Annotated in this window: 46 protein-coding genes; 28 read left to right on the top strand and 18 right to left on the bottom strand. The window is 67.3% G+C overall.

Annotated elements, in window-relative coordinates; all coding sequences use genetic code 11:
• Nucleotides 1-34: 34 nt before the first annotated feature.
• The 10 genes from ACMZPQ_RS05275 to ACMZPQ_RS05230 form a co-directional block, all read right to left on the bottom strand.
• Nucleotides 35-1,399 carry an aldehyde dehydrogenase family protein gene (locus tag ACMZPQ_RS05275; protein ID WP_197584297.1) on the bottom strand — a complete coding sequence of 455 codons (1,365 nt, stop codon included), beginning with the start codon at nucleotides 1,397-1,399 and terminating at the stop codon, nucleotides 35-37.
• Nucleotides 1,400-1,498: 99 nt separating this feature from the next.
• Nucleotides 1,499-2,341 (bottom strand): ABC transporter permease subunit, encoded by an 843-nt coding sequence (locus ACMZPQ_RS05270; RefSeq protein WP_197584300.1) that lies wholly within the window; start codon nucleotides 2,339-2,341, stop codon nucleotides 1,499-1,501.
• Nucleotides 2,338-3,270 carry an ABC transporter permease subunit gene (locus tag ACMZPQ_RS05265; protein ID WP_008268445.1) on the bottom strand — a complete coding sequence of 311 codons (933 nt, stop codon included), beginning with the start codon at nucleotides 3,268-3,270 and terminating at the stop codon, nucleotides 2,338-2,340. The genes ACMZPQ_RS05270 and ACMZPQ_RS05265 overlap by 4 nt, the downstream gene beginning before the upstream one ends.
• On the bottom strand, nucleotides 3,267-4,403 hold the full coding sequence (locus tag ACMZPQ_RS05260; RefSeq protein ID WP_197584305.1) for an ABC transporter ATP-binding protein: 1,137 nt from the start codon (nucleotides 4,401-4,403) through the stop codon (nucleotides 3,267-3,269). The genes ACMZPQ_RS05265 and ACMZPQ_RS05260 overlap by 4 nt, the downstream gene beginning before the upstream one ends.
• 359 nt (nucleotides 4,404-4,762) lie before the next feature.
• Complete coding sequence (locus tag ACMZPQ_RS05255; protein WP_197582897.1) at nucleotides 4,763-6,304, bottom strand: efflux transporter outer membrane subunit; 1,542 nt, start codon at nucleotides 6,302-6,304, stop codon at nucleotides 4,763-4,765.
• Nucleotides 6,304-7,860, bottom strand: a complete 1,557-nt coding sequence (locus tag ACMZPQ_RS05250; protein WP_197582898.1) for a DHA2 family efflux MFS transporter permease subunit — start codon at nucleotides 7,858-7,860, stop codon at nucleotides 6,304-6,306. Before ACMZPQ_RS05250 ends, ACMZPQ_RS05255 begins: the two co-directional genes overlap by 1 nt.
• A complete protein-coding gene (locus ACMZPQ_RS05245; protein WP_197582899.1) occupies nucleotides 7,857-9,026 on the bottom strand; it encodes an HlyD family secretion protein in 1,170 nt (389 codons plus the stop codon). The genes ACMZPQ_RS05250 and ACMZPQ_RS05245 overlap by 4 nt, the downstream gene beginning before the upstream one ends.
• Nucleotides 9,027-9,198: 172 nt before the next feature.
• Nucleotides 9,199-10,308, bottom strand: coding sequence for an extracellular solute-binding protein (locus ACMZPQ_RS05240; protein WP_197582900.1), 1,110 nt, complete (start codon nucleotides 10,306-10,308; stop codon nucleotides 9,199-9,201).
• A 91-nt stretch (nucleotides 10,309-10,399) separates the two neighbouring features.
• On the bottom strand, nucleotides 10,400-11,794 hold the full coding sequence (locus ACMZPQ_RS05235) for a glutamine synthetase family protein (RefSeq protein ID WP_197582902.1): 1,395 nt from the start codon (nucleotides 11,792-11,794) through the stop codon (nucleotides 10,400-10,402).
• On the bottom strand, nucleotides 11,791-12,552 hold the full coding sequence (locus ACMZPQ_RS05230) for a gamma-glutamyl-gamma-aminobutyrate hydrolase family protein (RefSeq protein ID WP_197582903.1): 762 nt from the start codon (nucleotides 12,550-12,552) through the stop codon (nucleotides 11,791-11,793). Before ACMZPQ_RS05230 ends, ACMZPQ_RS05235 begins: the two co-directional genes overlap by 4 nt.
• 160 nt (nucleotides 12,553-12,712) lie before the next feature.
• Between ACMZPQ_RS05230 and ACMZPQ_RS05225 the strand changes: the two genes are divergently transcribed.
• The 5 genes from ACMZPQ_RS05225 to ACMZPQ_RS05205 all read left to right on the top strand — a co-directional run bounded on the left by ACMZPQ_RS05225 (nucleotide 12,713) and on the right by ACMZPQ_RS05205 (nucleotide 19,381).
• Nucleotides 12,713-13,990 carry an NAD(P)/FAD-dependent oxidoreductase gene (locus tag ACMZPQ_RS05225; protein ID WP_197582905.1) on the top strand — a complete coding sequence of 426 codons (1,278 nt, stop codon included), beginning with the start codon at nucleotides 12,713-12,715 and terminating at the stop codon, nucleotides 13,988-13,990.
• Nucleotides 13,991-14,040: 50 nt separating this feature from the next.
• On the top strand, nucleotides 14,041-15,645 hold the full coding sequence (locus ACMZPQ_RS05220; protein ID WP_197582906.1) for an MASE1 domain-containing protein: 1,605 nt from the start codon (nucleotides 14,041-14,043) through the stop codon (nucleotides 15,643-15,645).
• A 196-nt stretch (nucleotides 15,646-15,841) separates the two neighbouring features.
• Nucleotides 15,842-17,395 carry an MASE1 domain-containing protein gene (locus tag ACMZPQ_RS05215; RefSeq protein ID WP_414486080.1) on the top strand — a complete coding sequence of 518 codons (1,554 nt, stop codon included), beginning with the start codon at nucleotides 15,842-15,844 and terminating at the stop codon, nucleotides 17,393-17,395.
• A gap of 95 nt (nucleotides 17,396-17,490) precedes the next feature.
• Nucleotides 17,491-18,834 (top strand): diguanylate cyclase, encoded by a 1,344-nt coding sequence (locus tag ACMZPQ_RS05210; RefSeq protein ID WP_197582915.1) that lies wholly within the window; start codon nucleotides 17,491-17,493, stop codon nucleotides 18,832-18,834.
• Between the two features lie 85 nt (nucleotides 18,835-18,919).
• Entirely contained in the window at nucleotides 18,920-19,381 is a 462-nt protein-coding gene (locus tag ACMZPQ_RS05205; RefSeq protein ID WP_004151683.1) for a bacteriohemerythrin, read from the top strand.
• Here the strand turns inward: ACMZPQ_RS05205 and ACMZPQ_RS05200 are convergent.
• The gene (locus ACMZPQ_RS05200; RefSeq protein ID WP_197582908.1) at nucleotides 19,362-20,663 is read right to left on the bottom strand and encodes an MFS transporter; all 1,302 of its coding nucleotides are present in this window, start codon (nucleotides 20,661-20,663) and stop codon (nucleotides 19,362-19,364) included. The two genes, ACMZPQ_RS05205 and ACMZPQ_RS05200, sit on opposite strands and share 20 nt — an antisense overlap.
• A 147-nt stretch (nucleotides 20,664-20,810) precedes the next feature.
• Here ACMZPQ_RS05200 and ACMZPQ_RS05195 point away from each other — a divergent pair, with 147 nt between their 5' ends.
• The gene (locus ACMZPQ_RS05195) at nucleotides 20,811-21,452 is read left to right on the top strand and encodes a hypothetical protein (RefSeq protein WP_197582909.1); all 642 of its coding nucleotides are present in this window, start codon (nucleotides 20,811-20,813) and stop codon (nucleotides 21,450-21,452) included.
• 155 nt (nucleotides 21,453-21,607) lie between these two features.
• On the opposite strand, the gene ACMZPQ_RS05190 is transcribed toward ACMZPQ_RS05195, so the two are convergent.
• Nucleotides 21,608-23,104 carry an aldehyde dehydrogenase family protein gene (locus ACMZPQ_RS05190; RefSeq protein ID WP_197582910.1) on the bottom strand — a complete coding sequence of 499 codons (1,497 nt, stop codon included), beginning with the start codon at nucleotides 23,102-23,104 and terminating at the stop codon, nucleotides 21,608-21,610.
• Between the two features lie 104 nt (nucleotides 23,105-23,208).
• Between ACMZPQ_RS05190 and aptA the strand changes: the two genes are divergently transcribed.
• The 7 genes from aptA to ACMZPQ_RS05155 all read left to right on the top strand — a co-directional run bounded on the left by aptA (nucleotide 23,209) and on the right by ACMZPQ_RS05155 (nucleotide 31,750).
• Entirely contained in the window at nucleotides 23,209-24,561 is a 1,353-nt protein-coding gene (gene aptA, locus ACMZPQ_RS05185) for an omega-aminotransferase AptA (protein WP_197582911.1), read from the top strand.
• Nucleotides 24,562-24,624: 63 nt separating this feature from the next.
• Nucleotides 24,625-25,503 carry a ParB N-terminal domain-containing protein gene (locus tag ACMZPQ_RS05180; protein WP_197582912.1) on the top strand — a complete coding sequence of 293 codons (879 nt, stop codon included), beginning with the start codon at nucleotides 24,625-24,627 and terminating at the stop codon, nucleotides 25,501-25,503.
• 118 nt (nucleotides 25,504-25,621) lie between these two features.
• Nucleotides 25,622-26,908: a DUF445 family protein gene (locus tag ACMZPQ_RS05175; protein ID WP_197583717.1), complete on the top strand. Its 1,287-nt coding sequence runs from the start codon at nucleotides 25,622-25,624 to the stop codon at nucleotides 26,906-26,908.
• A 268-nt stretch (nucleotides 26,909-27,176) separates the two neighbouring features.
• Nucleotides 27,177-29,378, top strand: coding sequence for a TonB-dependent siderophore receptor (locus ACMZPQ_RS05170; RefSeq protein WP_197583715.1), 2,202 nt, complete (start codon nucleotides 27,177-27,179; stop codon nucleotides 29,376-29,378).
• Between the two features lie 106 nt (nucleotides 29,379-29,484).
• A complete protein-coding gene (locus tag ACMZPQ_RS05165) occupies nucleotides 29,485-29,799 on the top strand; it encodes a DUF3649 domain-containing protein (RefSeq protein WP_008264584.1) in 315 nt (104 codons plus the stop codon).
• Nucleotides 29,796-31,424 (top strand): PepSY domain-containing protein, encoded by a 1,629-nt coding sequence (locus ACMZPQ_RS05160; protein ID WP_197583714.1) that lies wholly within the window; start codon nucleotides 29,796-29,798, stop codon nucleotides 31,422-31,424. The genes ACMZPQ_RS05165 and ACMZPQ_RS05160 overlap by 4 nt, the downstream gene beginning before the upstream one ends.
• A complete protein-coding gene (locus ACMZPQ_RS05155) occupies nucleotides 31,421-31,750 on the top strand; it encodes a DUF3325 family protein (RefSeq protein ID WP_197583713.1) in 330 nt (109 codons plus the stop codon). Before ACMZPQ_RS05160 ends, ACMZPQ_RS05155 begins: the two co-directional genes overlap by 4 nt.
• A gap of 345 nt (nucleotides 31,751-32,095) precedes the next feature.
• Here the strand turns inward: ACMZPQ_RS05155 and rlmKL are convergent, their stop codons facing one another.
• Nucleotides 32,096-34,234 (bottom strand): bifunctional 23S rRNA (guanine(2069)-N(7))-methyltransferase RlmK/23S rRNA (guanine(2445)-N(2))-methyltransferase RlmL, encoded by a 2,139-nt coding sequence (gene rlmKL / locus ACMZPQ_RS05150; RefSeq protein WP_197583712.1) that lies wholly within the window; start codon nucleotides 34,232-34,234, stop codon nucleotides 32,096-32,098.
• Nucleotides 34,235-34,379: 145 nt separating this feature from the next.
• The gene (locus ACMZPQ_RS05145; RefSeq protein WP_197583711.1) at nucleotides 34,380-34,907 is read right to left on the bottom strand and encodes a hypothetical protein; all 528 of its coding nucleotides are present in this window, start codon (nucleotides 34,905-34,907) and stop codon (nucleotides 34,380-34,382) included.
• 72 nt (nucleotides 34,908-34,979) lie between these two features.
• Here ACMZPQ_RS05145 and ACMZPQ_RS05140 point away from each other — a divergent pair, with 72 nt between their 5' ends.
• Nucleotides 34,980-35,546, top strand: coding sequence for an N-acetylmuramoyl-L-alanine amidase (locus ACMZPQ_RS05140; protein ID WP_197583710.1), 567 nt, complete (start codon nucleotides 34,980-34,982; stop codon nucleotides 35,544-35,546).
• Nucleotides 35,547-35,867: 321 nt separating this feature from the next.
• Here ACMZPQ_RS05140 and ACMZPQ_RS05135 read toward each other — a convergent pair whose 3' ends face one another.
• From ACMZPQ_RS05135 to ACMZPQ_RS05125, 3 genes are all read right to left on the bottom strand, one after another.
• Nucleotides 35,868-36,770 carry a sulfurtransferase gene (locus ACMZPQ_RS05135; protein WP_197583542.1) on the bottom strand — a complete coding sequence of 301 codons (903 nt, stop codon included), beginning with the start codon at nucleotides 36,768-36,770 and terminating at the stop codon, nucleotides 35,868-35,870.
• Nucleotides 36,767-37,579, bottom strand: coding sequence for a CoA pyrophosphatase (locus tag ACMZPQ_RS05130; protein ID WP_197583541.1), 813 nt, complete (start codon nucleotides 37,577-37,579; stop codon nucleotides 36,767-36,769). The genes ACMZPQ_RS05135 and ACMZPQ_RS05130 overlap by 4 nt, the downstream gene beginning before the upstream one ends.
• A 141-nt stretch (nucleotides 37,580-37,720) precedes the next feature.
• Nucleotides 37,721-38,422, bottom strand: coding sequence for an FKBP-type peptidyl-prolyl cis-trans isomerase (locus ACMZPQ_RS05125; protein ID WP_005408797.1), 702 nt, complete (start codon nucleotides 38,420-38,422; stop codon nucleotides 37,721-37,723).
• 167 nt (nucleotides 38,423-38,589) lie between these two features.
• Here ACMZPQ_RS05125 and ACMZPQ_RS05120 point away from each other — a divergent pair, with 167 nt between their 5' ends.
• Genes ACMZPQ_RS05120 through nth form a run of 3 tightly spaced genes read left to right on the top strand, consistent with a single transcriptional unit; the run spans nucleotide 38,590 to nucleotide 40,422 of the window.
• Entirely contained in the window at nucleotides 38,590-39,372 is a 783-nt protein-coding gene (locus ACMZPQ_RS05120; RefSeq protein WP_197583540.1) for an enoyl-CoA hydratase/isomerase family protein, read from the top strand.
• A gap of 4 nt (nucleotides 39,373-39,376) precedes the next feature.
• Nucleotides 39,377-39,730, top strand: a complete 354-nt coding sequence (locus ACMZPQ_RS05115; RefSeq protein WP_197583539.1) for a hypothetical protein — start codon at nucleotides 39,377-39,379, stop codon at nucleotides 39,728-39,730.
• The gene (gene nth / locus ACMZPQ_RS05110) at nucleotides 39,730-40,422 is read left to right on the top strand and encodes an endonuclease III (protein WP_197583538.1); all 693 of its coding nucleotides are present in this window, start codon (nucleotides 39,730-39,732) and stop codon (nucleotides 40,420-40,422) included. The genes ACMZPQ_RS05115 and nth overlap by 1 nt, the downstream gene beginning before the upstream one ends.
• Before the next feature lie 79 nt (nucleotides 40,423-40,501).
• Here the strand turns inward: nth and ACMZPQ_RS05105 are convergent, their stop codons facing one another.
• A complete protein-coding gene (locus tag ACMZPQ_RS05105; protein WP_014036551.1) occupies nucleotides 40,502-41,734 on the bottom strand; it encodes a porin in 1,233 nt (410 codons plus the stop codon).
• A 491-nt stretch (nucleotides 41,735-42,225) separates the two neighbouring features.
• Between ACMZPQ_RS05105 and pstS (ACMZPQ_RS05100) the strand changes: the two genes are divergently transcribed.
• The 11 genes from pstS (ACMZPQ_RS05100) (at nucleotide 42,226) to rnt (ending at nucleotide 51,995) form a co-directional block, all read left to right on the top strand.
• Nucleotides 42,226-43,242 carry a phosphate ABC transporter substrate-binding protein PstS gene (gene pstS / locus ACMZPQ_RS05100; RefSeq protein WP_049431219.1) on the top strand — a complete coding sequence of 339 codons (1,017 nt, stop codon included), beginning with the start codon at nucleotides 42,226-42,228 and terminating at the stop codon, nucleotides 43,240-43,242.
• A gap of 438 nt (nucleotides 43,243-43,680) precedes the next feature.
• Nucleotides 43,681-44,769, top strand: coding sequence for a phosphate ABC transporter substrate-binding protein PstS (pstS, locus tag ACMZPQ_RS05095; protein WP_197583537.1), 1,089 nt, complete (start codon nucleotides 43,681-43,683; stop codon nucleotides 44,767-44,769).
• Nucleotides 44,770-44,851: 82 nt separating this feature from the next.
• Nucleotides 44,852-45,820, top strand: a complete 969-nt coding sequence (pstC, locus tag ACMZPQ_RS05090) for a phosphate ABC transporter permease subunit PstC (RefSeq protein WP_008267250.1) — start codon at nucleotides 44,852-44,854, stop codon at nucleotides 45,818-45,820.
• Nucleotides 45,820-46,683 carry a phosphate ABC transporter permease PstA gene (gene pstA / locus ACMZPQ_RS05085; RefSeq protein WP_006428262.1) on the top strand — a complete coding sequence of 288 codons (864 nt, stop codon included), beginning with the start codon at nucleotides 45,820-45,822 and terminating at the stop codon, nucleotides 46,681-46,683. The genes pstC and pstA overlap by 1 nt, the downstream gene beginning before the upstream one ends.
• A 19-nt stretch (nucleotides 46,684-46,702) precedes the next feature.
• The gene (gene pstB / locus ACMZPQ_RS05080) at nucleotides 46,703-47,533 is read left to right on the top strand and encodes a phosphate ABC transporter ATP-binding protein PstB (RefSeq protein ID WP_005408788.1); all 831 of its coding nucleotides are present in this window, start codon (nucleotides 46,703-46,705) and stop codon (nucleotides 47,531-47,533) included.
• Between the two features lie 76 nt (nucleotides 47,534-47,609).
• Nucleotides 47,610-48,317, top strand: a complete 708-nt coding sequence (gene phoU / locus ACMZPQ_RS05075; RefSeq protein ID WP_006428132.1) for a phosphate signaling complex protein PhoU — start codon at nucleotides 47,610-47,612, stop codon at nucleotides 48,315-48,317.
• A gap of 289 nt (nucleotides 48,318-48,606) precedes the next feature.
• Nucleotides 48,607-48,957 (top strand): hypothetical protein, encoded by a 351-nt coding sequence (locus ACMZPQ_RS05070; RefSeq protein WP_197584380.1) that lies wholly within the window; start codon nucleotides 48,607-48,609, stop codon nucleotides 48,955-48,957.
• Nucleotides 48,944-49,819, top strand: a complete 876-nt coding sequence (locus tag ACMZPQ_RS05065) for an HvfB family MNIO-type RiPP peptide maturase (RefSeq protein ID WP_197584382.1) — start codon at nucleotides 48,944-48,946, stop codon at nucleotides 49,817-49,819. The genes ACMZPQ_RS05070 and ACMZPQ_RS05065 overlap by 14 nt, the downstream gene beginning before the upstream one ends.
• Nucleotides 49,812-50,567 (top strand): HvfC family RiPP maturation protein, encoded by a 756-nt coding sequence (locus ACMZPQ_RS05060; RefSeq protein ID WP_197584384.1) that lies wholly within the window; start codon nucleotides 49,812-49,814, stop codon nucleotides 50,565-50,567. The genes ACMZPQ_RS05065 and ACMZPQ_RS05060 overlap by 8 nt, the downstream gene beginning before the upstream one ends.
• Nucleotides 50,568-50,593: 26 nt before the next feature.
• Nucleotides 50,594-51,115: an HvfX family Cu-binding RiPP maturation protein gene (locus tag ACMZPQ_RS05055; RefSeq protein ID WP_197584385.1), complete on the top strand. Its 522-nt coding sequence runs from the start codon at nucleotides 50,594-50,596 to the stop codon at nucleotides 51,113-51,115.
• Between the two features lie 229 nt (nucleotides 51,116-51,344).
• Nucleotides 51,345-51,995, top strand: coding sequence for a ribonuclease T (gene rnt / locus ACMZPQ_RS05050; protein WP_414486081.1), 651 nt, complete (start codon nucleotides 51,345-51,347; stop codon nucleotides 51,993-51,995).
• The last annotated feature ends 64 nt before the right edge of the window (nucleotides 51,996-52,059 follow it).

Genomic DNA, 52,059 nt, shown 5'->3' with positions numbered 1-52,059 from the left:
CATGCCGGCCAGCGGCCGGCACTACCGTTCGGCATCAGGCCACGTAGACGGTCTTGATGTTCATGAACTCATGGATGCCGTGGTCGGCCAGCTCGCGGCCGAAGCCGGACTGCTTGCTGCCACCGAACGGCAGCCGCGCGTCGCTCTTGACGATGGCGTTGACGAACGCGGCGCCGCATTCCATGCGCTGGGCAAAGCCTTCACCGCGCACCGGATCTCGCGTCCACACGCTTCCGCCCAGGCCGAAGCGGGTGTCATTGGCCACGCGCAGCGCCTCGGCCTCATCCTTGACCCGGATCACTGCGGCCACCGGCCCGAACAGCTCCTCGTCGTACGCCGGCATGCCCGGCCCGACCTGATCGAGCACCGTGGCCGGATAACCGGCATGCGTGCCGGCGATCGGCTCGCCACCGATCAACACGCGCGCGCCCTTGGCCACGCTGGCCTGCACCTGCTTGTGCAGTTCGTCGCGCAGGTCGGCGCGGGCCATCGGCGCCAACGTGGTACCACGTTCATCGGGATCGCCGTACTGGCGCTCGCCCGCCGCCTCAACAAAGCGACGGGTGAATTCATCGGCCACGGCGTCGACCACGATGAAGCGCTTGGCGGCGATGCAGGTCTGCCCGCTGTTGTCGAAGCGTGATTTCACTGCCGCCGCCACGGTCTTTTCGAGGTCGGCGTCATCGAGCACCACGAAGGCATCGCTGCCACCGAGTTCCATCACCGACTTCTTCAGCTGGCTGCCAGCGTTGGACGCGATCGAGCGCCCTGCCCGCTCGCTGCCGGTCAGCGTCACCGCCTTCACCCGGGCATCGCGCAGCACGTCGGCGGCCTGGTCGTTGTCGATGTGCAGCACATCGAACACGCCCTCGGGAAGGCCACCGTCATGGCACACCGCCAGGATCAGGTCGGCGCACTGCGGCACGTTGCTGGCGTGCTTGAGCAGGGCCACGTTGCCGGCCATGAACGCCGGGGCCAGAAAACGGAACACCTGCCAGATCGGGAAATTCCACGGCATCACCGCGAACACGCAGCCGATCGGTTCGTAGCGCACATAGCTGCGCTGCGCTTCGGTGTCGATCAGCTGCGGCTTGAGGTAGTCGGCGGCGTGGTCGGCGTAGTACTCGCAGGCCGCGGCACACTTGTCGACCTCGGCCAGCGCCTCGGCCTTGAGCTTGCCCATTTCATGGGTCATCGCCTGCTGCAGGTCGTCGCGGCGGGCGCGCAGCTGCGCGGCGATCTGGCGCAGGATGGTGCCCCTTTCCTGCAGCGAACGCTCGGCCCAGCCCGGGAAGGCCTCGGCGGCAGCCTGCAGGCGCTGCTCGATATCGGCAGCGCCCATCAGTTCATGGCGGTAGGTCACTAGGCCGGTGGCCGGATCGACGATCTCGACGGTCATGGGGGATCTCCTTCAGGAAGACGCCCATTGTGCGCCGCCGGCCGTGAGCCGGATGTTGCCGGCGCTGATGTCGCCGCCCCTGCCGGCAGACCGGGTGGCTCAGCCGTTGTCCTGCCGCGCCAGCTGCAGGTCGCGCTGGCGCCGCTTCTCGGCGCGTGCATTGATGTACCAGCCGATCACCGCGGCGATCGATACTGCCGACACCAGCAGCGTGGCCAGTGCGTTGATCTTCGGGCTGATGCCCATGCGCACCGAGGCGAACACCTTCATCGGCAGCGTGGTCGAGCCCGGCGTAGCGACGAAGCTGGCCACCACCACGTCATCCAGCGACAGCGTGAAGGCCAGCAGCCAGCCTGCCACCAGCGCCGGCGCGATGATCGGAAGGGTGATGCGGCCGAACACGGTCAAGCGGCTCGCGCCCAGGTCCATCGCCGCTTCCTCCAGCGACAGGTCCATTTCCTGTAGGCGCGAAGACACCACCACAGTGACGAAGCACAGGGTGAAGGTGACGTGCGCGATCCAGATGGTGGCCAGGCCGCGCGCCGGGAAACCGGGAATCGCGCCCATCGAGGCCAGCAGCGCCATCAGCGAGAAACCGAGGATGACGTCCGGCATCACCAGCGGCGCGGTGACCAGGGCACCGAACAGCGGCTTGCCGCGGAAACGCTTGAAGCGGGTCATCACCATCGCCGCCAGCGTACCCAGCACGGTGGCGGTACAGGCGGTCCAGAATGCCACTACCAGGCTGGTCCACATCGCTTCCATCAGCGCGCGGTCGGCGAACAGGTCGCTGTAGGCGCGGGTGGAGAACCCGGCCCAGACCATTGCCAGCCGCGAGCTGTTGAACGAGTAGAACATCAGCAACAGGATCGGCAGGTACAGGAAGGCGAAGCCGAGCAGCAGTACGCCCAGCCCAAGGCCCTTGGCGGTGCGCGGGCTCATGCCTGCTTTCCTTCCAGCAGGCGCTGCTGGGAACGGTTGAACAGCAGGATCGGCACCAGCAGCAGCAGGATCATCGCCACCGCCATCGCCGAGGCGCCCGGCCAGTTGCGGTTGTTGAAGAACTCGTTCCACAGCTGGCGGCCGACCATCAGCGTCTCCGAGCCACCCAGCATTTCCGGGATCACGAATTCACCGATCGCCGGAATCATCACCAGCATGCAGCCAGCGATGATGCCCGCCTTCGACAGCGGCAGGGTGATGCGCAGGAACGCCTGCCACGGCTTGGCGCCAAGGTCGTAGGCCGCCTCCAGCAGGCGGTGGTCGTGCTTGACCAGGTTGGCGTACAGCGGCAGCACCATGAACGGCAGGTAGCAGTAGACAATGCCGATGTAGGCGGCGGTCGGGGTATCGATCAGCTGCAGCTTGGGCAGGCCCAGGCTGGTCATCAACGTCTGCAGGCCTGTGAACTGCAGGAACTGGTCAAGCAGCCCATTGCGGTCCAGGATCGCCTTCCACGCATACACGCGGATCAGGAACGAGGTCCACGACGGCAGCACCACCAGCATCATCGCCACGTTGCGCGCGGCCGGCGACAGGCGCGCGATGGCATAGGCCATCGGATAGCCGATCAACAGGGTGAGGAAGGTGGAGATGGCCGCGATCTTGATCGAGCTGAGGAACGCCTGCGCATAGATCGAATCGCGGAACAGCGCCAGGTAGTTTTCCAGGTTCAGCTTCAGCGAGAAGCCGCCGTCCACGTACTGCAGCAACCAGGTGTACGGCGGCGAGCCGACCCGGCTGAGCGAGAAGCTGATCATCAGCACGATCAGGAACGGCACCGCGAAGAACAGCAGCAGCCACAGGTACGGAATGCCGATCACCGTGGCACGCAGCCCCGGCAGCCAGCGCTTCAGGCCGGCAACGCTCATGAGGTCAGCACCACGCCGTCGTTGTCGCGCCAGTGCACCCATACGCTGTCGCCCCAGGTCAGGCCATCGCTGGCCCAGCGCTGCGAGTTGGCGAAGTTGGCCAGCACCTTGGCACCACTGGGCAGGCGCACGTGGTAGACCGAGTGGCTGCCGAAATAGGCGATGTCCTCGATCACGCCCTGCGCCTTGTTGGTGTGCGCTTCCGGCTCGTCCTTGCCGATCATCACCTTCTCCGGGCGCAGCGCGAACGCGACCGGCTGCCCTTCATAACCGGTGATGCCGTGGGCGATGTAGATCGGCGCCGGGAACAGCGGCGAGCGCACAGTCACGTACTCGGGCAGGTCCTCGTCGATCACCCCGTCGAACAGGTTGACCGAACCGATGAACTCGGCCACGAAGCGGTTGGCCGGCTGCTCGTAGACCTCGTCCGGCTTGCCGACCTGCTGGATCCAGCCGGCATCCATCACTGCGATGCGGGTGGCCATGGTCATCGCTTCTTCCTGGTCATGGGTGACCATCACGCAGGTCACGCCCGACGATTCGATGATGCTGACCAGTTCCAGCTGCATCTGCGAGCGCAGCTTCTTGTCCAGCGCGCCCATCGGCTCGTCCAGCAGCAGCAGCTTCGGCCCCTTGGCCAGCGACCGCGCCAGCGCCACGCGCTGCTGCTGGCCACCGGACAGCTGGTGCGGCTTGCGCTTGCCCAGGTGGCCCATCTGCACCAGCTCCAGCATCTCGCCGACGCGCTTGCCGATCGCGTCCTTGCCCAGGCCATCCTGCTTCAGCCCGAAGGCGATGTTCTGCTCGACCGTCATGTGCGGGAACAGCGCATAGGACTGGAACATCATGTTGACCGGCCGCTGGTACGGCGGCAGCGCGTCCAGGCGCTGGCCGTCGAGGGTGATGCTGCCCTTGGTGGGCGTCTCGAAGCCGCCCAGGCAGCGCAGCAGGGTCGATTTGCCGCTGCCGGAGCCACCGAGCAGGGCAAAGATCTCGCCCTTGCGCACGTCCAGGTTGACGTCGTCGACGGCGACGAAACCGTCGAATTCCTTGCGCAAATCACGAATGGAGAGATAGCCGGGCGCACCGGTCGTGTCGACGACGGCGGCTACCGGCTGGGCTTCAACGGGCATGGGGGCTCCGGGAGCGGGCGGTGGACAGCGGCCGCCATTCTAACGGCCGAGGGCTGCAAATGCGTGCCGACCAACGGTCGGCACCTACCGGGCCGAGGGGGATCTGCGGCTCTGGAGGGGGCGGGCCGTTGATCGGCCCTTCCGGGAAAGCGTGCCGACCAACGGTCGGCACCTACCGGGCCGAGGGGGATCTGCAGGTCTGGTGGGGGCCGACCGTTGATCGGCCCTGCCGGGAAAGCGTGCCGACCAACGGTCGGCACTTCCCGGGCCGAGGGGGATCTGCAGGTCTGGTGGGGGCCGACCGTTGGTCGGCCCTGCCGGGCCGGGGGTTGCCCGCCGGGTATGCCCGACGGAACGCATCAACGCACGACCACCGGCGGCGCCTCCTGCCAGCCCAGGCCCAGGCTTTTCTGCAGGGCCACATAGCGCACCAGCAACTGCAGGCGGGCCTGTGCGGCGGCATCCTGGGCCTGCAGGCGTTGGCGCTGTACGTCCAGCAGATCGATCTGCGAGGTCGCCCCCGCCTGCCGGCGCTGGTTCATCAGGCCCAGCGAGCGATCGGCCGAAGCCTCGGCGCGCGCACTGGCCTGCAGCTGCTGCCGCGCAGCACCGAACCGCGCCAGCGCCGTATTCGCGTCCTGCAGCGCCGCCAGCACCGTGCCCTCGTAGGCAGCCAACCGGGCCTCATTGCCCGCCCGGGCCTGCGCCACGCGGGCCTTGTTCACGCCGAAATCGAACAGCGACCAGCGCAGGAACGGGGCCACGATGGTGGCGGCCGAATCCCGCCCCAGGTCGGACAGCGAGGTGGCCCCGGCGCCGATGCTGCCCAGCAGGGTCACCTGCGGAAAATACGCCGAGAGCGCCTGGCCGATCTGTGCCGACGAGGCTGCCAGCTCGCGCTCGGCCTTGCGCACGTCCGGCCGGCGCTGGATCAACGCGCCCGCATCATCCACCGGCACACGGGACGGCAGCGCCGGCAACGGCTGGTCGGCTGCCAGCCGCGCATCGAGCGCGCCCGGCTCGCGCCCCACCATCAGGGCCAGTACATCCCGCGCCTCGTCGGCCTGCGCCTGAAGGGGCGGCAGCGTGGCCTGCTGCTGTTGCAGCTGGGCCTGCGCGCGCTCGACCTGCAGGTCCGAATCGGCACCGCGCTGCCGACGCTGGCGGGTCAGCTGCAGGCTTTCATCGGCAGCACGAAGGTTGTGTTCGGCCAGGGTGATGCGCTCGCGGCTGCTGCGGTAGCCCAGATAGACCTGGGTCAGCTCCGCGGCCAGCTGCACCTGCGCATCGGCCAGCGCGGCCGCATTGGCCTCGGCCTCGGCCGCCGCCTGCTCGGCGGCGCGACGCCGGCGACCGAACAGGTCCAGTTCCCAACTGGCGTCGAAACCGGCCACGTAGAGTTCAGTGTCCAGATCGATGTCGGCGAACTGCTGGCGCAGCTGTGCCGCTTCCTGCGGGCGACCATTGGCTTCGGCCACGCCGGCGATGTTCTCGCCCAGGCCGCGCACGCTGTTCTCCAGCGAATCGGGCGCCTTGACGTTGGCATAGCCGGCGGCCGCACCCACGCTGGGCAGCTGCTCTGCCCGCCGCTGCCGCTGCAGCGCGCGCGAGGCCAGCAGCTTGGCCTGGGCCGCGCGCAGGTTGGGGCTGTTGCGCAGCGCCTCGTCCACCAGCTGGTCCAGCAGCGGATCGTTCAGCGCGCGCCACCACTGGCTGGGCGGCGTGGCCGGCTGCACGTCGGCCTGCGCGGCACGTGGCAGCCGCTCCTGCGCGGTGGCGCGGGGGGCTACGTCGGGCTTCACGTAATCCGGCCCGAGCATGCAGCCGGCCAGCAGCAGCGGCAGCGTGGCCGGCCACAGCCAGCGCAGGCGGAAGGACGTGGTGAAGGGTGTCGAAGTCATCAGTGCATCGCCAATGGAACGCCCTTGGGCAGGGGCTTGAGCAGGAATACCAGCGGGAAGGTCAGCACCACGATCAGGCCGAAGATCCAGAACAGGTCGTTGTAGGCCATCACCATCGCCTGCATCTGCACCGTCTGCGCCAGCACGGCCATTGCCTGCGTTGCGTCGCCCAGTTGCTGGCCGTAGGCATGCAGCGCGTCCTGGGCAATGGTCGAGTTGGCGGTGACACTGCTGCCGATCGCATCGATGTGCAGGGTGGCGCGGCGTTCCTGGAAGGTGGAGATGATGGCCAGGCCGATCGAGCCGCCGAGGTTGCGCGCGGCGTTGAACAGGCCGGAGGCATCGCTGGTGTATTCGCGCGGCACCGAGGTGATGGCCGCCTGGTTCAGCGCCATCATCGCCAGCGCCAGCCCGCAGCCCTGCAACAGCTGGCCGATGACGAAGTGCGGGCCGATGCTGTCGGGGGTCAGGCCCAGGTTGACGAAGCAGGCGGCAGCGAAGCACAGCATGCCGCCGAACACCATGATGCGCACGTCAACCGTTTCCAGCATCTTCGGCATCAACGGCATCAACAGGATGGTCGGCAGACCCGCCAGCAGCAGCACATAACCGGCCTGTTCGGTGTTGTAGCCGGCGATGATCGCCAGGAACTGCGGGATCATGTACATGACCCCGAACAGGATCATGCCCACTGCCATCACCATCACGAACACCGCGCCGAAACTGCGCTGGAACAGGATGTTGAGGCGGATCACCGGCGCCTTGCTGGTGAACTGCGAAAGTGCCAGCAACGCGAAGCCGAGCAACGAGACGATGCTGAGCACCACGATCATGGTCGATTCGAACCAGCGCTCGCGCTGGCCGTCTTCCAGTACCACGGTCAATGCCGAAAGACCGGCGGTCATGCCGATGATGCCAAGCCAGTCCGCGCGCAGCAGGCCGCCCCAGTTCGATTTCTCGTGCGGCAGGCCCAGCAGCAGCAGGGCCACCAGGCCGGCACAGATCGGCACGTTGATGAAGAAGGCGTAGTGCCAGCTGACGTTCTCGGTCAGCCAGCCCCCCAGCAGCGGACCAATCACCGGGCCGAGGATGACAGTCATGCCGAACAGCGCCGTACCCAGTGGCTGCTGTTTCGGTGGCAAGCGCGTGCCGACGATGGTCAGCGCGGTGGGAATCAGCGCGCCGCCGGCAAAGCCCTGCCCGACCCGCCCGGCAATCATCATCGGCAGCGAATCGGCCAGGCCGCACATCACCGAGAATGCGGTGAACAGCGTGGCGCAGATCAGCAGGAAGGTACGCAGGCCCAGCGTGCGCACGAACCAGCCCGTCAGCGGAATCATCACGATTTCCGAGACCAGGAAGGCGGTGGAAATCCAGGTGCCTTCGGTGCCGCTGGCGCCGACTTCGCCCTGGATGGTCGGCAGCGCCGCGTTGACGATCGAGATGTCCAGCGTGGCCATGAACGAACCGATGGTGCCGGCCGCCACCGCCAGCCAGGCGCCGGCGTCGGCCTTGCCTTCGGCGGCGGGCGCTGCGGGAGCGGTAGTGGCGTTCATCGCGTCGGCGCGGCCGTGGCCTCGGCCTCGTCTTTCGTGCGCCCGCGTGCATCCTTCGCGTTGCGGGTATCCACCGTCACTTCCACCGACATGCCCGGCACCAGGACCTTGCGCGCTTCCGCACCGGCATCCACGCGGATGCGCACCGGCACGCGCTGCACGACCTTGGTGAAGTTGCCGGTGGCGTTCTGCGGCGGCAGCAGCGCGAACTGCGATCCGGTACCCGGTGAAATGCTCTCCACCGTGCCGTGCAGCGTGGCACCCGGCAACGCGTCGACCTTGATCTCGGCCGGCTGCCCGGCGCGCATCAGGCCCACCTGGGTTTCCTTGAAGTTGGCGCTGAGGTACAGCGACTCGACCGGCACGATGGTCATGGTGCGGGTACCGGCGGCGACGAACTGGCCCACCTGCACGGTCTTGTTGCCGACACGGCCATCGATGCGCGCGCGCAGTTCGGTGTCCTCGAAGGCGACACGGGCCTGCGCGGCATCGGCCTGCGCCTGCTTCAACCCCGCCTGCGCCTGCTCAAGCTGTGCCTGGCTGGCTTCGATCTGGCTCTGCGCACCCTGGATCTGTGCCTTGGCCGCATCGTACTGGGCCTGCGCTCGCTCGACGTCGTGACGCAGGCTCTCCACGTGCTCGTGGGTGTCTGCGCCGCTGGCAGCCAGCGGCGTGAAGCGTGCCAGCTCGGCCTTGCCGAAGCGCAGCGAGGCCGTGGCAGCGGTGAGCTGGGTGCGGGCCTGCAGCAGGCTGGACTGTTGGCCCTGCACCCCGGCGGCGGCCGCGGCGATGTCAGCCTGGCGCACGGCGATCACCGCTTCGGCCTGGTCCAGGGTGGCGCGGTAGGTGCGCGGGTCGATGCGCAGCAGCGGTTCGCCCGCCTTGACCCATTGGTTGTCCTTGACCAGCACCTCGGTGACATAGCCGTTGATCCGGGGTGCCACCGCCACCGCATCGGCCTGCAGATACGCGTTGTTGGTGTCCTGCAGGTAGCGGCCGACCAGCAGGTGGTAGACCAGCCAGGCAACCAGCGCGATGACCACCACGATGCCGATCAGGGCCAGGGTCCAGCGGACCTTGGGATTCTTCAGCGGCGAGGGCTTGTCCTCGCTGGCTGCGGGTGGCTCGGCAGGGGCGGCGTCTGCGCGCTGGGGCTGGTCGGTCATCGTCTCGTCGTGGCGGTGGTCATTGCCATACGGGACGGTAGGGGAAGGGATGCGGAGGTGAGGTGAAAGGCAAAAAAAAAAAACGGAGGCCGATGGCCTCCGCTTTTGCTCTCTGGTGGGGGCCGACCGTTCGTCGGCCCTTTCGGAAAGCGTGCCGACCAACGGTCGGCACCTACTTACCGGTCTTCACCTCGGTCCACAGCCGGGTGTAGAGCTTGTCGGTCTCCGGCGAGTTGATCGCGTAGGTGAACATCTTCTCGGCCACATCGGCCGGCGGGTAGATGGTCGGATCGGTACGGATCGCCTCGTCCACCAGCGGGGTCGCGGTCGGCACCGGGTTGGCGTAGTGGATGAAGTTGGTGTTGGCCGCGGCGACCTTCGGCTGCAGCAGGTAGTTGATGAACGCGTAGGCCGCTTCCGGGTGCTTGGCATCCTTCGGGATCGCCAGCATGTCGAACCACTGCGGGGCGCCTTCCTTCGGGATCGAATAGGCCACGTGCACGCCATTGCTGGCTTCCTCGGCGCGGTCGCGAGCCTGGATGATGTCACCCGACCAGCCCACCACCAGGCAGGTACCGCCGTTGGCCAGCGAGCCCACGTACTGCGAGGAGTGGAAGTTCTGCACGTAAGGGCGGATCGACTTCAGCAGGTCGGCCGCCTTCTGCAGCTCCGCCGGGTCGCCGCTGTGCGGATCCAGGCCCAGGTAGTGCAGCGCGATCGGGATCATGTCCGCCGGCGTGTCCAGGATGGTCACGCCGCAGTCCTTCATCTTGCTGATGTTCTCCGGCTTGAACACCAGGTCCCAGCTGCTGGCGATGTCGGCGCTGCCGCCGAAGCGCTGCTTCAGCATCTCCACGTTGTAGCCGATGCCGGTGGTGCCGATCATGTAGGGCACGCCGTACTGGTTGCCCGGGTCCTGGGTAGCGATGCGCTTCATCACCGCCGGATCAAGGTTGGCCAGGTTCGGGATCTTGCTCTTGTCCAGCGGCAGGAACACGCCGGCCTGGATCTGGCGCCCGAAGAAGTTCAGCGTCGGCACCACCACGTCGTAGCCGCTGTTGCCGGCCAGCAGCTTGGTCTCGACCATCTCGTCGCTGTCGAACACATCGTAGGTCACCTTGATTCCGCTCTCCTTCTCGAAGGCGGGGATGGTGTCCTCGGCGATGTAATCGCTGTAGTTGTAGACGTTCAGGACCTGGCTGTCCTGCGCGCCGCCTTTGCCACCGCCACAGGCGGCAAGCATGGCGGAGGCCAGGCCGAGCGTGAGGATACGCAGCTTCATCGGGTGCTCCAGAATGCGGGAAGGGGGGCCGGCGGGACCGGCGACGGGTGCCAGCCTACCCCCCGGCGGCGGATTTTTCTATTCCAGATGCTCAGACGTTCAGCAGCAGGAACTCGCGCTCCCACGAGCTGATGACACGGAAAAAGGTCTCGTATTCCTTGCGCTTGACCGAGATGTAGGCCCGGCAGAAGCGCTCGCCCAGCAGGGCCTGCAGCTCGCTGCACTGCTCGAGCCCGTCCAGCGCTTCGCCCAGCGAGCGCGGCAGGTTGTAGCCCAGTTCCTTGGCGCTGCCGGTGACCGGCGCATCCGGCGCCAGCCGCTCGCGGATGCCGAGCAGGCCGCAAGCCAGGGTCGCAGCCATCGCCAGGTAGGGGTTGGCGTCGGACCCGGCGAAACGGCTCTCCACACGCATGTTTTCCGGCGTGTCCAACGGCACGCGCAGGCCGCAGGTGCGGTTGTCGAAACCCCAGTGCACGTTGCTCGGCGAGACTTCGCCAAATACCAGGCGGCGGTAGGAATTCACGTTCGGCGCGAAGAACGCCATGGCCATCGGCACGTATTTCTGCAGGCCGGCCAGGTAGTGGGCGAACAGCGGGCTGAAATCCTCACCGCCGTGTTCGCCGGAAAACACGTTCTGGCCATCGCTGATGCGCAGCAGGCTCTGGTGGATGTGCATCGCACTGCCCGGCTCGTTTTCCATCGGCTTGGCCAGGAAGGTGGCATACACCCCGTGGCGCATCGCCGATTCACGCATGGTGCGCTTGAACAGGAAGACCTGGTCGGCCAGGTCCATCGCATTGGCGTGGGTGAAGTTGACCTCCAGCTGCGCCGCGCCGGATTCGTGGATGAGCGTATCCACGTCCAGCTTCATCGCATCGCAGTAGTCATACATCAGGTCGAGGATCGGATCGAACTCGTTGACCGCATCGATCGAGTAGGACTGGCGCGCCGTTTCCGGACGGCCCGAGCGGCCCGCGGGGGGCAGCAGCGGGAAATCCGGATCGGTGTTCTTCTGCACCAGGAAGAACTCCAGCTCGGGCGCGACCACCGGCTGCAGGCCCAGCTCGGCGTAGGCATCGAGCACCCTGCGCAGCACATTGCGCGGCGCCAGCTCGTGGGGCTCGCCATGCTTGGTGTAGCAGTCGTGGATCACCTGCGCGGTAGGGTCGGTGGCCCAGGGCACCATGCGCACGGTATCCGGGTCCGGGCGCAGGATCATGTCCGAGTCCGACGGTGAGGTCAGGTCGTAGTAATCATCGGGGAACTCACCGGTGACGGTGGTGGCGAAGATGCCTTCGGGCAGGCGCGTACCGTAGTCATGCGAGAACTTGTCCGCGGGAATGATCTTGCCGCGCGCATTGCCGGTGATGTCCGGCACCAGGCATTCGACTTCGGTGATCCTCCGCTCCTTCAGCCAGCGCAGCAGGCTGCTTTCCTGCGGTGCGGGGGGCGTGGCCGTCTTGCGCGGGCGCGTTCGGGAACTCATCGGGAATCCAGTCGGTTCTGTTGGTGCTCTCGGCAAGCTTGGCCGAACGCACGGAAAATAGCGTGATAGAACGGTGCCTGCATGACGCGCCACTCCGGGTGCCACTGTACGCCGAGCACGAAACGATGGTGCGGGCTGCGGGCTGCTTCAACCAGCCCGTCATCGGCGCGGGCCTCTACCTGCAAGCCATCCGCAAGGCGCGCAATGCCCTGCCCGTGTACCGAATTGACCTGGGCGCGATCGCCGCCCTGCCACTTTGCCAGCCAGCCGTCGGCCATCAGGGTGACCGCATGCGCCGGCCCATACTGCACCTCCACCGGCGCCTGCGGGTCTTCGCGATGATCGGACAGCCCCGGCACCGCATGCACCTGCGGATGCAGGGTGCCGCCCAGCGCGACGTTCAACTCCTGGAACCCGCGGCAGATCGCCAGCACCGGCAGATCCAGCGCCAGTGCAGCGTGCAGCAGCGCAAAGGCAGTGGCATCTCGCGCGGGGTCATGCGGGTTGCCCGGCCAGCTGCGGCCGCCTTCGTAGTGCTGCGGCTCGATGTTGCTGACCGCACCGGTCAGCAGCAGGCCATCGAGGCCGTGCAGCCAATCGGCGGGCGGCAGCGGCGGCTGCAGGCTGGGCAGTATCAGCGGAGTGACGCCGGCCGCCTCAACCAGTGCGCGCACGTACTTCTCACCCGCCATCGCGAAACGATGATGGCCGAGTACGGTGCTGTCGGTGGGCAGCCCCACCCAGGGCAGGCGACGCATGGAAAACTCCTTGGCGTGCCGACACGTTACCCGCCGGCCCGCAACGGCGGCAAGTCGTGGCCGTCACACCAACGCCGTCACGCATCGGCGAAACTACACAGGTGAACGCTGATCGTGCTGCCCCGCCCTGCCCCGTTGCCCTGCGCCCGCGAGGCCCGCAGTGAGTGCCGCTTTCCCGCCCAGCTGGTATGCCGCCAGCCTGCCCGAACCGCCTGCCCTGCCCGCGCTGCAGGGGGACGTGCAGGCAGATGTGGCCGTGCTGGGTGCCGGCTATACCGGCCTGACCGCGGCGCTGGAACTGGCGGCGCGTGGCCAGCGCGTGGTCCTGCTGGAAGCACAGCGGATCGGCTGGGGCGCCTCCGGCCGCAATGGCGGGCAGGCGCTGGTCGGTTATGGCTGCGAGGTGGATGAGCTGGAGCGCCAGCTCGGCCGCGATGATGCCCGCCGCCTGTTCGACTGGTCGCGTGACGCGGTGCAGGCGATGCGCACGCGCATCAACCGCCACGGCATCGACTGCCACTGGGTGGAAGGCCACGCCAGCGTCGCCATCCGCGAACGCCATGAGCGCGACCTGCGCGCCAACTGCGAGCACCTGCAGCGCCACTACGACTACCCCATGCAGTGGTGGGACCGTGACACCCTGCATGCGCAGCTGGACAGCCCGCGCTACCGCGCCGCAATGTTCGACCCGCTCAGCGCGCACCTCCAGCCGCTGGCCTATGCACGTGGCCTGGCCGATGCAGCGCGCGCGGCCGGGGTGGCCATCCACGAGAATTCGCCCGTGGTGCGCATCCAGCGTGGCGCTCAACCCACGCTGCACACGGCGCAGGGCAGCGTGCGCGCCGCGCACCTGGTGGTGGCCGGCAACGCCTGGCTGCAGGGTCTGCTGCCCGAACTGGAGCGGCGGATCATGCCGGTCGGCACCTATATCGGCGCCAGCGCACCGCTGGGTGCCGAGCGCGCCCACGCCCTGATCGGCAACAACATGGCCGTGGCCGACACTGCCTGGGCACTGGACTACTTCCGCCTCAGCCACGACCACCGCCTGCTGTTCGGCGGCCGCGCCAGTTACTCCGCGCTGCCGCCGCCGGGCCTGCACGGGGTGATGCAGCGGCGCATGCACCAAGTCTTCCCGCAACTGGCCGACGTGCCGCTGGAGCAGGTCTGGGGCGGCTACGTGGACATCACGCGCAACCGCGCCCCGCACTGGGGCCGGCTGGATGGCAACCTGTATTTCGCACAAGGGTTCTCGGGGCATGGCGTGGCCGCCGCCGGGCTGGCCGGCGAGGTGATCGCCGCCGCCATCGCCGGGCAGAGCGAGCGCCTGGACGTGTTCCAGCGCCTGCGGCACGCGCCCTTCCCCGGCGGGCGGATGCTGCGGATGCCGCTGCTGGTGGCGGCGATGTCGTGGTACAAGCTGCGGGACGCGTTGTGGTAGCGGAACCCTTCCCTGCCACATAATCGGCGCAGGAGCTGGGGAGCACGTGGATGCGGTGGTGGAAGGACGGCCTGCAGGTGAGGATACGGGTCAGCCCCGAGGGGCTGGCACTGGCGCTGCTCTATGCCTTCGCCTGCTGGGGCGCGCGCAAGCTGTCACTGGACCAGTTCTTCCTGCCTGCTGGCGTACGGGTGGCCGCACTGCTGCTGTGCCCGCCCCGTCTCTGGCCTTATCTGCTGATCGGTGAATACGCCTACTTCGCGCATCTGCGCATCCCCCTGATCAGCAAATACAACCTGACCTGGGTGATCCTCGCCTCGGTGTTCCTGATGCCTGCCGTGATGCTGATCGTGCGCCTGCACCGGAAGCTGCTGGCACGCACCACGATCGTGGGCGTGATCTCCATTGCGGCATGCGCCGCGATGGTCATCAGCCTGCTCAACCTGGGGATCTCGTACCTGCTCTGGGAACCGTTGCACAACGCGCCATTCATCACCAACCTGCTGCGCTATGCGCTGGGCGACTTCACCGGCATCCTGATCCTGGCGCCCCTGGCACTGCTGTGGATCCGCCGCGCCGAGGAAAAATGGACGGCCCGGTCTGTTGCGACCACCGCCGGAGCACTCGCAGCCATGCTGATCATTGGCCTGCAGGCGACGCCGGTACCTGCATCGATCACGGCCCCGGGCTCGCTGCAGTTGTTGTTGATCCTGCCTATTCCCGCGATCGTCCTGACCTGCCTGCTGGGATGGCGCGGCGCAGCCATCGGCGTCGCCGCCGTGAACATGATGCTTGGCCTGAGCGCCCCCGCCGACCACCCGACGGCCTTCGATCCGGCCACGTTCGCCACCCAGCAGGCCATGGCCATCGCCAGCATCGCCCTGCTGCTGCTCGGTGCGCGCATCACCCACTTCCAGAGCCAGCACCGGTTGCGCGAAGAAGATGGCAGAGCAGCCCTGCAGCTTGCGCGGAATTCACACCTGGCCAGCGAGATGGACCTGCGTGAGCGCGCGGCGCATCTGCGCCAGCTGGGCGATGGCATGGACCTGTCGTTGAACGAAATGGTGAACTGGCTGCACGCGCAGGGCCATCACGCCGTGGCAGACAGCCTGCGGCATACCTCGGAGGTGCATTCACGCCTGTTCCGGGCCCAGGCCAGCATGATCTATCCCTCGGCGCTGGAACGGCTGGGACTATACGTGGCACTGCAGGCAGGCGGGGTACGCGAGGCATGGAACGCCACCCATCGCATCGGACAACCGAGGTTGATGGGCGATCCCTGTGCGCTGCGGGTGGGCCTGCAGCTTGCAGCCTATCGAGTCGTGGTCGATGCGGTATCGCTGCTGTTGAAATGCGAGTCTGGACAGATTTCGGTCAGCATCCGCTGTGGCAGTGTCGTCCGGAAGCGGGGTGTCTTCATCTGCGTGGCCCTTCTGGACCGCTACCAGTCACTTGGCCGCCGGGCAACGGAACTGGCAAACGAGCAACTGCTTGGCCGCGTCCTCGCACACGGTGGGCGCATGGACCTGACGGACAACAGGCTCAGGATCGTGTTGATGGAAGCGCAGGCAGATTCCCGTCAGGCGAACGCTGCCGACGCCATTGGGGAAGCTGCACGCGCCATCGGCCCCGCCCCGCCGCGGGCCGCGACCTGATGCTCTCAACTGGACGAGATGCAGATCAGTAGCCGGAACGGATCGTTGTCCAGCACTTGCCCCCCGTCAGGCGCTGTCGCCGGTGCGCAATTGCGCCCCCGTGCCTCTCTCTATACTGTCTTTCAAGCGTGCGTCACGGCGCATTCAAGCAATCCAATGGGACCGTCGCAACGGCACGAGCAAGGGAGGCTCGGGTTTGGACCGATTCAAGAAAGCAGTTGAGCTGAGCTTCCGCATCCGACCCGCCGGAATCGCACTCGCGGCCGTCTATGCCCTGAGCTGCCTCGCCTCGCGTCAGTTCTCGCTGGATCAGTTCTTCCTGCCCGCAGGCATCCGAGCGGCGGCATTGCTGATCGTCCCGACACGCCTGTGGCCGTATCTGCTGCTGGGCGAGTATGCGTACTTCGCAACGCTGCGCATCCCCATGATCGACACCTATGGCCTGGACTGGGTCATCCTGGCCTCCACTCTGCTGATGCCGATGGCGATGCTGGTGGTCCACCTGCACCGCAGGAAAATGCCGTCCGAAGCCGCCACGGGCCTCTGGCTGCTTTCATTGTCGATCTGCACGGCACTGTTCGTCCCGGCGCTCAACCTGAGCATTTCATATCTGCTCTGGTCGAATCCGCCGCCGAGCAACCTGCTGGATGCAGTGGATCGGACCATCTTTGGCCATTTCGCCGCCATCATCACCCTCGTACCATTGGCATTCCTCTGGTCGCGACGGCACGCCGATCCAGGCTGGGCCAACCGCTTTGTCGCCCCCACCACGCTGGCGATCCTGGTGATGCTGATACTGGGCCTGTGCATGCAGCTGACCAGCGCCAGCGCCCATACGACGCGGACGCATATGGTGCTGCTCGCCGCATTGCCCGCCATCGCTCTGACCTTCATGCATGGATGGCGCTGGGCAGCCATCGCGATCCCGCTGTTGACGCTGCCGTTGCATGGCGCGACACCCAGTACCGGGCTGCCCTCCTCCTTCGATCTGGGCACGTTTGCCACCCAGCAGAACATGGCGGTCATGAGCGTTGCACTGCTCGCACTGGGTTCGAGCATCAGCTATCACCATCAACGCGCACATGCCCGTTGGCAGGGTGAACGGAACGCCCTGCGTCTTGCACGCAGTTCGCACCAGAGCAGTGAACGTGAACTCCGCGAGCGCGCCGCCCACCTCAAACACCTGGGCGAAGGCATGGACAGCTCGCTCATTGAAATGGTCAGCTGGCTGAAATCGCAGGGCCACCACGCAGTGGCCAACAGCCTGCAACACGCTTCGTCCGTGCACTCGCGCCTGTTCCGTGAACAAGCCAGCCTGGTCTATCCGACAGGACTGGAACAGGTGGGTCTGTACGTGACGCTGCAAGCCGGCGGTGCATGCGAAATCTGGAGCGACACCCACCGCGTCACGCAACCCCGGCTGATGGGCAACCCCTGCCTGCTGAGCGTGGATCTGCAACTGGCCAGCTATCGCTCCCTGATCGAGGCGGTGTCACTGTTTCTGGAACTGGAAAACGGGCAGCTCTGCGTGCGTACCCGAAGTGGCCGGGCGGGCGGACGTCGCGGCATCGTTGCTGTCGTGAGCCTGCTCGACCGGGGTTGTACGCTGTCGACGCGCACCACCCAGCAGGCCGTCGAGCGACTAGCGGGGCGGGTGCTTGCCTACGGCGGTGCGATCCACTGCAAGGGCAATCGGCTGCGACTGGTGCTGCATGAATCGATCACCCACGCATCGCCCGTGGCCGCCTGACAGGGAATCTGGCCGGGCACCAAACGTCCGCCGCTAAAGTTGCACCCGAAACTGCCGCTATCCGTGCCGAGCCCTCCCTCGTGAGCCACCGCATCATGCCCGTGCTGCCGCAGGCCGCCCTTGATGGCGACCTGGCCGATCCGCTGCCGCAGCGGATCCTGCTGGTCGAAAACTCCCGTGCCTTCACCAGCATGCTGCGCGAGGCCATCGAGCAACGCCTGGAACTGCCGGTGGTGATCGCCTCCACCCTGGCCGAGGCCGACCGCCTGCTGAGCGAGGATGGCGGCTGGTTCCTGGTGCTGACCGGGCTGGTGCTGGCCGATGGCGACCGCGACGCGGTGGTCGAGTTCTTCCTCAAGCGCGGCCTGCCGACCGTGGTCGTCAGCAGCGTCTACGACGAGGACCTGCGCAAGCGCGTGCTGCAGCAGCAGATCATCGACTACGTGCTGAAGAACACCCCCGGCAGCATCGACTACCTGGTGTGGCTGGTGCAGCGGTTGGAGCGCAACCGTCGCATCGCCGCGCTGGTGGTGGACGACTCGCCGTCCGCACGCGGCTATGCTGCGGCGCTGCTGCGCATGTACGGCCATGAGGTGCACGAGGCCGCCGACGGCAACGAAGGCCTGGCCGCGATCGAGGCGCACCCGGCGATCCGCCTGGCGGTGGTCGACCAGGAAATGCCGGGCATGCAGGGCGTGGAATTCACCCGCCGCCTGCGTACCCTGCGCTCGCGCGACAAGGTCGCGGTAATCGGCATCTCCGGCAACACCGATGCCTCGCTGATCCCGCGCTTCCTGAAGAACGGCGCCAACGACTTCCTGCGCAAGCCCTTCTCGCGCGAGGAATTCTTCTGCCGCGTCTCGCAGAACGTGGACCAGCTGGAGCTGATCGGCACCCTGCAGGACCTGGCCACCCGCGATTTCCTCACCGGCCTGCCGAACCGGCGCTTCTTCCTGGAACAGAGCCAGCGCCAGCTGCCACAGCTGCAGCTGCATGGCCAGTGCGTGGCGGTGGCGATGATCGACATCGACCACTTCAAGCACATCAACGACACCCATGGCCACGAAGCCGGCGACGATGCGTTGCGTGCGGTGGCTGGCGCGGTGGCCGCCCACGCGCGCGGCCAGGACCTGATCGCGCGCTTCGGTGGCGAGGAGTTCTGCCTGCTGGTGCCGGACATGGAGCAGGACGAGGCGCTGCTGTACTTCGAGGCGCTGCGCCAGCGCATCGCCGCGCTGGAAGTGGACATCGGCACCGCCACCCTGCGCATGACCGTCAGCATCGGACTGTGCTGCCTGCGCCCGCAGCGCGATGCGCTGCACCGGCTGATCTCCGAGGCCGATCGCCAGCTGTACCTGGCCAAGGCCGGCGGCCGCAACCGGGTCAGCTGCACCACGGTGGCCAGCCCGCTGCGCCCACGCGAGCCGGCGCTGCCCTGACCCGCCCGCTTTGATCCAGATCAACGCCGCCTACGCAGGGCGGCTCTACAGTCGGCCCCGACATAAGCATGAAGGGGAGCCGGGGATGGCACTACTGGTCTGGCAGGACGATCTGAACATCGGCATCGATGTGATCGATCAACAACACCGCCGCATCATCGAGATGCTCAACCACCTGCACGTGGCCCAGGCCAGCATGCAGCGTGCAGCGGTGGGCGAAGTGATCGATGAGGTGGTGGACTACACCATGTCGCACTTCGCGTTCGAAGAAGAGCTGATGGAAGAAGCAGGCTATCCGTTCTGTGCCGCGCACAAGCGCGTGCATGAGGTTTTCATCAAGCGGGTCTCGGAATACCGCATGCGCTTCCAGGCCGGCGAGGACATCAGCGACGAACTGCGCACGATGCTCTCGCGCTGGCTGTTCAACCACATCCGTGGCGATGACCAGGCCTACGCCGAGCAGGTCAAGGCGCACCTGAACCAGTTCGCCCGCGAACACCAGGGCGGCGGTTGGCTGGGGCGTACGCTCAAGCGTTTCTTTGGCTGAGCCGCAGCGCGCGCCGGTGCAGCGCCACCAGCGCGCACAGGGTCGCTACCGCGGTCAGGCACAGGTAGTACCCGACCGCGACCAGGCCGAAGCGCTCGGCCAGCCAGGTCGCCAGGTACGGGGCCGGCGCCGCACCGACAATGCCGGCCAGGTTGAAGGACAGCGACGCACCGGTGTAGCGCACTTCCACCGGGTAGATCTCGGCCAGGAAGGTGCCGCAGGGGCCGTAGGTGAGGCCCATCAGGAACAGCCCCAGGCACAGGAAGGCGGTGACCAGCCACGGGCTGTGCGGCTGGAACAGCGGCGCGAACAGTACCCCGAAGCCGACGATCAGCACACTGGCGACAATCATCGTGCGACGCGTGCCCCAGCGGTCGCCGTAACGTGCCGACAACGGAATGCCCAGCGCGAAGAACAGCATGCCGGCCATCTGCATCAGCAGGAACTGTTCACGGCTATAGCCCAGCACCGCAGTACCGTGGCCGAGGCTGAACACCGTCATCAGGTAGAACAGCACGAAGGTGGCGAACGCACCCAGGGTACCCAGCAGCATCGGCACCGGGTGGTCACGCAGCACCGTCAGCATCGGCAGCCGCACCGGCGCCTTGCGTTCCAGTGCCTTCTTGAAGTCGGGTGTCTCATGGATATTCAGGCGCACCCACAGGCCAAGGCCGACCAGCAGCGCGCTGGCCACGAACGGAATGCGCCAGCCCCACTGCAGGAAGTCATCCTGGCTCAGGCAGCGGCCCAGCACCAGGAAGATGCCGGCCGACAGCAGGAAGCCCAGCGGTGCGCCGAGCTGCGGGAACATGCCGTACCACGCGCGCTTGCCCGGCGGCGCGTTCTCGGTGGCCAGCAGCACCGCCCCACCCCATTCACCGCCCAGCCCCAGGCCCTGGCCGAAGCGGCACAGCGCCAGCAGCGCCGGTGCCCACAGTCCAATCTGCGCATGCGTCGGCAGCAGCCCGATCAGCACCGTGGACAGGCCCATGGTCAGCAGCGCCGCAACCAAGGTGGCCTTGCGGCCGATGCGGTCGCCGAAATGGCCGAACACCGCCGAGCCGACCGGTCGGGCGATGAACGCCACCGCGAAGGTTGCCAGTGACTGCAGCAGCGCCGCCTGCTCGCTGCTGTCCGGGAAGAACAGGTGCGGGAACACCAGCACCGCGGCCGTGGCGTAGATGTAGAAATCGAAGAATTCGATGGTGGTGCCGATCAGGCTGGCCAGCAGGACACGGCGGGGCGAATTCGCAGGTGGCGCAGCAGCGGTGATCGTCGACATCGGCAATACGGGTTGCGGTGGATCGCCCGATTCTGCCACGGGCCGGTGGCCACACGCAGCGATGGTTTCAGCCGACACCGATGCCAACGAAATTTTTCTGGACACCCGCTAGGCTGCGCCACCGGTCCCTGCATGGATGCCTTGCCGATGGCTGCAGTCGCGTTGTCGTGGTCCGATTCCCCGAAGCTGCCGCGGATGGCGGCGTGGCTGGTGGTACTGCTGGTGCATGGCCTGATGTTGCTGTGGTTGTGGGGCAGTGGCCGGATCGTGCTGCGCGGCGATGATGACGCACGGATCTCGCTGCGCTGGCTGCCACCGGAGCCGTTTGCGCCGGCGCCGTCCCTTCCGGCGTTACCCACTGGACCGGTGACGCGCCCGGCGGCATCGGTGAAGCACCGCCGAGCTCCGTCCGCGCAGGCGGAGACCGCCCTGCCTGCGGTGGAGGCAGCGGTGGCTGAAGCGCCGCTGATCCTCGGCCTGCCTGCGGGCAGCATCGACGGTGGCGATGGCATCAGCGCCGCAGGCGTCGCACCACGCCTGATCGGTCGCCGCGAGGTGCATCCCGCGTTCGCAGCGCGTCGCAACTATTTCCGCATTCGCCGGCAGATGACCCCAGAACAGATCGTGCAGGGGGTTGCGCAGCTGCTGGGTCTGTGGCCACCGGGATACATCGTCGATCCGTGCGCACTGGGGAAACAGGACATGGACTATTTCCAGAACGCCGTTGAGGAGGACGACCGGGAGCTGCTGCGTGCGGCAGTGCTGCAGGTGAGCGCGCGTTGCCGGTAGTCTGCATTCCGCGAACGGCAGTCGAGCAAGCTCGACTCTACTCAAACGCGGCGCTTCCGTAGCGTCGAGCTTGCTCGACGGCTTTTGCCCTTCTGCATCTCGCGAAGAGCCGTCGAGCACGACTCGGCTCTACAGAAGAGCGGGCAACTGTGACGCTACAGCTGGATCCAGGTGGCCTTGATCTCGCTGTACTTGTCGAAGGCGTGCAGCGATTTGTCGCGGCCATTGCCCGACTGCTTGTAACCCCCGAAGGGCGCGCTCATGTCACCGCCATCCCAGCCGTTTACCCAGACGCTGCCGGCGCGCAGCTGGCGTGCAACGCGATGGGCACGGTCCAGGTCGCGCGTCCACAGGCCCGCGGCCAGTCCGTAACGACTGTCGTTGGCCACGCGCACCGCCTCGGCCTCGTCATCGAAACCGAGCACCGCCAGCACCGGCCCGAACACTTCTTCGCGTGCCAACGCCTGCTCCGGCCGCACCTGGTCGAACACCGTGGGTTGCACATAGCATCCGCCCGTTTCCACCTCGGCCCGATGCCCGCCCATCAGCAGGCGCGCGCCCTCGCCTTCGGCGCGTGCGATGTCGGCCATCACCTTGTCCACGTGCGCGGCGTCGACCAGCGCCCCCATCGGCGCATCGGCTTCCAGCGGATGGCGGGGCTGCATGTGCTGGCCATAGGCGATCACCTGGCGCACGAAGTCCTCGCGGATCGAGCGCTGCACCAGCAGTCGCGAACCGGCGGTGCAGACTTCGCCCTGGTTGAAGAAAATGCCCTGCGCTACGCCCTTGGCCGCTGCGTCCAGATCCGGCGCGTCAGCAAACACCAGGTGCGGGCTCTTGCCGCCGCACTCCAGCCAGACGCGTTTGAGGTTGGACCGCCCGGCGTACTCCAGCAGCTTCGCGCCGGTGGCGGTGGACCCGGTGAAGGCCAGCACGTCCACGTCCATGTGCAGGGCCAGCGGTTCACCCAGCCGCGTGCCCTGCCCGGGCAGCACGTTCAGCACGCCCTCCGGCAGCCCGGCCTCGGCGGCCAGCGCCGCCAACCGCAGCGCCGACAATGGCGAGCGTTCGGAGGGCTTTAGCACCACCGAGTTGCCCATCGCCAGGGCCGGGGCGATCTTCCAGCAGGCCATCAACAATGGGAAATTCCACGGCACGATCGCAGCGACCACGCCGGCGGCTTCGCGGGTGACCAGGCCCAGTTCATGCGGTCCGGTGGGTGCGATTTCGCCGTACAGCTTGTCCACCGCCTCGGCGGTCCAGGCCAGGCAGCGCACCACGCCGGGCAGGTCGATGCGGCGCGCGTCGCGCACCGGCTTGCCCATGTCCAGGGTTTCCAGCAGGGCCAGCTCGTCGGCGTGTTTTTCCACCAACGCCGCCAACGCCAACAGCACGCGCTTGCGATCGGCAGGGCTGGCCTGCGACCAGTGGCCAGCCTCGAAAGCACGCCGCGCGGCCAGCACCGCGCGCTCCACGTCCTGCACGTCGCAGTCGGCGACCGCGGCCAGCACGCGGCCATCGATCGGGCTGATGCAGGCAAAGCGCGCACCGCTGGCAGCATCGACGTAGCGGCCATCGATGAAGGCCTGGTTCGGCATCGCCAGCTGCTGGGACAGCGCATGCCAGTGGCTGCGGTCGGGGAAGTCGGCCATGTCGGGCTCCTCGGAACAGTTTCCCCGGTTATACCGGCGTGGCCGCGACTCCACTGTGACGCAGCTGCGCTACATTCCCCCCATCGGACCCGGATGGAGCTGGCATGAAACGTCCCGCGAGCGACCTGCACGACCTGGCCACCCAGCGCCCGGAATCCGTGGACGCGTACTGGATGCCGTTCACCGCCAATCGCCAGTTCAAGGCGGCACCGCGTGTACTGGTGCGCGCCGAGGGCATGCACTACGAGGATGTCGACGGCCGCCAGATCCTCGACGGCACCGCCGGGCTCTGGTGCTGCAACGCCGGCCATGCCCGGCCGCACATCGTCGAGGCCATCGTCGACCAGGCTCGCACCCTGGATTACTCGCCCGCCTTCCAGATGGGGTCGCCACCGGCATTCGCGCTGGCGGAGCGCCTCGCGGCACTGGCACCGGGCGCGCTCAACCATGTGTTCTTCACCAACTCCGGCTCGGAGGCGGTGGATACCGCGATGAAGATCGTGCTGGCCTACCATCGCCAGCGCGGCGAAGGCCAGCGCACGCGCTTCATCAGCCGCGAGAAGGCCTACCACGGCGTCGGCTTCGGTGGCATGGCGCTGGGCGGGCTGCCGAACAATCGCAAGGCCTTCGGCCTGCAGCTGGGCGGCGTCGATTACCTGCGCCACACCCTGGACCTGCAGCGGAATGCGTTCAGCAAAGGCCTGCCACGCCAGGGCGCGGAGCTGGCCGATGACCTGGAACGGCTGATCGCGCTGCACGACGCCTCCACCATCGCGGCGGTGTTCGTTGAACCCGTCGCCGGTTCCGCCGGGGTGATCCTGCCGGCGCCGGGTTACCTGCAGCGCCTGCGCGAGCTGTGCGACCACCACGGCATCCTGCTGGTATTCGATGAGGTCATCACCGGTTTCGGCCGGGTCGGCATGCCCTTCGCCGCACAGCGCTTCGGGGTCACCCCCGACCTGCTGACCTTCGCCAAGGCGGTCAGCAATGGCGCGGTGCCACTGGGCGGCGTGCTGGCCAGCGATGCGGTGCATGCCACGCTGATGCAGTCGCCGCCGCAGGCCATCGAGCTGTTCCACGGCTACACCTACTCCGGCCACCCGCTGGCCTGCGCGGCGGCACTGGCCACATTGCAGGTCTATGCCGAGGAGCGCCTGTTCGAACGGGCGATCGAACTGGGCGAGTACTGGCAGGAGCGCTTGCATGCACTGCAGGGGCTGCCCAACGTGATCGACATCCGCAACTTCGGGCTGGTCGGCGCGGTGGAGCTGGCGCCCCGCCGCGACGCCCCCGGCAGCCGCGGGTATGAGGTGTTCCGCCGCTGCTTCCACGACGGCCGGCTGCTGGTGCGCTGTACCGGCGACATCATCGCGCTGTCGCCGCCGCTGATCGTGGACAAGGCGCAGATCGACCAGATCACCGGCACCCTGGGCGAGATGATCCGGGCCACCGCCTGAGCCCGGGCCGGCGGTGGCGAGCGGGTACAATGGGCGGTTCCGCTCCTGCTCGTTGCCGTGCCCATGGATATCGTCGTCAAAGAAGAACTCAAGGCCTATATCGACCCGCTGACCGCGGACGAACATGACGCGCTGGAGCGCAGCATCCTGGCCGAAGGCTGCCGTGATGCGCTGGTGCTGTGGGGCGATGTGCTGGTCGACGGGCATAACCGCTTCGGCATCTGCCAGAAGCACGGCCTGCCGTTCAACACCGTGCAGAACACCCGCTTCCAGAGCATGGAAGACGTGCACTTGTGGATGATCGAGCAGCACCTGGGCCGCCGCAGCGTGTCCGACTTCCAGCGCGGCGTGCTGGCGCTGCGCAAGCGCGACATCCTGGCCGCGCGCAAGCAGGTCGAGCAAGCCCAGCTGCAGCGCGAGAGCGATGGCACCGCCGAAGTCACCGACGATGGCGGCGAAGACAGCCCGCCGTGGGAACCGGCACCGAAGATCAGCCGTGCCGAGCTGGCCCGCGAGGCCAAGCTGAGCGCCAGCCAGGTCGGCATGATCGAACGCATCCACGCCCAGGCTGCGGCCGAGGTGGTGGAGGCGGTGAAGGCCGGCGTGATCTCGATCAGCGCCGCCGCTGCGGTGGCCGACCTGCCGGAAGACGAGCAGCGCGCTGCCGCTGCCGGTGGCAAGGACGAGCTGAAGCAGGCCGCCAAGCGGGTGCGCGAGTCCAAGCGCAAGCCGCGCGCACCGAAGCCTGAAGCGGCCGAGATGGATTTCGAGGAGCCCAGCGAGGACGAGATTGCCAGCCGCGATGCCGAGGTGCTGTCGGCACTGGAACAGCTGGGCGAGGACGCACCGGCGCTGCGCCGCCGCGTGGTCGCGCTGACCCGCGAGAACGATACCCTGCGCGCGCAGCTGGCCGCGCTGCGCAAGCAACTCGAAGCACTCTGAACCAGCGGGTAGTGCCGGCCGCTGGCCGGCAACCCCATGAACGTTCCGGGTGCGTTGCGGATGCCGGCCAGCGGCCGGCACTACCCGATGCTCATGCAGGGCCGGGTAGACTTCGGGCATGACGCCTGCCAACGACCCGCGCCGTGCACAGCTGCGCCGCCTCAAAGCCCTCGCGCTTGGCCTGCTGCTGTTGATGCTGGCCGGCTTCGCGGTCAGCCACTGGCAGGGTGAGCGCGGCATATGGGCCTGGGTGTCGGCGTTCTGCGAGGCCGCGGCGGTTGGCGCGCTGGCCGACTGGTTCGCCGTCGTCGCCCTGTTCCGGCGGCCGATGGGGCTGCCGATTCCGCACACCGCGATCATCCCGCGCAGCAAGGAACGCATCGGTGACAGCCTGGCCCTGTTCGTGCGCGACCAGTTCCTGGAGCCGGGCGTGCTGCTGGCCAAGCTGCAGGTATTCGATCCAGCCAGCCGCCTGGGCAGCTGGCTGGCCGACCCCGCTCGCTCGCGGATGCTGGCCGACATGGCCCGTGGCTGGGCGTTGCAGGCACTGGATTTCTTCGACGAAACGGCCGTACGCCGGCAGCTGCATGCCTTCGTGGTGCAGCAGCTGCGGCAATGGAACGCGGCAGCCACCGCCGGCGAACTGCTGGCCCTGCTGACCGCCGATGGCCGCCACCAGCGCGTGCTGGACGAAGGCCTGCAACGGCTGGGGCGCTGGCTGGAACAGCCGGAAGTGAAGGAGCGCGCCTCGCAGCTGATCGTGCGTTACATCCAGCGCGAATGGCCGACGCTGTCGAGCACGGTGAACTGGGTCAAGCCGATCGACGAGATCGGCGACAGCCTGGCCGAGCGCTTGGCGCGGGCGGTGCTGGAGGAGCTGCAACAGGTGCTGGCCGAGCCGCAGCATCCACTGCGCCAGGACTACGAGAGCTGGTTGCAGAATTATGTGCAGCGCCTGCGCGAAGATCCGGCGCTGGCCGAGCGCATCGAACAGCTCAAGCAGGAAATGATCGACCACCCCGCCCTGCAGGACTACGTGCAGGGGCTGTGGGCGCGCATCCACGCCAGCCTGCGCGCGGACCTGCAGCGCGAGGATTCGGCGCTGGTTGGCCACCTGCAGCGCAGCCTGGCTTCGCTGGGCAGCAGCCTGCAGGCCGACCCCGCCCTGCGCGATGCGCTGAACCAGCACCTGCTGGAAGGCGCACAGCGGCTGACCGGACGCCTGCGCGAGGGTGTGACCACGCACATCGCGCAGACCGTGAAGGGCTGGGACGAGCGCCACTTGGTCGAGCAGCTGGAACTGAGCGTGGGCCGCGACCTGCAGTTCATCCGCTTCAACGGCACCCTGGTAGGCGGGCTGATCGGCCTGCTGCTGCATGCGGCAACGGTGCTGCTCCGCTTCTGAAGCGCACCCTGCACTGGCCTGCGCGCCGTCACGCTTGATTAACGAAATGCGAATGCCTATCATTTGCTAATCGGTTGTACGCTTAGCCAAGCGGGGCACGCAGGCACCCACCCGCCCCTTCGCCCGTGTACATGCCCCGACTACCGGGTCGCCCGCACCTCGCGGGTGGCGCACCGTCGATGGGACTCGCTGGGCGACGTGCGCGGAGCGCACGGCTGCTGCGTCTGCGCATTCCATCGCCTGTTTCGTCCTGCATGGAATCGCACCGATGGCAACGCCGCTGAACCTCCCTCGTCCCACTCTGCTGGCCCTGGCCGTGACCGCACTGATGATCGCCCCGCTGGCCCACGCCGACGGCACCGCCGAATCCTCCGCGCGCACGCTGGACACCGTGAAGGTGACCGCCGACGGCGAGATTCCCAACAGCTATACGGTCAAGGGCGCACGCAGTGCGACCAAGCTGGACCTGTCGCTGCGCGAGACGCCGCAGTCGGTAACGGTGATCACCCGCCAGCGGCTGGACGACATGGGCCTGTTCTCCTTGTCGGACGTGATGGGCCAGGTCACCGGCGTCAGCGTATCGGTCACCGACAGCGAGCGCATCAACTACGTCTCGCGCGGCTACACCATCGACAATTTCCAGATCGACGGCATGCTCAACACGTTCGGTGGCTCGGTCAAGACCAACACCGACAACGTGATCTACGAGCGCATCGAAGTGATCCGCGGCGCCACCGGCCTGACCACCGGCGCCGGCGATCCGTCGGGCACCATCAGCATGATCCGCAAGCGCCCCACCGACACCTTCCAGATGGGCGCCAACCTCACCGTGGGCCGCTGGAACAATCGCCGCCTGGAAGCCGACCTCGGCGGCCCGGTCGCCTGGGACGGACGCATCCGTGCGCGCGTGGTCGCCGCCAAGCAGCAGAGCGATTCGTTCCGTGATGTCTACGCGCTGGACAAGGACGTGTTCTACGGCATCGTGCAGGCCGACCTGAGCGACCGCACGCTGTTCGAGGTGGGCTATGAATACCAGTCGCCGCGCACCACCGGCGTGACCTGGGGCGTGGTGCCGTACTGGGGCGCCGATGGCGCGCCGGCCAACCTGCCGCGCTCGACCAACCTGTCGGCCTCGTGGAGCGCGTGGCCGATCGTGGAGAAGACCAGCTTCGCGCGCCTGGAGCAGCAGCTGGGCAATGGCTGGTCGGTGAAGGGCAACCTCAGCCACGCCGTGCGCGATACCGATGGCAGCGTCTGGTACGGCGCGGCCGGCTATCCGCGCGCCGATGGCACCGGCATCACCGCCTATATCTCGCACTTCAACGAGCACAGCACGATGGACGTGTTCGACGTCAACGTCGGCGGACCGTTCCAGTTGTTTGGCCGTGAGCACGAACTGGTGTTCGGGCTGGGCCAAGCGGTGCGCAAGGGCGAATCGGAGGCGATGTCATTCGATTCCAGCGCGCCGGGCTACTCGCAGGTGCCCGACTGGCGCCACTGGACCGGCGAGGTGCCGGTACTTCCGGTGACCCGCCTGGGTCGCCTGTCGTCGCAGGACGAGCTGCGCCAACGCGCCGCCTATGTGGCGGCCCGCCTGCGCCTGGCCGACCCGTTGCTGGCCGTGGTGGGCGCCCGCTATGGCAGCTGGGAAACCCGCAAGTGGGCCTATGGCTACGACGCCAACGGCAACCGCAACAGCACCACGCGCACCGGCTACCGGCCGGACGACATGCTCACCCCGTATGCCGGCCTGGTCTACAACTTCAATTCGATCTTCAGCGGCTATGTCAGCTACACCGACATCTTCAAGCCCCAGAACTATCGCGACCGCAATGGCAACTACCTGGAGCCGGTGATCGGCGACATGTACGAAGCGGGCGTCAAGGCCGAGTTCTTCGGTGGCCTGCTCAATGCCTCCGCCGCCGTGTTCGAAGGCAAGCAGGACAACGTCGCCGAGATCGACGATTCGGTGCCGGTGAATTCGCTGCCCGATGGCGGCCAGGCCTACCGCTCCACCGGCAAGGGCAACAAGGTCAAGGGCTGGGAAATCGAGAGCCAGGGCAGCATCGGAGAGCAGTGGAACGTCTCGGCCGGCTTCGCCCATACCGTCATCCGCAACAACGACGGCGTGCTGCAACGGACTACCGCTCCGCAGGACACCTTCCGGCTCAACACCAGCTGGCGCCCCGGCGGTATCGATGGCCGCTTCTGGCTGGGCGGTGGCGTGACCTGGCAGAGCCGCATCTGGAGCACCAGCACCAAGGCCGATCGCAGCAAGGCCAACATCACCCAGGACGCGTTCTACCTGGTCAACCTCGCCGGCGGTTACCGCTTCAACGAGAACTTCAGCGCCCAGCTGAACATCAACAACCTGCTGGACAAGAAGTACTTCAACAACGTCGGTTTCTACAACGGCGTGTACTGGGGCGAACCGCGCAACGTCACCGTGACGCTGCGCTGGAAGCTCTGACCCTGATGGATGGCGCCGGTTCTGCGACCGGCGCCCGGCCACGGATGGCCAACCCCGGCGCGCTTCGGTGCGCCGGCCTTCTCCCACTGAAACCAGCAGGAACGCCGTGGACCGCTCGCCCGCAACCGCCAGCCCCCGCACCTTCTTCTCCAACCCGCGCTGGGGCGTGCTGTCACGCTCGCTGGCCGCGATCTTCGGCGGCTACGCGCTGGCTTCGGTGACCAGCGTGTTCTGCGCGGTCGCGCTGCCCGGCGCGCGCGGGCAGACCGTGCTGACCGGCATGCTGCTGGCCATCCTGGTCGCCGCCTGCGCCGCGCTGTGGGCGTTTGCCACCCGTAGTGCGCTGCGCGCCTGGGTCGGCATCCTCGCTCCCACCCTGCTGATGGCCGCCGTCGCGCGCCTGCTGGGGGCCTGGGCATGAAGAACGGATTCCGCCAATCGATGGCCTGGCTGCACACCTGGACCGGCCTGCTGGTCGGCTGGCTGCTGCTGTTGATCTTCATGGCCGGCACCGCCAGCTACTACCGCGAAGAAATCAGCCGCTGGATGCGCCCGGAGCTGCCGTCCAGCAAGGTCAGCATCGACGTGGCCGCGCAGCGCGCGGTGGACTACCTGCAGGCCAACGCCAGCCAGGCCGAGAACTGGTTCGTCACCCTGCCGCAGCCGCGCAACCCGGCCATGCAGATGTTCTGGCGGCTGCCGCCGGAGCTGGCCGACCCCAGCCGTGGCCGTCGCGGAGGTTTCGGCGATGCCACGCTGGACCCGAATACCGGGCAGGCCCTGAAGGCGCGCGAGACCCGTGGCGGCGACTTCTTCTACCGCCTGCACTTCGACCTGCATTACATCCCTGTGCTGTGGGCACGCTACCTGGTCGGCTTCTGCGCGATGTTCATGCTGGTGGCGATCATCACCGGCGTCATCACCCACAAGAAAATCTTCAAGGACTTCTTCACCTTCCGCAAGGACAAGGGCCTGCGGTCGTGGCTGGATTTCCACAACGTCAGCGCAGTGATGGCACTGCCTTACCACGCGATGATCACCTACACCGGCATCGTCACCCTGATGATCATGTACCTGCCGTGGGGGGTGAAAGTCGCCTACCCGCAGGACGAGGACAAGTTCTTCAGCGAAGCCTTCGGCGGCATGCCGGAGGTGACCGCGCCGGCCGAGGGCCGCGCCACCCCGCTGCCGATCGCGCAGCTGCTGGACAGCGCACGTGCGCACTGGCATGGCGTGGAAGTGGCCGGTTTCACCGTATCCAATCCGGGCGCGGCCAATGCGGTGATCGACATCCGCCAGCGCGACGGCAAGCGCCTGTCCACCGACACCCCGGCCGTGCGCTACGACATGATCAACGGCACGCTGCTGGAAGAGACCCCGCCCTCCGGGGGCGCCACCGCCACCCGAGGCGTGCTGTACGGCCTGCACCTGGCGCGCTTCGCCGACTGGGGCCTGCGCGCCTTGTTCTTCCTGTCCGGCCTGGTCGGTTGCCTGATGGTGGCCAGCGGCGTCGTGCTGTGGGCAGTGAAGGAACGGCCGAAGCACGCCAAGAGTGGCCGTACCGGCTTCGGCCTGCGCTTGGTCGATGCACTGAACATCGGCACCGTGGCCGGCCTGCCGATCGCGTTCGCCGCCTACTTCTGGGGCAACCGCCTGCTGCCGCTGGACATTGCCGAGCGCTCCAGCGCCGAAGCCAATGTGTTCTTCTACGCCTGGGGCGCGGCACTGCTGGCGGCCTTCATCTGGCCGAAGCGGATGATGTGGGCGTGGCAGTTGTACCTGGGCGCCGCCGCGTTCGCGCTGGTGCCGGTGGTCAACGCGCTGACCACGCATGCGCATCTGGGCGTGACCCTGCGCAACGGTGACTGGGTGCTGGCCGGCGTCGACCTGTCGATGATTGCCTTCGGCGCGATGCTGGCGCTGTGCGGCTGGCGCATGCAGCGTTGGACGCCGCCGCTGTCGGCGGCCGAGAAGAAGAAGCGTGCGGCGGCGGCAACTGCGACCAGAACACAGGTTGAAACGGCTGAAGCGGAGGCCAGCGCATGATGCTGCTCGCACTGGCGCTGTCGTTCTCTGCGTTCACCGCACTCTCGCTGGCGATGGAGAAGCATCAGCACGACCTGCATGGCAAGGCCGCCGCCACACCGGCTCGGCGCACGCAATGGCGGGTGCTGGGTTGGGCCCTGCTGACTGTTGCGTTCGCGTTGTGCGTGGCCGACCACGGCTGGGCCATGGGCCCGGTGCTGTGGCTGGGCACGATGACGGTAGGCGGCGTAGCGCTGTCGTTCGGGTTGTATCCGTATCGGCCGACGTGGATCGCGCCGCTGGCGATCGCACTGCCCGTGGCCGGTCTGCTGGTGGCGTTGCTGTAGCCGCCATCCACGCATGGCGTGGATCTACTGAACAACCATCCACGCATGGCGTGGATCTACTGAACAACCATCCACGCATGGCGTGGATCTACTGAACTGCCATCCACGCATGGCGTGGATCTACTGAACTGCCATCCACGCATGGCGTGGATCTACTGAACAACCATCCACGCATGGCGTGGATCTACTGAACAACCGTCCACGCATGGCGTGGATCTACTAACAACCATCCACGCGTGGCGTGGATCTAGCGGCCAGATGGGGGTAGTGCCGGCCGCTGGCCGGCATCCCATGAACCTCTGCGGATCTGTCACCGTTGCCGGCCAGCGGCCGGCACTACCGGGATTACCCCAACCGCTTCAATTCCCACGCGCGGTGGATGCGCGCGTTGCGCTCGAAATCCGGGCCGATGGTGCGCGCGGTGATCTCGCGGCACTGGGCGAACTCGGCGATGGCGTTCTCTTCCAGCTTGAAGCGGCGGAAGTTGTTGGAGAAGTACAGCACGCCGCCCGGTGCCAGCCGTGCCACCGCAGCGCGCAGCAGCTTCACCTGTTCGCGCTGCACGTCGAAGTCATCGGCGCGTGCGGAATTGGAGAAGGTCGGCGGATCGCAGAAGATCACGTCGTACTGTCCACGGTCGCCTTCCAGCCACGCCATCGCGTCGGCCTGCACCAGCAGGTGCTGGTTGCCGCCCTGCCCGTTCAACGCCAGGTTGTCGTAGCACCACTGCAGGTAGGTCGCCGACAGGTCGACGCTGGTGGTGCTGGCGGCACCGGCCACGGCCGCCTGCACGCTGGCCACGCCGGTGTAGCAGAACAGGTTGAGGAAGCGCTTGCCGCGCACCTGCTCGGCCATCATCCGGCGCAGCGGGCGATGGTCGAGGAACAGGCCGGTATCCAGGTAATCGAACAGGTTCACCTGCAACAGCGCGTTGTTCTCACGCACCACGATGAACTCGTCGCGCTGTTCGAAGCGGCCGTACTTGCTGCCGCCCTTGCCACGCTCGCGCGACTTCATCGACACCTGTTCCGGCGGCACGCCGAACACTTCACGCGCAGCGGCCAGCAGTTCGTTGCGGCGACGGCGCACGTCGTTTTCCGGAATCGCCGCCGGTGCCGCGTATTCCTGCACGTGCAGGAAGGTGCGGCGCTGGCCACCGTCTTCCTCGTAGACGTCGATGGCCGCCGCGTATTCCGGCAGGTCGGCATCGTAGGCGCGGAAGCAGGTGATGTCCTCGCGCGCGCGCCAGCTCTTGAACTTCTTCAGGTTCTTGCGCAGGCGGTTGGCCACCATCTGCGCGCCTTCGCTCAGCTCGCGCGGCTGCGCCGGGTCGCGGCCCGGCACGGCGATCGGATCACACACGATCAGCGCACATTCCAGCGCGCCGTTGAACATCTGGTACTTCTTGCCGGCGCGCAGGCCGGTGGCGAAGGCCAGTTCGTCGTTGCCGCACAGCAGGGCCGCGCGCCACTGCGGCACCGCCTTCTGCAGAGCATTGCCCAGCGCGCGGTACAGCGCCGGATCAGCCGCCAGGCGCTCGTCGTACGGCGGGTTGCAGACCACCGCACCGATCTCCTGCTCCGGCGCGGCCAGGTCAGCCACATCGGCGCGGGTGAAGCGGATGGCGTGGGCGACGCCGGCCACTTCGGCATTCTCGCGGGCGGCCTGGATCGCCACCGGGTCGATGTCGCTGCCGTGGATGACCGGCTTCAGCGCGGCCAGTCCAGCGGCTTCGCGGTCACGCGCCTCGCTCTGGATCGCCTTCCAGGCGGCCTTGTCGAAGCCCAGCCAGCGGCTCGGCGGCAGGCTTCCGTGGCGCATCAGGCCGGGGGCGACGTCGGCGGCCATCAGCGCGCCTTCGATCAGCAGCGTACCGCTGCCGCACATCGGGTCCAGCAGGCCACCGCCGGCGGCATGCAGGCGCGGCCACTGCGCGCGCAGCAGCAGGGCGGCAGCCAGGTTCTCCTTCAGCGGCGCCTCGTGGGCGGCACCGCGCCAGCCACGGCGGTGCAGCGAGCCGCCGCCGAGGTCGATCGACAGCGAGGCACGGCCCTTGCGCAGCGACAGGTTCACGCGCACGTCGGGCAGGTCGGTATTGACCGAAGGCCGTTCCAGGCCTTCATCGCGCATGCGGTCGACGATGGCGTCCTTGATCCGCTGCGCAGCAAAGCGCGCGTGCGTGATCTTGTCGCCGGAGACGTGCGCATCCACCGCCAGGGTCATTTCCGGCTTGATGTGCTCGTGCCACGGCAGCGCACGCACGCCGTCGTACAGCGCCTGTTCGTCCGGGCACTCGAACGCGTCGATCGGCCACAGCACGCGACTGGCCAGGCGCGACCACATCACGATCCGCAGCGCCTGCTCCAGTTCGCCCTCGGCGTTGACGCCGGCAATGGTGGCGGTGGCCTTGCCAAGGCCCAGGGCCGACAGTTCATCGGCAAGCAGGTATTCCAGGCCCTTGGCGCAGGAGACGAAGAATTTCACGGGATCGGTTCGCAGGTGGTCGGGCGCAGCGCAGGGGCCAAGCCGGTCGGAAAGGAGGGCCGCAAGCACGGCCAGCAGGCCCGCGCCGGGGGCGGCGGGGCTGCCATTGTAGTCAAAGCGGGCGGGCGCGCCGTGCGCCCGGGCTTCACAGTTGCTGCAGCAGGCGCTCGAAGGCCTGCGCGGCGGCCTCCACGTGGTGCTCCAGGCGGTGCCCGTCGTCGACCAGCAGCAATTGCGCAGCACGCGCCTGCGCCCAGGCGATCACCCCGGCGGCCGGCACCACGTCGTCATGCCAGGCCTGCACCACGCTGGTGGGCACCGCCGCAGCGTCCAGCGCCGGCATCGGGCCCATGGTGGTCGGCGGCACCATCAGGAACAGGCCGGCCACCGGCACCTGCAGCGAGGCGATGGCGGAGATGTAGGCCCCCAGGCTTGACCCGGCCAGCACCACTGGCCCTTGCCGGGCAGCGAGGGTGGCACGCTCGACCAGGCGGCGCAGGCGGGTCGGCACGTCACCCACCCGGCTGACCTCGCTCATCGCGTCCAGGTCGGTGTAGTCGGGGCGTTCGTGGGTCCAGCCCAGGCGCTGTGCCACCTCGGCCAGCGCGGTGACCTTGGTCGCTTCCGGGCCGCTCTCGAAGCCGTGGGACAGGATGCAGTGGCCGCGGCTCACGCACACGCTCCGCGCGCGTGGACCGACAAGGAAAGGGAAGGCAGGTTCATGCCGCAATGCTAGCATCGCCGGATGCCCAACCCGCTCCTGCCCGGCCTGCAGCTGCAGCCCCTGCCCTACCAAGACCGTCTGCCATTGCGCGACCCGGCCACGCTGGAGATGGTGGTGATCCACTGCACCGAGCTGCCCGATCTGGCGATGGCCCGCGAATACGGCGAGCGCGTGCTGTACGACAGTGGCGCCGGCAACAGCGGCCACTTCTACATCGACCGCGACGGCCTTGTGGTGCAGTACGTGGCGCCGGAACGGGTGGCCCACCACGTGCGCGGCATGAACGCGCATACGCTGGGCATTGAACTGGTCAACAGCGGGCGCTACCCGCACTGGTTCGACAGCCGCCACCAGGCGATGGATGAGCCATATACCGAGGCGCAGCTGGTGGCACTGGAGCAGCTGCTGCTGGCACTGGTGGCGCGCTACCCGTCGCTGCGGCGGATTGCCGGGCACGACCAGCTGGATCTTGAGCAGGTGCCGGCCAGTGATGATGCGGCACTGACGGTGGCGCGCAAGCGTGATCCGGGGCCGTTGTTCCCGTGGGAACGGGTGCTGGCGAAGGTGCCGCTGCAGTCGGTGGGTTGATCGGCAGGGCTGCGCCCTGCACCCGCAGAGGCAACGGCAACGGCCGAAGCAACGGCAACAGCGGGCAATCCGTGGGATGGCGGGGTGGGTCCGGTTGCGGGGGACGCTGCAAGTACGTCCATGTAAGCTCGGTCGCCGCATCCATGCGGCTCACGCCCCCGCAACCGGACCCACCCCGCCTTCGACAGATTCCGGCTGCTGTTGGTGGGTGTCGACCTTGGTCGACACGGTAGATCCACGCCATGCGTGGATGAACGTCGAATCGTCGGAATGGGCTCTTGTAGAGTCGAGCCGTGCTCGACTGCTCCTGGCCCGGATTGCTCAGGCGCCGGTCGCCACCGGGCGGCTGCTGTCGCTGACCCAGCCGCTCCACGAATCGGCGTAGATGCGTGCGCCGGACAACCCGGCCGATTCCATCGCCAGCAGCAGGTGGCAGGCAGTCACGCCGGAGCCGCACATCAGCACCACCTGCTGCGGATCGCGATTGCCGATCACGCCCTGCAGTTCGGCGCGCAGCGCCTGTGCATCGCGCAGGCGGCCGTCGAGGACGTTCAAGGCGAACGGCCGGTTGACCGCGCCCGGCACGTGGCCGGCGACCGGGTCCAGCGGCTCCACGTCGCCGCGGAAGCGTTCGCCCGCACGGGCATCGACCAGCCAACCCGGCGCGTGCTTCAGCCGCGCAGCGATTTCATCGGCATTGGCGATCTGGGTGGTATCGAAACGGCCCGGATAGGCCGGCAACGGCGTCACCGCCTCCTGCCCGGTTGCCAGCGGGTGGCCGGCAGCCTGCCAGGCGGCGATGCCGCCGTCGAGCACCGCCACCCTGCCGTGGCCGAGCAGGCGCAGCAGCCACCACAGCCGCGAAGCGGCCATGCTGCCATCGCTGCCGTCGTAGACCACCACCTGGGTGTCCGGGCCAATGCCCCAGTGCCCCAGCTTCGCGGCGAAGGCGTCGCTGTCCGGCAGTGGATGGCGGCCATGGCCGACGCGCGACAGGTCGGACAGGTCGCGATTGAGATCAGCGTAGACCGCACCCGGGATGTGCCCTGCAAGGTACTGGCCGCCACCGGACTGCGGGTCGGCCAGCGATGACCGCGCATCGACCACACGCACCGCCGTGCTGGCGGTTGCACGCGCGTCGACCACGCGCACGTCCTCGCCCAAGGCAGCGGCAAGGGTGGCGACATCGACCAGGGTGGTCCACGGCGGATCGATCGGCTTCATTGCACTTGCTCCAGGCGGCGACGCAGGTTGTAGAGGATGGCCGCGGTCGCGCCCCAGATGCGCTGGCCCGGCCAGCCGTATTCGAGGACGTGGCGGACGCGGCCGCGATGATTGATTTCGACCTGGCGCAGGTTGTCGGCGGCCATCAGGTAATCCAGCGGCACCTCGAACACCTCGGCCACTTCGCTGGGTTGCGGCACCGGCACGAAGTCCGGATCCACCACCGCCACCACCGGCGTGACCCGATAGCCGGTGATCGTCACGAAGGGATCCAGGTAGCCCAGCGCCTGCACCTGGCCGGGCGCCAGCGCGATTTCTTCCTGGCTCTCGCGGAGTGCGGCGGCCAGTGCATCGCGATCGTTCGGTTCGGTACGACCACCAGGGAACCCGACCTGCCCACCGTGCGTGCGCAGGGTCTCGGTGCGACGGGTGAGGATCACCTGCGCGCCGTTGGCACGCGGCACGATGCCGGCCAGCACCGCCGCTTCCACGGGGGGGCCGGGCGGCAGGAGGTCGATCAGTTCACTGCGGTTCCAGCCGTCGCCAAGCGGCGGTACGGCCAGCGGATGCAGCGCGCGCATCAGGCGTTCGTGGTCGGCCAGCGAGCCGCGCAATGAGTGTTGCAGCTGTTCGCGCAGCGGCTGCACGCGATGCAGGATGCGGCTGCGTTCCTCGTTGCTCATCGACGACCACCTTGCGATCTCGTCGAGATGCCGCCCGCAGCCGGCGCACTGCCGGTCTGGATCCAGCTTGCACACTCCGATGCAGGGACTTGCGACAACACGCGCCGATTCTTCCGTTGTTTGCACCCTGCAACAGTAGCGCGAATGGGCTGGATTTGCGCGCCACGCATTGCGCGAGCGCGGGGGCATGGCTTCGCGCTGTCGCGCCTTGCGCAAACAAAAACGCGCCGGTGGGATCACCGGCGCGTTTCGTAAGCTGCTTCGATATTACTTGACGCTGACCAGCTTGATCTCGAACTGCACAGCCACGTTCGGCGGGAACGGGGTGCGCGGGTCGGCACCGTAGGCCTGATCCGGCGGCAGGGTGACTTCCCACTTCGAGCCTGCCGGCATCTGCAGCAGGGTCTCGCGCATGGCCTTCATTTCGACTTCGCTGACCTTGATCGACGGGATCTGCTGGGCCGGGCGGGCTTCGGTCGGGCGCTGGCCGTACGGGAACGGACCGGCCACTTCCAGCTGCACGGTGCTGGCCTGGGTCGGCTTGGCGCCCTTGCCGGCTTCGATCACGCGGTACTGGACGCCGCTCGGCAGGGACTGCACGCCGGCCTTGGCCTTGTTCGCCGCGATGAACTGATCGCTCTTGGTCTTGTTTTCGGCAGCGGCCTTTTCGTACTCGGCCTTGGCAGCCTGGGCACGGCCCTGCTCGCGCTTCTGGAATGCTTCAACGGCCGGCTTCAGCTGCTCGGCGGTGATCGCCGGCTGCTTCTTGGCGTAGGCGTCCTGCAGACCCTTCACCACCGAGTTGATGTCCAGCTGCTCACCGCGACCGGTCAGCTCCGCCAGGTTGTTGCCGTAGTCGTAACCGAAGTAGTAGCTCAGCTTGCCCTTTTCGGACGAAACGTCCTGGGCGAAGGCATTGCCCGTCAGGGCCAGGGCCGCGACGGCGACCGCGATAGAACGCAACTTCATCAAACAGTTCTCCAGGGGTGGTAACTCAGGGACGTTCTGCGCCGCCCTGAGGCGACGGGTTAGGATAACGGGCGCAACGTGTAACCGCTACTCACGATGCAGGCTATGACCCGTCTGCGTTTGCAGAGTTCAATATCACTTTTTTTTAACGTTCCAGGAGTTTCCCCGTGGCCGATGCCCTGATCGATGTCGCCGACGACGGCGCCATCCGCACCGTGACCGTCCAGCGCCCGGACAAGCTCAACGCCCTCAATGCCGCGACCCTGCAGGCGCTGGCCGAGGCGTTCAGCGCCGCCGCGGCAGACCCCGAGGTGCGCGTGGTGGTGCTGACCGGGGCGGGCCCGAAGGCCTTCGTGGCCGGTGCCGACATCGCGGAAATGAACACACTCAGCGCGGTTCAGGGACGTGATTTCTCGCTGCTGGGCCAGGCCCTGATGCGCCAGATCGAGCGCATGCCCAAGCCGGTCATCGCGCGCGTGAACGGTTTTGCGCTGGGCGGCGGCCTGGAGCTGGCGATGGCCTGCCACCTGCGCATCGCGGCCGATACCGCCAAAGTCGGCCAACCGGAAATCAATCTCGGCCTCATTCCCGGCTTCGGTGGCAGCCAGCGACTGCTGCGCCTGTGCGGCCGCGCCGCGACCCTGGAACTGTGCCTGCTGGGGGCGCCGATCAACGCCGCGCGTGCGCTGGAACTGGGCATCGTCAATGAGGTGGTGCCCGCCGACGCGCTGGACAACCGCGTCCAGGATATCGCCCGGCAGCTGGCACGCTCGGCGCCGCTGGCCCTGCGCGGCCTGCTCGATGCGGTGCACGTGGGTGGCGAATGCAGCCTGGAAGCCGGGCTGGAATATGAAAGCGCGCAGTTCGGCCTGCTGTTTGCCACCGAAGACATGCGCGAAGGCACCAGTGCCTTCCTGCAGCGCCGTCCGCCGGCATTCCAGAACCGCTGACGCCATGGCATCCCGACCCAACCCCGCGCAGCTGTTCGCCCGGGTCCAGGCAGACGATCTCGATGGCGCCCTGCAGGCCGGGCTGATGGACTATGTCGCCCATGCCGGCGACGAACAGTTGCTGCCCGGTCACCCCGAGCTTCCGCAACGCCTGCAGCAGGCCCAGCGCCAGTTGCACGCCGCGTGGGCCGCGCGTGAACGCTACCGCGCGCGTGCAGTGCGGCTGGCGCGCCGTGAGGCCGAACGCGACGCGCGCCGGACGCCGGCCCCGGCGCCGGACGTGAAGCCGGCGCTGCCCGCTGCCGCCGCCGCCATCCTCGCCCGGGCCAAGGCCCGCGCCACCGGCAAGGAGCAGTAATGGCCACGTCGAAGAAGACCGCGCGCGCACCGGCGCGCCGGGGCAGCGTGATGCCGCGCGCCGACGTGGTGGAGATGTTCACCCGGCTGCGCGAACTCAACCCGCACCCGAAGACCGAACTGGAGTACAGCTCGCCGTTCGAGCTGCTGGTGGCGGTCGCGCTGTCGGCGCAGGCCACCGACGTCGGCGTCAACAAGGCCACCCGCCGCCTGTTCCCGGTGGCCAATACGCCGGCGAAGATCCTCGCGCTCGGCGAGGACGGGCTGAAGCAGTACATCGCCACCATCGGTCTGTTCAACGCCAAGGCGAAGAACGTGATCGCCACCTGCGCGATCCTGCTGGAGAAACATGGCGGCGAAGTGCCGCGTGACCGCGACGCACTGGAAGCGCTGCCCGGCGTCGGCCGCAAGACCGCCAACGTGGTGCTCAACACGGCGTTCGGCGAGCCGGTGATGGCGGTGGATACGCATATCTTCCGCGTGGCCAACCGCACCGGGCTGGCCCCCGGCAAGAACGTGCGCGAGGTGGAAGACAAACTGGTGAAGGTGATTCCAGCCGAGTTCCTGCTCGACGCGCATCACTGGCTGATCCTGCACGGCCGCTACGTGTGCAAGGCACGCAAGCCGGATTGCCCCGGCTGCGTGATCGCCGACCTGTGCCGGTTCAAGGACAAGACCCCGGCCGAAGCGTGACGCGGACCGTGTTGTGACGAAACGAAGACGGCGGGCACCAGGCCCGCCGTCTCGCTTTCAGACGCTGTAGTTCAGGTGATCAGAACGACAGGTCGCCCCATACGCCGAATTCCTTGGTCTTGTCGTTCTTCTTGTCGCCAGCGTTGGCCAGGTGCGTGTACTTGTACACGGTCGACAGCTTGAGGTTCTTCATGACCGGGAACTCGACGCCGACGTTCCAGTACTTGTCGCTCAGGGTCGGGTCCAGGGTCTTGCTGACGTCGGTGTCATCGTAACGACCGAACACGTTGATGCCGCCGTCGGTGACGCGCACGCTGCCCCACACCGACCAGCCGCTGGTCTTGTCGGTGGCAACGGTCAGCACGTTGTTGAGGTTCTTGGCCTGGAAGTACTCACCGCCGACGCGGAAGTTGCTGTCGGCGTAGGCCACCATCGCGTTGGCGCGGGTGTAGGTGTTCTCGGCGCTCTGGATGTCGGTTTCCTTGCCCAGCTTGCCGCTGTAGCCGCCGACGGCGACCACGAAGTTCTCGTTCGGGGTGTAGGCCACGCGGCCTTCCACGTCCATGCCCTTGCTGCGGGTCGGGTTCTTGTAGCCGGCGCCGGACACCACCGAGACGGCGTAGTTGAAGTTGTTGCCCAGGTTGCCGAAGCCATGCAGGCCCCAGTCGGACGAGTTGCCGTACTTCAGGCGGTCGGTCAGGGTGTTCTCGACATAACGCATGCCGTAGAACTTCTCGACGTACGGGATCCACGGCATGTCGGCAGCACCGACGCGCAGGTTGAAGGCCGGGTCGAAGCTGCCCTGCACGTAGGCCTTCTTGACGAACAGTTCGGTGTTGCCGATGGCCGAGCTGTACTGGAAGTCGGTGGTCAGGTTCGCCGACCAGATGTCGTTGAACTTGTGGTCGACGGTCAGGTAGAAGCGCTTGACGTCCAGGCCGGTGCCGCTGGCGGCGGTGTCCTTGCCGTTGCTGGTCTTGTCGATGTTGGTCAGGTCGAAGAACATGCGACCGCCGATCTTGTTGTCATTGACCAGCTTGGCCAGCTTGTCGACGCTGGTCTGGGTCTTCTGCGCACCTTCCAGGGCCTGGGCCTGGGTGATGTTCACTTCGGACTGCGCATCGGACTGCGCCTGCAGCGCCTGCGAATCGTTCTGCAACTGCTGGACCTGGGCCTGCAGCGCAGCGATCTGTGCCTGAAGCTGCTGCAGCTGTGCCTGGGATACGCCCGAGCTGGCGGGGGCTGCGAAGGCGTCGGCGGAAACCAGACCGAGGCTTGCAACGACCGCGGCGGCGAGCAAATGGGAACGCATTTTGGATCTCTCCAGAGGGTTGGAATGGCTTGGGCAGAACGCCACGCCGGCAGGCCGGTCAAGCGTTTTGCGAACGTTCCGTTAAAACCATGACAGTCGAATGACAAACTGCGCACCAAACACAGGTTTCTTCGCGCGGTCATGCGGACGACGCAATTCAGCTGCGGGCGGTGTCGATCCCTTGCGGCATATGGCGTGATGTATCGGCGTCAGCGCGCTACGCGGGGCCGTGCGGCCACCCGAAGGCAATGGCATCGCTGCCGGATGCCCATTCCCGGGATGCGTCCGCGTCAGCGCTATATAGAGGTTGGCTGCGCTGCGCAGCCTTGGCCCCGGGGCGCCGCGCAGAACCTTCACGGACGCGCATCTCCAGGCGCCAGGCGGCGCTGTAACAGTTGAGTCATACAACGGTCCCTGCGCTGTCATCGAACCGTTATGGAATGTGCGCCGGGCGGGTAACCCCGCATCCCAATCAACCCAGGAGCCACCCCGTGATCCACGCCTTCAAGTCGCGCGTTGCCGTTGCCGTCTTCGCAGCGTCGTCCGTGTTCGCCGCCAACGCCGCTGAAATCACCGGCGCGGGCGCCTCGTTCATCTACCCGGTGATGTCGAAGTGGTCGGCCGACTACAACGCCGCCACCAGCAACAAGGTCAACTACCAGTCGATCGGCTCCGGCGGCGGCATTGCGCAGATCAAGGCCAAGACCGTTGATTTCGGTTCCTCCGACGCCCCGCTGAAGCCGGAAGAACTGGCCGCTTCGGGCCTGGCCCAGTTCCCGTCGGTGATCGGCGGCGTGGTGCCGGTGGTCAACGTCGCCGGCATCGCCCCGGGCGCGCTGAAGCTGGACGGCACCGTGCTGGCCAACATCTTCCTGGGCAAGATCAAGACCTGGAACGACCCGGCCATCGCCGCGCTGAACCCGGGCGTGGCCCTGCCGAGCGCCAAGATCACCGTCGTGCACCGTTCGGATGGTTCGGGCACCACCTTCAACTTCGTCAACTACCTGTCCAAGGTCAGCCCGGAGTGGAAGAGCTCGGTCGGTGAAGGCACCTCGGTCCAGTGGCCGGCCGGCATCGGTGGCAAGGGCAACGAAGGCGTTGCCGCTTACGTGAAGCAGATCAAGGGCGGCATCGGCTACGTCGAACTGTCCTACGCGCTGCAGAACAAGCTGTCGTACACCGCGATGAAGAATGCCGCCGGCAAGTTCGTGCAGCCGAGCGACGCTTCGTTCGCCGCCGCCGCCGCCAGCGCCGACTGGGCCAGCGCCAAGGACTTCTACCTGGTGATGACCAACGCCCCGGGCGCCGAGTCCTGGCCGATCACCGCCACCAACTTCATCCTGGTGCACAAGAAGCCGAAGAACGCTGCCAACGGCAAGGCCACCCAGGAGTTCTTCCGCTGGGTCTACAAGAGCGGCGACGCCCAGGCCCGCCAGCTGGACTACGTGCCGCTGCCGGACAGCCTGGTCCGCCAGATCGAGACCTACTGGTCGCAGAACCTGAAGTAAGCGTTCCCCCGCAGGAACGGGATCGGCGGGTCCTCTCTCCCCCGCCGATCCCACCCGGGCGCGAGATCCTCGAGATCTCGCGCCTTTCTCGTTTGCCGGTGGCGTCGAGCTTGCTCGACTGCCCCGGGTGGGTGGCGTCGAGCTTGCTCGGCTGCTCCTGGTCGGCCCTGGTCGAGCAAGCTCGACTCTACGAAGGGCCAAGGATTCGGCTGGGTGCTGGAGCGTGCGGACCAACGGTCCGCACCTACCGAGGACAGGGAGCCGGTGCGCAGATCCGGGGTCTGCGGGGGTCTGCCGGATCGCGCCCAACCCTGTGAAACCCTTGTCGGAACGTGATCCAGGACACCTCTGTCATGGTCGTAATACGGCTGTAACAAAAACATCATTTCATAGCCGCATCCGCCGACGCCGTCGGCTCTTCCCCGCTATGGAGTGACCATGAAACTGCACTCGGCCGGCCTTGCCGCCCTTTCCCTGGCCATCGCCTTGGGCCTGTCGGCCTGCGGTGGCGACAAGCAGGCCGCACAGCAGCCGGCTGCCGACGGTGCTGCCGCTCCGGCCGCTGCCGGTGCCAAGGTGACCGCCGAGGTCTCCGGCGCAGGCGCGTCCTTCATCTTCCCGCTGGTCTCCAAGTGGTCGGCGGACTACAACGCCAGCACCGGCGCCAAGATCAACTACCAGTCGATCGGCTCCGGCGGCGGCATCGCCCAGATCAAGGCCGGCACCGTCGACTTCGGTTCCTCAGACAAGCCGCTGAGCAGCGAAGAGCTGGCCCAGGCCGGCCTGGCCCAGTTCCCGTCCGCCATCGGCGGCGTGGTGCCGGTGGTCAACATCGAAGGCCTGGAGGGCGGCAAGCTGCGCCTGAGCGGCGCCCTTCTGGCCGACATCTTCCTGGGCAAGGTCAAGACCTGGAACGATCCGGCCATCGTCGCCGCCAACCCTGGCGTGAAGCTGCCGGACGGCAAGATCACCCTGGTCCACCGTTCGGATGGTTCGGGCACCACCTTCAACTTCTCCAACTACCTGTCCAAGGTCAGCCCGGAGTGGAAGAGCAAGGTCGGCGAAGGCACCTCGGTGCAGTGGCCGGACGGCGTCGGTGGCAAGGGCAATGAAGGCGTCGCGTCCTACGTGAAGCAGATCAAGGGTTCGATCGGCTACGTCGAACTGGCGTACGCACTGCAGAACGGCATGCCGTACACCGCCATGCAGAACGCGGCCGGCAACTGGGTCGAGCCGAGCGCGGAAACCTTCGCCGCCGCGGCCGCCAGCGCCGACTGGGCCAGTGCCAAGGACTTCAACCTGGTCATCACCAACGCACCGGGCGACCAGGCGTGGCCGATCACCGCCACCAACTTCATGCTGATGCAGAAGCAGCCGAAGGACGCCAAGCGCAACCAGGACACCCTGGCCTTCTTCAAGTGGGCCTTCGAGAACGGCCAGGCCCAGGCCAACGAGCTGCACTACGTGCCGCTGCCGGCCGAACTGGTCAAGCAGATCGAGGCCTACTGGGCGACCGACCTGAAGTGATGGTTACGACGGTGCCCGCCCCGCGCGGGCACCGCTGCTTCCACGCCATGCCGCCCCGCCCCTTCCTGGCCCAGCCGTCCCCATGAATGCCATCGCCCAGCCTGTAGCCGCCCCGTCCACGCGTGATGCGCGTGATGCCCGCAACGACAAACTGTTCCGATGGGTGCTGGTCGGCACCGTCATCTTCGTCCTGATCGCCCTGGCCTGCGCCGCGCTGTCGATGCTGTGGGGCGGCCGCCATGCCCTGCAGATGCAGGGCCTGAGCTTCTTCTTCTCCGCCGACTGGAATCCGGTCGAAAACAAGTTCGGCGCCCTCGCCCCGATCTACGGCACCCTGGTCACCGCGCTGATCGCGATGGTCATCGCCGTGCCGGTCAGCTTCGGCATCGCCTTCTTCCTCACCGAAGTCGCGCCGCGCTGGCTGCGTGGCCCAGTCGGTACCGCCATCGAGCTGCTGGCCGGCATCCCCTCGATCATCTACGGCATGTGGGGCCTGTTCGTGCTGGTGCCGGTGATGACCGAGTACGTCACCCCGTTCCTCAACGAAACCCTGGGCGAGTGGCCGATCATCGGTCCGATGTTCCAGGGCCCGCCGCTGGGCATCGGCATGCTCACCGCCGGTTTCGTGCTGGCCATCATGGTCATTCCGTTCATCTCCTCGGTGATGCGCGAAGTGTTCCTGACCGTGCCGACCCGCCTGAAGGAATCGGCCTATGCGCTGGGTTCCACCAAGTGGGAAGTGAGCTGGGACATCGTGCTGCCCTACACCCGCTCGGCGGTGATCGGCGGCATCTTCCTCGGTCTGGGCCGCGCCCTGGGCGAAACGATGGCAGTGGCCTTCGTGATCGGCAACAGCGTGCGCCTGTCGCCGTCGCTGCTGGAGCCGGGCACCACCATCGCCGCACTGATCGCCAACGATTTCGGCGAAGCCACTGAAACCTACCGCTCGGCCCTGCTGCTGCTCGGCTTCGTCCTCTTCATCGTCACCTTCGTGGTGCTGGCCATCGCCCGCCTGATGCTGATGCGCCTGTCCCGCAAGGAGGGCAACTGATGTCCACCACCGCTGATTCGCTGTACCTGCGCCGCCGCATCGGCAATGTCGTTGCCATCACCGCGTCCTGCGCCACCGCTCTGTTCGGCCTGTTCTTCCTGGGCTGGATCCTGTTCACCCTGGCCTCCAAGGGCCTGGCCGGCATCAACCTGGATCTGTTCACCAAGATGACGCCGCCGCCGATGCAGGAAGGCGGTCTTGCCAACGCCTTCTTCGGCAGTGCCGTGATGTGTGCACTGGCGATCGGCATCGGTACCCCGCTGGGCGTGCTAGCCGGTACCTGGCTGGCCGAGTACGGCAACGCCCGCAAGGCCGGCACCGTGGTCCGCTTCGTCAACGACATCCTGCTGTCGGCGCCGTCGATCGTGCTCGGCCTGTTCGTCTACACCCTGTACGTGATGCAGACCGGCGGCAACTTCTCGGCATTCGCCGGTGCGCTGTCGCTGGCCTTCATCGTGCTGCCGGTGGTGGTGCGCACCACAGACGAGATGCTGCGCCTGGTGCCTTCGCAGATGCGCGAAGCCGCACTCTCGCTGGGCATCCCGCAGTGGAAGGTGATCGTGCAGGTGCTGTACCGCAGCGCGTCGGCCGGCATCATCACCGGCATCCTGCTGGCCCTGGCCCGCATCTCCGGCGAAACCGCCCCGCTGCTGTTCACCGCCTTCGGCAACCAGTACTGGAACAACAACATCTTCCAGCCGATGGCCTCGGTGCCGGTGGTGATGAACCAGTTCGCCGGCAGCCCGTATGAATCCTGGCAGGTGCTGGCCTGGGCCGGTGCCCTGGTGCTGACTGTCTTCGTGTTGCTGGTCAGCCTTGCCGCCCGCGGCATCCTGCTGCGCAACCGTATCTCCCATGACTGACCTTTCCGTGGATAACGCCATGAACGACCTTTCCAATGCCGTGCCGATGCAGCGCATCGCCGTGCCGTCCTCGCACGAGAGCCTGCACACGCCGTCGCCGGTCAAGCTGGCCGCGCGTGGACTGGACTTCTACTACGACAAGTTCCACGCCCTGAAGGGCATCAACCTGGAGATTCCGGAAAAGCGCGTGACCGCGCTGATCGGTCCGTCCGGTTGCGGCAAGTCGACCCTGCTGCGCATCTTCAACCGCATCTACGCGCTGTACCCGAAGCTGGAAGCGCGCGGTGAAGTGCTTCTGGACGGCGAGAACATCCTGTCGCCGAAGTACCCGATGAACCGCCTGCGCAGCAAGGTCGGCATGGTGTTCCAGAAGCCGGTGCCGTTCCCGATGACCATCTTCGAGAACGTGGCCTACGGCATCCGCCACCACGAGAAGCTGAGCAAGGCCGACATGGCCGACCGCGTCGAGCAGGCACTGCGCCAGGGCGCGCTGTGGGACGAAGTGAAGGACAAGCTGGGCCAGAGCGCGCTGGGCCTGTCCGGTGGCCAGCAGCAGCGTCTGTGCATCGCCCGTGCCGTGGCCCTGCGCCCGTCGGTGCTGCTGCTGGACGAGCCGACCTCGGCGCTGGACCCGATCTCGACCAGCCGCATCGAGCAGCTGGTGGAAGAGCTCAAGCACGAGTACACCATCGTCATCGTCACCCACAACATGCAGCAGGCAGCGCGTGTGTCCGACTACACCGCCTTCATGTACCTGGGCGACCTGATCGAGCACGACCGCACCGAAGTGATCTTCTCGCAGCCGTCGCAGCGGCAGACCGAGGACTACATCACCGGTCGCTTCGGCTGAAACGTCAGTCGAGCAACGCTCGACTCTACAGATAACGCCAGCCAGGCGTGGCCTGGCTCTACCCGGATTGCAGACCATGAACCTTCCCAACGACCACATCGTCAAGAGCTACGACGAAGAGCAGCAGCGCCTGGTGGCCGAAATCGTGCGCATGGGCGAGATGGCCGTCGCCCAGCTCGAAGCGGCGATGGACGTGATCGAGAAGCGCGACGAGAACGCGGCCCATCGCATCATCGCCAACGATGAAGCCATCGACGCGCTGGAACAGCAGATCAGCCACGACGTGATGCGCCTGGCGCTGCGCGGGCCGATGGCGCGCGACCTGCGCGAGATCCTCGCCGGCCTGCGCATCCCGGCCGACATCGAACGCATCGGCGACTACGCTGCCAATGTCGCCAAGCGTTCGATCGCGCTGGGCAAGGTGCCGCCGCTGCCGCAGATCCAGGGCCTGCGCGCCCTGGGCCGCCTGGCCGCACAACAGGTGCGCCGCGCCATCGCCGCCTACCGCGACAACGATGCCGACGCTGCACTGGCGCTGCGCGAGGACGATGCCCGCCTGGACGCGCAGTACACCGCGCTGTTCCGCGAGCTGCTGACCTACATGATGGAAGACCCGCGCAACATCACCCCGTGCACCCATCTGCTGTTCATGGCCAAGAACCTGGAGCGCGTGGGCGACCACGCCACCAACATCGCCGAGAACGTATGGTTCCTGGTGCACGGCGAGCAGCCGCTGCCGCCGCGCGAGAAGCGCGACGAGACCTCCAGCACCGGGCAGATCTGACGCTGCACTGCAACACCGGAGTCGACTCCACGGTGGCCGCTGTCCTCGCGACAGCGGCCTTCTTGTTTCTGGGCGTTCGGCGATGCATCCACGCATGGCGTGGATCTACCGGGCGGCGCGGGCGGATCCGCGTGGCGTTCGGCCCGCCGCTCTCCCCTTCTGTAACAAACCTCACGAAAATTTGAGGTCTTGGCGAGGATTCGTTGAGTAGGATCGCTGCACCATCGTTTCCACCGGCACCCCTGCCGGCGACCCGGGCACACGCCCACACCACCCAGGAGCACGACCGATGAGCAGTTCCAACAAGACCCTGTCCCTGCTGACTGCTACCGCCCTGGCCGCTGGCCTGGGCATGACCGCCAGTGCCTCGGCCCTGAGCATGAGCGACCTGGCCCAGGGCTACCTGGTGGCGGGGCAGGCCGCCAAGGCCAGCACTGATGCCAAGGCCGCCGATACCAAGATGGCCGCCGACGCGACCAAGCACGCCGAAGGCAAGTGTGGCGCCGACGGCAAGAGCGCTGAGGGCAAGTGCGGCGCCGACAAGGGCAAGGCCGCCGGTGCCAAGACCAAGGCCAAGGCTGGCGACAAGAAGTCGGCCGAAGGCAAGTGCGGCGAAGGCAAGTGCGGTGCCAAGCACTGACGTCCGCGCCAGCGTTGACCACCCGCGGTCGCCGCTTCGCGCGGCGGCCGCCGGGTTGGGCCTGCGCCGGGCGCTGCTGCAGGCGCTGCGTGACGCACCGGCCGGCGACTTCGACTTCCTCGAATGCGCACCGGAGAACTGGATCCATGTCGGTGGCCCGGCCGGCGACGCGCTGGCCGAACTGGCGCGGCGCCACCCCCTGAGCTGCCACGGCCTGTCATTGTCGCTGGGTGGCAGTGCGCCCCTGGATACCCAGCTGCTGGAACAGGTCGGCCAGTTCCTCGAAACCCATCGCGTGCCGCTCTACAGCGAGCACCTGAGCTACTGCAGCGACGACGGCCACCTGTACGACCTGCTGCCGATCCCCTTTACCGATGAAGCCGTGCGCCATACCGCCGCGCGCATCCGCCGGGTGCAGGATCTGCTCGGCCGCCGCATTGCGGTGGAGAACGTGTCCTACTACCTGGCACCGGAACCGGCGATGGACGAACTGGCCTTCACCACCGCGGTGCTGGCCGAGGCCGGCTGCGACCTGCTGCTGGACGTCAACAATGTCTACGTCAACGCCTGCAACCATGGCTACGATGCCGACGCCTTCATTGCTGGGCTGCCCGCCGATCGCATCGTCTGCCTGCACGTGGCCGGACATCTGGATGAAGCGCCGGACCTGAAGATCGATACCCACGGCAGTGCGGTGATCGATCCGGTCTGGGAGCTGCTGGCGCGTACCTACGCGCGCATCGGCGCACGCCCCACCTTGCTCGAACGCGATTTCAATTTCCCGCCCTACGCCGAACTGCAGGGCGAGCTGCAGACCATCCGCCGACTGCAGGCCACCCACGCCGGGAGCACACATGGCTGATGCCCCCACCACGCTGCGCGCGCAACAGCACGCTTTCACCGCGCATCTGCGCGACCCGCAGGCGGTGGCCGCACCGGAAGGCCTGGAACCGCGTCGCGTGGCGGTCTACCAGCGGCTGCTGTTCAACAACCTGCTCGGCCTGCTGAGCAACGGCTTCCCGGTCTGCGTGCGCCTGCTCGCCGAACCGGCCTGGAGCACACTGGTGCGCCAGTACTTCGCCACGCACCGTTGCCAGACGCCGTTGTTCACCGAACTGGCCGCCGAGTTCGTGCAATGGCTGCAGGCGCAACCGCAGCTGCCGCATCCAGCACTGGCCGAATTGGCCCACTACGAGTGGGTGGAAACCGCGCTGTACCAGCTGGCCGCCGAACCGCTGGCCGCGGGGGCCGACGTTGATCCGCTGCGGGCGCCGCTGCAACGCTCGCCGCTGGCCTGGCCGCTGCTGTACCAGTGGCCGGTGCACCGCCTCGGCGCCGAGGATGCACCGACCGAGCCGCCGGCCGAGCCGACCGGGCTCCTTGTGCGCCGCGAGGCCGACGGCGAGGTGCGCTTCGCCACGCTCAGCCCGCTGGCGGTGTACCTGCTGTCCAGCATCGGCGAACGGCCCGGTCTCGACGGCCGTAGTTACCTGCAGCACCTGGCCGCGACCCATGGACTGGCCGAGGACGCCTTGGCTGGCCCCGGTGCCGCATTGCTGCAGCAGTTCCTGCAGGCCGGCGTGATCGGCCCCCTGCCGGCCCCCGGCTGACACCCCCTTCCCCCGGAGATCCACCGATGAAGCTTACGACCCTGGCCACCGCGCGTGGCCAGCTGGACCGTCTCGCCCCGTGGTTGGCCCCGCTCGGCCTGCGCCTGCTGCTGGCCTGGGAATACTTCGAATCCGGCCGCGAGAAACTGCACGGGCAGAACTGGTTCGCCGACCTGCAGGACGCCTTCCCGTTCCCGTTCGACCAGTTGCCGAGCGCGCTGAACTGGCAACTGGCGACCTGGTTCGAGCTGGTCGGTGCGGCCTGCCTGCTGCTGGGGTTCGGCACCCGTTTCGCCGCTGCCAGCCTGCTGGTGCTGACCGTCGTCGCGACCTATGCGGTGCACTGGCCGATGCAGTGGGATTCGCTGGCCGATCTGGCGATGGGCTACGCGATCAGCGACCAGGGCTTCGGCAACTTCAAGCTGCCGGTGTTGTTCATGGCGATGCTGCTGCCGTTGATCTTCAGCGGTGCCGGCAGGCTGAGCGTCGATGCGTGGTTGGCGCGGTGGCGGCCATCCGCCACGGCGGCACGGCCCGTGGTTCGGTAGGCCGGCGCGCTCTGTGCCAACCAAGGTTGGCACCTACCGGGCTTCTGGGGTTGGCGCCTACCGGGCTTCTGGGGTCGGCACCTAATGGGTTTCGGGGGCTGGCACCTGCCCGGGTCCTGGAAGTGTGCCGCTCCGGTGGGTGTCGACCTTGGTCGGCACGCTCCTGCGCAGGGATCCCGTGCATCCCGGGCCAGCCGGGCACTCAGGGGCGCTCTGCTAGAATTCACGCATGACTGACCCCACTCCCGCACCTGCCGCCACTCCCGATTCCGCAGTACCCCAGGCGCAGCGCGCGATGTCACAACGCTTCCGCGGCTTCCTGCCGGTGGTGGTGGACGTGGAAACCGGCGGTTTCGACAGCCAGCGCAACGCGCTGCTGGAGATCGCCGCGGTGCCGATCGAGATGGACGAAAACGGCCTGCTCTACCCCGGCCAGACCGCCAGCGCCCATGTGGTACCGGCCGAGGGCCTGGAGATCGACCCGAAGTCGCTGGAAGTGACCGGCATCATCCTCGACCACCCGTTCCGGCTGGCCAAGGAAGAGAAGGCGGCGCTGGACCACATCTTCGTCCCGGTGCGGGCGGCGATGAAAAAGTACGGCTGCCAGCGCGCGATCCTGGTCGGCCACAACGCCCATTTCGACCTGGGCTTCGTCAATGCCGCCGTCGCCCGCACCGGCCACAAGCGCAATCCGTTCCATCCGTTCAGCGTGTTCGACACGGTGACCCTGGCCGGCATCGCCTACGGGCAGACGGTGCTGGCACGTGCGGCCAATGCCGCCGGGCTGGGCTGGGATGCCAACGAGGCGCACAGTGCGGTGTATGACACCGAGCAGACCGCGAAGCTGTTCTGCACGATCGCCAACGCCTGGCCGCGGTAGATCCGCGCCATGCGTGGATGAATGCATCGGCCGTGGGGGGGGCCCCCCCCCCCCCCCCCCCCCC

It is taken from the genome of Stenotrophomonas maltophilia, assembly GCF_047497515.2.
Lineage (GTDB): Bacteria > Pseudomonadota > Gammaproteobacteria > Xanthomonadales > Xanthomonadaceae > Stenotrophomonas.
This window is presented reverse-complemented; position numbering and strand designations above follow the sequence as displayed.

Bases quoted from the DNA above. Each gene is read 5' to 3' on its own strand.
- ACMZPQ_RS05275 (WP_197584297.1), bottom strand. From the start codon at position 1,399: ATGACCGTCGAGATCGTCGATCCGGCCACCGGCCTAGTGACCTACCGC.
- ACMZPQ_RS05270 (WP_197584300.1), bottom strand. From the start codon at position 2,341: ATGAGCCCGCGCACCGCCAAGGGCCTTGGGCTGGGCGTACTGCTGCTC.
- ACMZPQ_RS05265 (WP_008268445.1), bottom strand. From the start codon at position 3,270: ATGAGCGTTGCCGGCCTGAAGCGCTGGCTGCCGGGGCTGCGTGCCACG.
- ACMZPQ_RS05260 (WP_197584305.1), bottom strand. From the start codon at position 4,403: ATGCCCGTTGAAGCCCAGCCGGTAGCCGCCGTCGTCGACACGACCGGT.
- ACMZPQ_RS05255 (WP_197582897.1), bottom strand. From the start codon at position 6,304: ATGACTTCGACACCCTTCACCACGTCCTTCCGCCTGCGCTGGCTGTGG.
- ACMZPQ_RS05250 (WP_197582898.1), bottom strand. From the start codon at position 7,860: ATGAACGCCACTACCGCTCCCGCAGCGCCCGCCGCCGAAGGCAAGGCC.
- ACMZPQ_RS05245 (WP_197582899.1), bottom strand. From the start codon at position 9,026: ATGACCGACCAGCCCCAGCGCGCAGACGCCGCCCCTGCCGAGCCACCC.
- ACMZPQ_RS05240 (WP_197582900.1), bottom strand. From the start codon at position 10,308: ATGAAGCTGCGTATCCTCACGCTCGGCCTGGCCTCCGCCATGCTTGCC.
- ACMZPQ_RS05235 (WP_197582902.1), bottom strand. From the start codon at position 11,794: ATGAGTTCCCGAACGCGCCCGCGCAAGACGGCCACGCCCCCCGCACCG.
- ACMZPQ_RS05230 (WP_197582903.1), bottom strand. From the start codon at position 12,552: ATGCGTCGCCTGCCCTGGGTGGGGCTGCCCACCGACAGCACCGTACTC.
- ACMZPQ_RS05220 (WP_197582906.1), top strand. From the start codon at position 14,041: ATGCGGTGGTGGAAGGACGGCCTGCAGGTGAGGATACGGGTCAGCCCC.
- ACMZPQ_RS05210 (WP_197582915.1), top strand. From the start codon at position 17,491: ATGCCCGTGCTGCCGCAGGCCGCCCTTGATGGCGACCTGGCCGATCCG.
- ACMZPQ_RS05205 (WP_004151683.1), top strand. From the start codon at position 18,920: ATGGCACTACTGGTCTGGCAGGACGATCTGAACATCGGCATCGATGTG.
- ACMZPQ_RS05200 (WP_197582908.1), bottom strand. From the start codon at position 20,663: ATGTCGACGATCACCGCTGCTGCGCCACCTGCGAATTCGCCCCGCCGT.
- ACMZPQ_RS05195 (WP_197582909.1), top strand. From the start codon at position 20,811: ATGGCTGCAGTCGCGTTGTCGTGGTCCGATTCCCCGAAGCTGCCGCGG.
- ACMZPQ_RS05190 (WP_197582910.1), bottom strand. From the start codon at position 23,104: ATGGCCGACTTCCCCGACCGCAGCCACTGGCATGCGCTGTCCCAGCAG.
- aptA (WP_197582911.1), top strand. From the start codon at position 23,209: ATGAAACGTCCCGCGAGCGACCTGCACGACCTGGCCACCCAGCGCCCG.
- ACMZPQ_RS05180 (WP_197582912.1), top strand. From the start codon at position 24,625: ATGGATATCGTCGTCAAAGAAGAACTCAAGGCCTATATCGACCCGCTG.
- ACMZPQ_RS05175 (WP_197583717.1), top strand. From the start codon at position 25,622: ATGACGCCTGCCAACGACCCGCGCCGTGCACAGCTGCGCCGCCTCAAA.
- ACMZPQ_RS05170 (WP_197583715.1), top strand. From the start codon at position 27,177: ATGGCAACGCCGCTGAACCTCCCTCGTCCCACTCTGCTGGCCCTGGCC.
- ACMZPQ_RS05160 (WP_197583714.1), top strand. From the start codon at position 29,796: ATGAAGAACGGATTCCGCCAATCGATGGCCTGGCTGCACACCTGGACC.
- ACMZPQ_RS05155 (WP_197583713.1), top strand. From the start codon at position 31,421: ATGATGCTGCTCGCACTGGCGCTGTCGTTCTCTGCGTTCACCGCACTC.
- ACMZPQ_RS05140 (WP_197583710.1), top strand. From the start codon at position 34,980: ATGCCCAACCCGCTCCTGCCCGGCCTGCAGCTGCAGCCCCTGCCCTAC.
- ACMZPQ_RS05135 (WP_197583542.1), bottom strand. From the start codon at position 36,770: ATGAAGCCGATCGATCCGCCGTGGACCACCCTGGTCGATGTCGCCACC.
- ACMZPQ_RS05125 (WP_005408797.1), bottom strand. From the start codon at position 38,422: ATGAAGTTGCGTTCTATCGCGGTCGCCGTCGCGGCCCTGGCCCTGACG.
- ACMZPQ_RS05115 (WP_197583539.1), top strand. From the start codon at position 39,377: ATGGCATCCCGACCCAACCCCGCGCAGCTGTTCGCCCGGGTCCAGGCA.
- nth (WP_197583538.1), top strand. From the start codon at position 39,730: ATGGCCACGTCGAAGAAGACCGCGCGCGCACCGGCGCGCCGGGGCAGC.
- ACMZPQ_RS05105 (WP_014036551.1), bottom strand. From the start codon at position 41,734: ATGCGTTCCCATTTGCTCGCCGCCGCGGTCGTTGCAAGCCTCGGTCTG.
- pstS (WP_197583537.1), top strand. From the start codon at position 43,681: ATGAAACTGCACTCGGCCGGCCTTGCCGCCCTTTCCCTGGCCATCGCC.
- pstC (WP_008267250.1), top strand. From the start codon at position 44,852: ATGAATGCCATCGCCCAGCCTGTAGCCGCCCCGTCCACGCGTGATGCG.
- pstA (WP_006428262.1), top strand. From the start codon at position 45,820: ATGTCCACCACCGCTGATTCGCTGTACCTGCGCCGCCGCATCGGCAAT.
- pstB (WP_005408788.1), top strand. From the start codon at position 46,703: ATGAACGACCTTTCCAATGCCGTGCCGATGCAGCGCATCGCCGTGCCG.
- phoU (WP_006428132.1), top strand. From the start codon at position 47,610: ATGAACCTTCCCAACGACCACATCGTCAAGAGCTACGACGAAGAGCAG.
- ACMZPQ_RS05070 (WP_197584380.1), top strand. From the start codon at position 48,607: ATGAGCAGTTCCAACAAGACCCTGTCCCTGCTGACTGCTACCGCCCTG.
- ACMZPQ_RS05060 (WP_197584384.1), top strand. From the start codon at position 49,812: ATGGCTGATGCCCCCACCACGCTGCGCGCGCAACAGCACGCTTTCACC.
- ACMZPQ_RS05055 (WP_197584385.1), top strand. From the start codon at position 50,594: ATGAAGCTTACGACCCTGGCCACCGCGCGTGGCCAGCTGGACCGTCTC.
- rnt (WP_414486081.1), top strand. From the start codon at position 51,345: ATGACTGACCCCACTCCCGCACCTGCCGCCACTCCCGATTCCGCAGTA.